Here is a 57,671-nt window from a genome sequence, read left to right on the forward strand (position 1 = left end):
CAGTGCGCTGCGCGCACTGCAAGTGAACCGGCGCGCTTCGCGCGCCGGTTGGCGGCCGGCTTCGCCGGCCCGAGTGATCCGCTTCGCGGATCACGAGCGCCTTCGGCGCGAGCTGGCTTCGCCAGCAACTGGGCACTACGCGCCCAGTGATAGAACGGCAGGTCCGCTTCGCTCCCCTGCCTTGGGCCCTCCGGCTTCGCCTGCGGGCCTGGTGCCCGCTGGCGCGGGCACGGCTGGCTGCGCGGTCGGGGGTTGGCGTACGTTTGTGACTGACCGTTGAGTGGTAGCCCGTCAGCAGCACTAGCACTTACGGGTGCAGTTACTGAATTTCCGAGACGGTGACTTCGTGAGCTGGGACCGTGGGAACTGTGCGCCCGAACGTCAGGGAGGCTGGCCCTCTACTCGTTGATCGGGAGGTCTCTGTGCATCAAAAGGGTCCGGGATAAACTCTACAGTTAGAGCCCACTGCCCCTGATGGGCCCGGGTCCGCAGGAGGCATGGATCTTATGTCCAATCAGTACCGGCTTCACCCCCACCAGATCGAGGCGGTGGATGCGGTGATCCGTGTACTGCAGGAACCCACGGAAGATCCGGTCCCTGAGGGCGGGTTGCGCGCTCAGGTCGTTGCCGCCACCGGAACGGGCAAGAGCTTGATCGCCGTGCACGCCGCGCACGAGCTGCGCGCCGAGCGGGTTCTCGTTCTGGTGCCCACACTCGATCTGCTCGCTCAGATGGCCACCGTGTGGCGGGAAGGCGGGCGCACCGGCCAGTTGTTCGGGGCGTGTTCGCTGACGGAGGGTGAAGCGCTGGGGATGCCGTGCACCACGGACCCTGTCGAGCTGGTGCGGTGGCTCGGAGGTAGCAGGCGGGTCACGCTGTTCGCCACGTACGCGGCAGTGGGGCTCGGTGTCCTGGAGCGTGCGCACGCGGCAGGGCTGGGTTCGTGGGATCTGGTGGTGGTAGACGAGGCGCACCGCACCTCTGGGGCGTTGGGCAAGCCGTGGGCGGGGGTCCATGACAACGAGCGGCTGCCGGCGGCGCGCCGGTTGTATATGACGGCGACTCCCCGGCTGTGGGAGGTCGCTACTGCGGAGGTGGCAGGCTCGTCCGGCGGGGGCTCGGGGGAAGCTGGCGGTGCGGCCGGTGGGCCAGGTCGGCTGGTGGCGTCGATGGATGATGAGGCCGTGTTCGGGCCCGTGGTGTACCGGCTGACACTCTCGGACGCGATCGAGCGGGGCCTAATCGCGCAGTACCAGGTCGTATGCGTGGACATCGCCGACCCGCAGCTGCAGGCGGCCCAGCTGATCGGCCAGGACGCCCGCACCGATACCGTCCGCGGAGCCCGCTTGGCCGCGCTACAGACCGCCGTGCTCAAGACCGGGGCCGAGCAGCAACTGCGGCGACTCCTGACTTTTCACTACCGCACAAGCGAAGCGGAAGCCTTCGCCAGTGGCCTGCTGGCCGTGGCCGAGGCGCTGTGGGAGAGCGACCCCGAGGCGTACCCGGAGCCAGGCGCGGTCTGGGCGCAGTGGCTGTACGGGGAGCACAAGCCCGCCTACCGGCGCCACGTGCTGGGCGAATTCACCGCCGGCGCCACCGCCGAGGGCGCGGTGATGGAGCGGTGCGTGCTGGCCTCGGTGCGGGTGCTCGGTGAGGGCGTGGACACCAAGAACTGCGATGCGGTGGTCTTCGCGGACGTGCTCGGGTCCACGGTCGACATCGTCCAGGCCGTCGGCCGGGCCCTGCGCATGCAGCCCGGAGAAGGCAAGACCGCCTCCCTTGTCGTCCCCGTCTTCCTCAGCCCCGGCGAGGAACCCGACGACATGCTCTCCTCCCGCTCCTACGAAGGCCTAATCAAGGTCCTCACCGCGCTACGGGCACACGACACCGAGGCCGTCGAACAGCTCGCCACCCCACAAGTAGCCTCCCGGCGACCAGCCGCCCCCTCTGCGGCGGCTGGTGGAGGGCAGGGCACAGTGGGAGGGGTCAGTGCGCCAGCGAGCGGGCTGCTGGCGTTCTCCGCGCCACGGGACCCCGCGCAGCTGGCGGCATTCATCAGCCTGCGGGTGCTGAAGCCGGAGACCGAGTTCTGGCGGCGCGGCCTGCAAGCCGCCCTCGCCTACCTCGGCGACCACGGCGACCTGCGCGTCCCCTACGGACACCGCACCCCCGACGGGTTCCCCCTCGGCGTGTGGATCACCCGCCAGCGCCAGGCCCACATCCGCGGTCGCCTCGACGCCGAACGCGTCCAGCAACTCGACGAGCTCGGCATGATCTGGAACCACGCCGACATTGCTTTCACCGAAGGCCTGGCCGCCGCACGCGGCTGGGCCGCCGAACACGGCCACCTCCTCGCCCCCACCGACGCCACCTGGCAGGGCTACCCCATCGGACAGTGGCTGAAGAACCAGCGCGCAGCAGCCCGCCGCGGCAGTGCAACCGGTGCTGGGAAGGCTGCAGGGCTGGACCGGGAGCGGCGGCACGCGCTCGAGGAGATCGACCCCGCCTGGTGCCCCACCTGGCCCGTGGTGTGGCAACGCTGCTTCCACCTCGCCCGCACCTACCGCACCACAGGCGGCGCACTGCCTGACCGGGATGGTCAGCTCGTCATCCAAGGCGAGGACATCGGCCGCTGGATTCAGACCCAGCGAATCCAGTGGGACACCCTCAGCGCTGTCCAGCAATGGCTCCTGAGCGAGATCCTCGGCATCACCGCCGCCCCGGAGGAGGAGCAGGCGCCGGTCTCGGTAGTTGCGAGGCCGAAGCGCACCCGGGCGCAGATCTGGGCCGCCAACCTCGCCGCCGCCTGCCAATACGCCGAACGGGAAGGACACCTCAACGTCCCCCGATCCCACGTCGAGGCAGTCGACGGCACCGAGCACACCCTCGGTATCTTCATCGCCAACCAGCGCGGGCGCCGTGCCAGCCTCGCCCCTGAGCGGGTCGCAGAGCTCACCGCTCTCGGCATGCGCTGGGCCTGACTGCAGCGGTCCGGTTCATTAGCCGCGCTAATGGCGATTCGGTGGCCCCGTTGCACGGCGAGCAGTGGGGTCGACGGACTTCTGCATGGCAGCTCGCACGGCAGAGAGGGCGCTGGAAGATCTTCTTCTCGAGGGAGAATCTTCAGATTCTCCCACTCGCAGCTGCCACGGCCAAAGTCTTTCTGCGCCTCCTCGGCCGCGGCAGTGGTGGCTGACCCCGGCTAGCCGCCGCCAAGCTAACAGGGCACCGGCAGTGCAAAGGGCGAGCATGGTCGCGTCTTCTCGGGTGCGAGTCAGGCACCAGGTGTCGTGTCGCCCTGCATGGCTGACCAGCCGAATGGGTCAGCGTGCTCAATGTCGTCCGTCCAGTAGCCGTACCGCTCACCAAGTACCGACAGCAGTGCCTGAGGGTCGAACGGCTCAGGGCGGACGGCAAGGCCGAAGCCGCGCGCTGTGCTTACTGCAGCTACGGACAGATGTGACCGCAGGACCTGTTCGGTGAACGCCTCCATAGGAATTGGACGGTCGTCGGGATGCTCGGGAGCCTGCATGATGGCGAGGATGTGGGCCCGGTGTTCTTGCGAATCGCCCGGGGAGGGGCGCAGACCCTGGTGTTGGGCGCGATGGTTCCCGACCGCATTGGCGATGGCAGTCAACAGATGCCAGTCGCGCCACCCTTCCTGCCTCAGCTGCGTGGCCGTACGCCGGAAGCCGGAGTCCTCGGCCAGGCGGGGAAGGGTGTAGCGCACGATGGGGAGCATGACGGCGTAGCGGTGGCGGATGGTGTCGAGGGCTGCCTCGTACCTGTAGCCGGGTCCAGGTCCGGTCCGGGCTGGCAGGGCAGCTGGTTTTGCCTGGCCGCGCGGCGTGCCTGCTCCGACAGCTGGGTCGGCGAGCCCTGCCATGGTCTGGTAGTCGTCGGGCCCCAGGAAGTCGGCTAGTTCGTCGTAGGGGCGGCCGACGAGGAGTTTGTGCCACAGTCCGCCGGCGAGCGCCTGTTCGACGAGGTGCATGAATGCCTCGTCGGAGAGCAGCGACTGGGAGAGCACCACGCTGATTAGGGCGGCGAGCAGACGAGGCGGCTCTGTGTCCAGGTCCGCAGGGGCAGCCGTGGGTAGGCGCAGCCTCCAGCGGTTGGTGTCCGGGTCGGCGCTCTGGTCGCAGACGGCGGGCTGGTCGTGGGGCAGGGTGGCGTCTGCGCGGATTTCGACGCTGAGGCGTCCGGGCAGGAACAGCGTTTCCTGTGTGGCGAGTTCGCCGAGAAGCACCTGCAGTGCTGCGGTGTAGCGTTCTGCGGCCAGCACCGACAGTCGCTCGTTCGGGCAGGTGATCTCCCAGTCGACTCCGAGCGCGTTCCAGGCATAGCGGCGTGTGGGGCCGGCGTCGCTGAAGGGCCGCCCCACGCCTTGTGTGTCGGCCTCTTCGGTGTATGCCTGTTCGGTTGCTGTGGGGGCTTCGGCGGTCGGGGTGAGCATGTCGTCGATGATGGTGTCGATGCCCACGGAGGCCGTGATCGCGCGGAGTGGGGGGACGAAGCCGGGCCGCACTGCGCTGGCGACGCGCAGGGTGAGCGCCTGGTCGGCCATCGTTTCCCAGACGTACGGGTAGCGTTCGCTGTTGTAGGGCTCGTCGCAGTAGGCGTTCTGTGCCATGAGGCCGATGGAGAACAGGCGGGTGGCGGAGATCCAGTTTCCGGCCTGACGGTCGTAGCGGGCTGCGAGGGTGATGCCGCGGGGGATGAAGCGGTGGAGTTCCGGGTCGGGTGCGGATTTTGCTGCGGTGGCAGCTGCGAGCGCGTACTGCTTGGCGGCGATGGCCAGGCCGAGTTCGCTGTAGAGGCGAGCGCACAGCAGCAGCATGATCAGGCCGCCTTCGAGGCTGTCGCCGCGCAGCCAGTTGGCTTTGGCTTCGTGGATCTCCTGGAGTGCTTGCGGGATACGGCCGCTCTTGATCAGGGTGTGGCCTCGGGACTGGGCGCGTTCGCCTCGTGCCGTCTGGCCGGTGACCCGGTGGGTTGCCTCGTCGAGTAGGTCACGGACTTCCCGGTACCGCGGATGGTCCACCAGTACGGGGGTGAGGTAGTCGAAGAGATCGGCGGTGCGCTCGATGGGGAACAGCGGCGCATTGTCCAGGTGGCGGCCCAGCCTCAGCAGGGTACGCATGCCGGTGTCGAGGTCGGAGAGCGGCAGTCCTTCCTGGAGAGCAGGTATCTGCTCACCGGCTTCCACCGCTTCACGGACGCGTGCGGTGACCTCCTCGACAGACGGCAGTTCCTCCGGCACTGATTCGAGGTCGACGGTCATGTCGGTGTGCAGGGCCAGGCGGGCTCGCATGGCCAGCAGATGGGCCATGGCGTTGGCGGGCGGATCCGCGTCCAGGAGGCGGTCGATCCTGCCTGCCAGCAGGCGCTGCCAGCGACACAGGTCGTCTACGGTCAGCGCCGTGAGGCCGCGGATCAGCGCCCCGAACCCGTACTGGAGGAGCACGACGGCATCCTCGAGGATTCCGAGGTCGGTCAGGGCTTCGTCAGCGGTCACCGTGGTGAAGAAGTCGTGGGCCAGGTGGTCCGTCGGGTGCATGTCGCCCAGGCCCCGCAGGGTCGCCACGACGATCTCGTAGCGGGCCCGAAGAGCCGTATGCTCCCCCGCCGCGGCGTCCATCAGCGCACGTGCGTGGTCGATCCATTCCGGCAGGTCGGCGCGGGCCTCGTCGTGGAAGGTGGCGTGGCGCAGCGGGCCCCGCAGGTCCACCAGGTCGCCCAGGGTACGGGCCGGCTCGTCGTTTGCCTGCCACCGTTGGCGGGCTTCGACATACCAGTCGGGCAGTTCACCGGCCCCGTCCGGGCGCGGCGGAGTGAGGTCGGAGGGCAGGTGAAGGTACTGGACGGCGAGGTAGAACAGGTCGTAGTCGGCGAGGTGATGGGCGAGAGCGGCAGCGTCCCAGATATCCAGCTCGACCTGGTGCGTCCGGGCGGCTTCGTCTATCAGGTCGTGCCGCTTCCTGGTGGATACGGCGGCCACCGTGAAATAGATGACGCGGTCCACAGGCGTACCCTGCCCGCAGATCGAGGCGAGGTCGCTTCGGATCTTGCCTGGGACATCGGTGGCCTGGATGGTGCAGGCCATCACCACCCGCTGGGTGGAGGCCAGCGCCGCGAACAGGGACGTGCCGGGCAGTTCCCTTGGGATGTTGGTCCAGTGGCTTTCGGCGTCCCGGCCCTGGTCCCCGCCGCCGCTGACGGGGCCGGTCGCCGGAAGCAGGTTGCTGGTGATCCTCCGGCGGGCCAGGCCCAGGCACAGTGCCTCGAACTCGTGATGGCTGTTGCTCTCACCGAGGATGCTCAAGGCGAAGCGGATACGTCGCTCAAGCTGGACGGCATCGTCGCTCACGTCGTTCCCCCCCCGGTCTCAGCGCCGCAGTCACACACGACCAGTGTCCAGCACCCCACTGACAACTCCCGGGCCATGCCACCGCCACGGGGCGCGTCCCTGAGCGCAGTTCCGGGTGGCGCTCATGTACGGAACCCGAGGATCCCCGTGCGGAAGAAGGTGCTGAAGTGCCCATCCGGCTGTCTTGGCCTAGCGATGCTGCCCGACCCATGCGGCTACGGTAGGCCGATGTCCAGTCATCTCCCTGACAGCGAGCAGCCCGATTCGACGCCAGCCATGTGCGTGGTGCGCTCGGAGCTCGCATCGGCCCTGCAGGCTCAAGGTGCTCACGGACAGCGGGCGCTAAGCCTGTTGCTGGACGCGGCCCAGGTCATGAACGCTCCCAACGTCTTCCAGGCTCCTTACGAAGTGGCGCAGTCTTGTTTGCGCGGTGTCTTGGACAGTGTCCTGAAAATTGCGGGCGAGGATTTCCCTGGGCTGCGCAGCACAACCGAGGCTGTCACCAGGGCGGCCGGGGCTGTGGCGGATGCCTGGCGGCAGCACAGCGATGTGACAGCCAGGGATCTGGATGTCCTCGTCAGCGTGGTCGACGAGTTGCGTGCCGAGCAGGCAAACCGTGGGGGGTTCCGTACGCGGCAGATCGGCCATCTGGTTCTTGAACAGACCCGGCAGGAGATGGGTCTCGCTGAGACGGAGGCGGCCCGCAGCTGGAGCGCCTTCTACAGTGCCACTTCCGGCGTGCTCCACGGTTCCGGCAGCGGGGCCGACGAGGCGCGCCATCAATTCAACAACATCATCGCGGCCATGGAGCAGCTCTTTCTCGGCCTGCCTGAGCGGGCGGACCGGTTGCGGGAGCTGGCCAAGCTGAGTGTCCCGGTACAGCAGGACGCGGATGAGGTTGCGCGGATGACCGACCCGCGGGCTGGGGTGTATTTCTTCCAGGCTGCTGTGAGTGGGCGCTGGCTCGATCTGTTGCCGCTGTCGCGGCTGCTGCCCGAGGAGCAGCGCTGGCCGGCTGGGCTGTATCTGCGGCGGCTGCTGGCTGATGAGCCGGAGCGGGTGTGTGCCTGGGTGAGGGAGAACCTGGACGCTATCTGTGCCCAGGGGTCCGGGGCGCTGTCGCAGGCGGTTGGGGTGGTCAGCGAGGCGGGCATGGCGGCGTGTGGCTTGCTGGCCTCGCTGGTGCGGACACGGCCGGAACGGTTTGTCTTGATGCATGCCGCGTATTGGGCCGGGGATGTTCCCGTTGCCGAGCGGACGGGGCAGTGGGTGGCCGTGCTCGAGGGCGTCCTGCGGTCCCGGGAGTTCACTGCACAAGAATCGTGGGAGAGCGGACGGGTGCTACGCGAGCTCATCGACACGGCACACCCCGGGGGCCAACTGCGCACTGGCAAGGACCGGCTTGGTGTAATCATCCGTTCCGCGCTTGCCGATGTCCTCTCCGACCATCTGGCTGACGAGGGCGCGGGCTTCCAGGCCGAACTCGTCAACGAACTCGGCACGATCACATTGGCTGACCCGCCGCGTATCATCGTCGTGACGCTAATGCGGGCCGTTCTCGATCTTGCCCTGGCCGAGGCTCAGCTCGGTGTTCCGGTTGTGCAGCGTTTGCGGGGTCTTCACGGCAAGCTGCCTGCCACCGAGCACCGGGCACGGCTGGTAGCCGTGCATCTGACCGAGTCCTGGCCCCACGACAGCCGGCGTGCCGAGGCTACGGCCGAATGGTGGCAGGCGGCGATCAGCGCCGCGCGGGAGGTGGGCGGCGGAACCTGGCCCAGCGCGGACCTGGCCGACTTCCTCACCCTGCTGGACGCTCACTGTCCGCAAGAGCTGCGGGCGCAGATGGAGGCGGCTTTGGGAGAATGCCTGGGCGCACCGCCTGCTGCGGCGCAGATGCGCGCATGGGCCGATGCGTTTCCCAGGCCGGTGCCTCGACGGTGGCGCATCGTGCGAAGGCTGTCTGCGGTACTGCCCGAACCCGTGCGCGGGCCGTGGGAGCCGGTCTTGGCCCTGATGGAGGAGAAGTACGGGCCTGCCCCGGGCAGGCCTGAGCCCGTTGTGAAGATGACCTCGTGGGTGGAGGCCTATGGGGGGCTATCCGTGGAGGTCTTCAGCGCGCGGGCTCAGGCGGAGGGGGCGGCTGCGGCTGTCGCCGCGCTCGCTGCCGCTCCGGTCAAGGAGGACGATGGCAATGCTGATGAGGATCGTGCCGCACTGCTGGGCGAGCTCGTGGCCCAGGATCTGGAGGTCTGGGCTGCGGATCCTGCCGCGGTCGCGGCGGCCGCCGTGCGCCCGGTTCTGCAGGCCGCCTACTTCAACGCTCTCCACCTCGCCGCGGGTAAAGGCCTGCTGGTTCCCGGGGTGCTGGGCGCGCTCGCCGAGACAGCCTTTGCCTGCCGCCCGCGAGAGACCGATGGGCCGCAGGCGGTGCCGTTGCAGTTGGTCATCTCCAATTTCCTGCACCGCACCTGGGACAGTGGCGCATCCCTGGGAACCGTGGAAGCGGATGCCGTGGCGTGGCTGCGTGATCTGGTCACCGGCTGGAGCACCCCGCGTCTGGGCACCTCTTTCCCCCTGGGCGCGGCCATGGCGGCGCCCGGCGGCAGCGCACTGCTCTCCCTGACCGCCTGGGGCGTCCAGTCGGCGTTGCGCACCGCAGAGGGTCTGCCTGAGGAGCTGACGACGACGCTGGAGGCGCTGCTGGATGCCGAGCCGGACGATCAGGCTCTCGCGGTCATCGGGTTCTGCCTCACCCAGCTCCACCGCTGCGACCCCGCCTGGACGACGGGCCGGGTCGACACGCTCCTGCCCTTGGAGCCGGCATGGCGCCCTGCTCGTGTCTGGCTGGCTCACGGCAAACCAGACGCAGCATTGCTGGCCCGGCTGGACCGCACTGGTCTATGGCGTGTCTTGTGTGTGCCGGACGCCGAAGGCCCCCGCTACCGGGTCTTCCTTGCGTTGTTGGACGATTCCGAACCCCTTGGCTCTGTCGGGGAGTTCCTCGCTGGACTGGCCGGCTGCCCGGGCGGGGACGTGGCCGTCTCTGAGATGCTGTCCCAGCTCGCCACCTACACCGCCCATTCGGAAAGCAGCGAGGTGACCGAGCGGGCCGTCGGCCTGTGGCGTGCTGCCCTGGATGCCGGTCTCCCGGCTGCCGCCTTGCGTGGGGTCGGGCATTTCGTGTTCGCCGATTGTCTCGACCAGGACCTGTGGCTGGAGCTCACCGTCGCCACTCTCAACCAACAGCCCGACCTGGAAGACGCCGACTACCTGGTCAAACGCGCCGCCCGCACTCCCGCTTCTCCCGGCGCCCAGTCCATCGCCGCCGCTGCCCTCGACCACGGACCGAACAACGGCTATCGGGCCAGGACCATCCGTCGCGCTGCCGACCTCTATGCCGCGGCACCCGCCGAGAACACCGCCGAACGTAAGGCATTGCGTGTGGCCCTGATCAACGCCGGAGCCATCGATGACGCCTACGGCAGCTGACGGACGCCTTCGTATCGCAGCTATACCAAGAGGGGGCGCGGAACCGCATCGGGTCCGATGCAGGCTCAAGGCAAGCCATCGGCAGCGGACCCGAAATGGTTCAACAGTCGTCCTGGATGTGTACCGGTCGATACTCCATGTAGGGGACGCCAGCATCTTGAGCGCGGCGCAGCAAGAGTTCGGCTCCGACGAGGTCGCCCCTTTGCTTTCGCAGTCCGGCCAGAGTCACGAGCAGCTCGGGGTGGCCTTGCGCAACAAGCGTCAGGAGCAGCCGTTCGGCGGCTTCATGCTGGCCTCGGGCCGCCCGGCCTCTCGCCAAGGACTCAAGTAGCTCTGCGGAGTCCCCGGCAAGTTCTTCAGCTTGCCGGGCCTTTCCTCGCGTTTCCATGATGCGCACGAGGTCTCTGGCCGCGCTGGACTGACCCTCGTGGAAGGCACGCTGGTAGATTCTCTCAGCTCGCCTAAAATCCCCCTCTTTCTCTCTCAGGGTGGCGAGCTCGAATAAGACGTACGTGAGACCCTGGTTGTATGCCCTCCAGAAGAGGGCAGCGGCGGAGCGGTAGTTGCCCTTGCCGCGGCGGATCATTCCCAGGCCGCGGAGCGCGTTGATCTCGCCAAGGGAAACGGCGATCTCGCAGTAGGACTCTGCTCGTTCGCTGTCACCTTCCTCTTCAAGGATCCAGGCGAGTTCCCGGGGTGCGTTAGCGTCGCCCTCATCCGTAGCATGCTCGAGTACTTGGATGGCCCGAGGGGTGTCCTTGTACCTATAGGTCCAGGCCAGGCCGGTGAACGCTTCGCTGTTGCCGGCTCTGAAAGAGTGCGTCGTCATGAGCAGGGCGAGTTCGTGCTGGCCGCGGTCTGCCAGTGAGCGTGCCTGGTACTCAACTGCTCGTGCGCCAAGGAAGCCGGCGTTCAGAGTCTGGCTGTACAGCTCGGCCGCGTGAGCCTGGTTCCCACGTTGGATCAGGATGGTGGCCAGTCCCACAGCAGCGTCCAAGCGGCTGTTGTCGCGGTCCAGGACTCTTCGGTACCAGCGTTCAGCGTCGTCAAGTCGGTCATCGCCTTCTGCACGGAAGGCTAGATGGAGTTGCGCCGTGACATCGCCAAGGTCGGCTGCCAACTCGTAGTAGATGTAGGGATCCTGGTCCTTGCGGTGTTGGCGGGTCCAGTCGGCCAGGGTGGAGAGGGCGGCGCCCTCCCCGTCTTGTGCTGTTGCCAGTGCCAAAGTCTCCGCGTCGGCAGCCCTGCCTCGGTCCAGGGCTGCCCGCGACAGAGCGGCCTTGTCCCGCGCGCTGGCGGCGTGATCGGCCGCTGCGATCCAGAACTCAGCCCCGGGACAGGCCAGCTGCCTGTGCCGCTGGCCGTGCAGTTCGACGTAGTCCGCCAGTTGGTAGTGGCGCGGGTTCTGCGTCGTGGTTGCGGTGTAGCCGGGGACGGGTGCGAGCGGTCCGCGGACTCCTCGGCACGGGGCGGACAGGTATTGCAAGGCTCGGCGGAACCAGTCGGGTTCTGCCAGGTCCTGCTGCAGAGGTGTGAGGTAGGCCTCTGCTGCGGCCTGGAGAAATGCGCGGGGCAGATCGCGACCGTGTCCAAGCCGTCGGGCATCCATCGCGGCGTGTAGGACCGCTTGGGCGTAAGGAGATGCGTTCGTGTAGCGCTCTAGCTGCGCTGGACCACCCGCCAGGTACTGGATGACGTGGCCACTCTCGGCCTCACGGGCGGCCTGCAGCATGCGGGGGTCGTTGTGCTCGCCTTGATTGAGGAGTACGCCGAGTTCGTCTTCGGTGAAACTCTCGGGCAGCCGCAGAGCACACCTGGCCAGGAGCGCTCGCGTCTTCGCTCGCTCGTCTCTCGGCGCAGTGGTCATCGTCGTCCAGTGGGTGTGCCAGACGGTGCCCAGGATCAGGACGGGCGCACGCTGCTGATCACGCAGCAATTCGGTGAGCCGGGCCGCAATGTGTTCGTCGCGGCTTGGATCGGTAGAGAGCAGATAGCGGTTGATCTCATTGAGCCACACGACCGTGCAGGGCTTCACAGCTCCCAACGACGCGAGCAGGTCGTCCTGGTCAGCTGGGTGCCACAGCCGCCACTGGTCCGGCAGGCGTTGGATGGCCTCCCAGGCCGCACGGGTCTTGCCTGTTGAAGAGTCAGCGAGGAGGACCTTCAGCACGCTGCTCCCGGTGAGAGCTGTGCTGACGGCAGCGTCGAGCTTGTCGTCAATCGGCCTGCGGAAGTACGTCGGCAGCGCAGAGGTGGCCGGGTTCGTACTTTGATCGACTGCGATCGCCTCGTGCACCTCCAAGCTGAACGGGTCAGCGTTACGCACCGGCGAGCCGACCTCAACTCCGCCCCCGGACTCGTAGAACGTCTGCAGGGCGTCGGCATCACAGAAGCGACGTGCGGCCTCGTCTCCGAAGTAGCGGGCCACGATCCGTGGCCATGGTCGCAGCCGGCACACGAGCTCGTCGGCGTCCCACAAGCCCAGCTCCACACCTGGATGCTCGCCCTGGTAGCGATTGACCAGGTCACGGACCTGGGTGCGGGTGTCCTTACAAGAGGTGACGATGACCATCCGCGTCGCCCTGTAGGGCCGCGGGCCGTGGAGGAACAGGTTCAGGGCGCTCCTCGCGTCCGCCTCGCTGAAACGGGCAACCTGCTTGACCTGGAAGGCGTGCCAACGGCCGTCCGCCGACTGACCAGCGATGTCAATGCCACCCTGCGCCTGCCCCGGAGTGCCGTAACGATGACACGGTGACAACCGCTCCGATACTTGCACGAGCTCCCACACCAGTTTCTCGAAGTTGTGCCAGGGCACCTCGTGGAACGGCAGAGCATCGACCTTCGCGTCGATCACCATTGGTCGTCGCCCGAAAGGCTCAGCCACGTTGCCTCGCTAGATCCGCTGTCGACCTTCAAGAGAGAGTCTAGAGGTCGCATCTGACAGGCGATCATCTCCGTAAGACGCTACGCTCACCAGCCTCTACGAGTCGACGCCGCCGATCACCGCCGTGTGCTCTCGACACAGATCCCCTCGACGGGGATCGGTCTGCAACACTCGGAAGTGCCATAAGCAGTCTCACCCCAGTTGCGCAATCTCATGCAGCCGACGGGATCCCAGGTCACCGCCGCAACAGGACCAGCTCTAGAGCACGCTCGTGCCGAAACGAACAAGCGTCTGTCTCATTCAATCACCAGATAACGAGTTCAGAGCCCTAGCTACTGCCGTCGTACCTGCTAAAAAGTTGAGAGCTCACAACGCTGTGGCTCCTCTCCCTCCCCTTCCCGCGTTCAAGGATGCCTTTGAGCAGCGAACCGCCGTCTCCCACGATGACCGCATCCGCCTGGCAATTGTGCGGTCCCGGCAAGATGACCCCTGACCACAAGGCCAGATACCTGCATCACCTCAGGCAGGCCATCCCTGGCTACCACTCACAGTTGGCGCACTCTCCCGTCGTTCCCTGGGGCAACGCCTTCACCTCCTCCGACCCGGATCTCACCGCCACGTTGTGGGTGCGTTCGGGCGGCCACCGCTGGAACGCCGACGCTCCATTGAGCTATGCCCTCGCCGGCGACCCGGCCTGCGTCGCCGTCGAGGGGCCCCGGTGGCAGGAGGCGGTCACCAGCGCCACCCAGACCTTCGCCGCCGACCCGGCAGAGCCACGGTCCTGGACGGCGGTCATCGGCCCTGCGCCCGAGCAGAGCGCCTTCAGCCGCGCGCCCGACAAGTGGCCCCAACGTCTTGCCAAGCCCCTGGCCGTCGGACCCATGACGCTGACCTCCATGGACCAGTGGGCCTCCCGCGGCTATCCCCACCCCGCAGACCGCTCCCGGTTCTATCCCGTCGGGTGCTGGCCCGTGGAGGTGACAGGTCTTGCGTACTCGTACTTCACCTCTGGGGCCGAGGACACCGCGGCAGAGCACCTGGACCGGCTGTGCCAACTGCTGTCGCTGGCTACAGATTTCCGTTGGGCTCACTGGCTGTGGCCTATTGTCGGGCGCCGCGAGTCCGACGAACCTGGGCCGGCTGACGACCGTAAGGATCCCCTCGCGGAATGGCGGGAGCGGGCCGCCCAGTTCACTGTTCGCGGCTTCGACCCGCCCGAACCCGTCACTCTGGACGTGCCCGCGTGGGTGCCCGGCGCCTGGACCCTGCTGGACTCCGCCGCCCGCTCCGGAGCCCTGGAAGCCTACGGGTCTGCGATCGCCGACATCACCGACGGCCGCCCCTCCGCAGCTGGGGCACAGTTCATGGCAGTCCTGGAAAAGCTCACCCGCGAGGGGCAGCAAACCAAAGCCTCCCGGGGCAAGGCCTACGCCATGGTGGCGCAGTACCTCTTCGGACCCACACCCACCGAGGAAGATGCCAGACGCGCCATGGACGTGGTGATGTACGACCAGCGCAATGGCACCGTCCACGGCGGCCGCCGGTACGGCACAGAGCCTCGCCTGAACATGCCCATCCGGATGATCTCGATAGACGGGGACCCGCTCCACACCTATGAGCAGCAGGTCGACCGGCTCCGGCACATCTGCAGAGCCTTGCTGATCAAGGACCTCGGCGGGCCAGCCACCGACCCCACGCGGGTGCTGGACGACCTGAAGGACTTCGAAGAGGGTGTGCTGTTCATCTGACGGGCCTGACTGGCTATGGGCCGCCGATCGCAGCGTTGTCCGCCAGTTGAACAGATGGGGCAGAGGTCTTTGGGTTAGCGCCGCAGCTAGAGCCCCGCGGATTCGGGGGCGCTGGCAACTTGGGTTCCGTGCTGACCATGGCGGAGGTGCCGTGGTCTCTTAGGGTTCATCAGCCATTACGGTCGGCAGGGCATGGGATGCGCGGCAGTAGTCAGGAGGCGACGGGGCTCGGGCGGTGTTCGCCAGGGCCTCGGCGGCACCTTCCGTGCCTCGATCCGGGCCATCACCGCTGAACACCGCATCTCGGCGATCCGCTCCTTCGGCGACCTGGACCTCAGCGGCGTCCGCATCCTGTTCAAGGCCTCACACACCGCTCTCCAATTGGGCCCCGTCCGCCATGCGGCCTGCCGAAGTGCTGTACGAGACTCTCCTGTCACTCGGTCGGCCCAGCGCCGCTAAAGAGGCGCCGGTCGGTACCGCGGAAGCGGCGGAACTGGCTGGCTGGCTTCCCGCCCAGCAGCAAACGAACGCCGTCAGCTTGCTTGTGGAGGGCAGCCGCTAGCTCACGGCCAGGTCCGCGGTCGGCACGTTCCATCCCCACAGCACCACCACGCTGGCGAATGCTGCGAGGGACACCTGTGTCGTTGCTTCGGTCACGGACGGGCGATGATGGTCGTTGCGTGATGCCGGGGAGGCGTGACGTGAACTTGGGGAAGGGGTGTGGCAATGCCACTGGACTGGGATCGGATCGGCACGGGGAACTTGGAGGCGTTGCTGCGGCCGCGGGACATCTATGCGGCGCTGCCGGATCGGCCTTGGCGGTATTTGCGGCACGAGCAGGGCGAGGTGCTGGACTCATGGTTCGGTCGCCGGGACGACCGGGATGTTGTGATCAAGCAGAACACCGGCGGCGGCAAGACCGTCGTCGGCTTGCTGATCGCTCAGAGCACCCTGAATGAGGGTACGGGGAAGGCCGTGTATCTGGCTCCGGACACCCATCTGGTCACTCAGGTAAACGACGAGGCGGCACGCCTGGGTCTAGAGACTGCCGAGAGCCCCGAGGACCCGGCGTTCCGTGCGGGGCAGGCCATCTTGGTCACCACGTTCCACAAGCTGATCAACGGGCGATCTGTGTTCGGTGTGGCGGGCGACGGCCGGCAGGCCATCGACTTGGGCGTGGTGGTGGTCGATGACGCTCACGCCGCCCTGGCCGCTGCCGAGGATCAGTTCCGGCTGACCATTCCGGCCGGCCACAAGGCGTACAAGGCGCTGCTGGAGCTGTTTGCAGCGGATCTGCAGAATCAGTCGGCCAAGGCCTGGGCGGATATCCAGGCCGGGGACTATACGGCGTCAGCGCGGATCCCGTTCTGGTCGTGGGCCGATCAGCAGTCCCGAGTGATGGAAGTACTGCACCCTCATCGAGATGAGGATGATTTCAAGTTCGAGTGGCCGCTGATCGCGGACGTCCTGAAGCTGTGTGCGGCCTCGGTGACCAGCCGGGGCATCGAGATCCGCCCGCCGTGCCTGCCGATTCGCATGATCCCTTCCTTCGCCCGGGCGCGGCGCAGGGTGTATCTGACGGCCACCCTCGCAGATGACAGCGTCCTGGTAACGGATCTGGATGCCGACCCGGCGCTGCTGGCCCGGCCTGTCACTCCCGGCAGCGCTGCCGACATCGGCGACCGCATGATCCTTGCCCCAGTCGCGCTGAACCCGACGCTCGACGACGACGCTGTACGGGTCATGGCCCGACAGTTCGCGGACGGGGACCGCGATGGCGACGGTGTCGTGGATGCGAAGCCCATCAATGTCGTCGTGCTCGTTCCGAGTGTCAAGGCAGCACGGGCGTGGGAACCGTACGCGGACTGCACCTGGCGCGTGCGTGACCTGGGCAAGGGCGTCAAGGAGCTTCAGGACGGCTATGTCGGTCTCGTGGTAATGATCAACAAGTACGACGGAGTCGACCTACCCGGCGATGCCTGCGAGCTGCTGATCCTCGACGGCATCCCGCGGCCGATGGATGCGGTGGAGCGCCGAGAAGCAGTCGCGCTGGCCGACAGCCCGGCCCGCCTCGCGCGTGAGATGCAACGGATCGAACAGGGCATGGGCCGCGGGGTCCGCGACACCAATGATCACTGCGCCGTGCTCCTGCTCGGAGCGGGCCTGGGAGTGGCGACCCACGACCGCCGTCATCTGGACTTGTTCTCCCCCGCTACCCGGGCCCAGATGGATTTCAGCCGCAGCGTCGCCCAGCAGATCAAGGGTGAGGGTTTGGACGCAGTCCGCCAGGCCTTGAGCGGATTTTTGTCTCGTATGCCCCAATGGGTTGAGAACAGCCTCCGTTCACTTGCTGGGATCCGCTACGCACCCACCGGTACCGTCCTGCCCGTGGCCATCGCGGCCCGTGAGGCCTTCGACCTTGCCGTCACCGGCCAAACCCGCGCTGCCGCCGACCGGCTGCAGCGGACCATCAGCCAGCTGGAAGACAAGGCGCTGCGCGGCTGGCTCCTGGAGCAGAAGGCCGCCTATCTGCACCTGACCAATCCCGAGCTGGCGCAGCAAGTGCTGCTTGCCGCCCTGAGCGAGAACGACTTCGTACTCCGCCCAGCCGCTGGCATTGCACCTGCCAAAATCAAGGCAGCCACGGTCCAGGCTCGAGCGTCAGCGCAGTTCCTGGCAGCGCAGTATCAGAACGGCATCTCTTTGGTGCTGGGGGTTCGGGCTCTGCTGCAGGAGATCGTCTGGGATGAGGAACGCACCGATGCTGCAGAAGCTGCTTTCGAGCGGCTCGGACAGCACCTGGGCTTCACCAGCACGCGTCCCGACAAGCGGTATGGCATCGGCCCCGACAACCTGTGGGCTCTGTCCACGGGGCAGCACGCGGTCATCGAGCTGAAGACCGGCTGCACCACGGCGACCATTTCCAAGCACGATCTCGACCAGCTCGGTGGCAGCGTCCGCTGGGACGCCGAGCAGCACCCCGAGGTGGCATCTGTGCCGGTGATGGTGCACCCCAGCCGAGAATGCGACAAGCACGGCACCGCCGTCACGGACATGCGTGTGGTGACGCCGGAGAAGCTGGAGGCGCTCAAGCAGGCAGTCACCGCATGGGCTGTCGCCCTCGCCGACGGTCAGGGCCGCTGGTCCGACGAGCAGGCCGTGGCCACCCAGCTGAACCAGTACAAGCTCACCGCCGGTGCGGTCTTCCATACGTATGCTGAGACCGCCCGTAAAGCCTCGCAGTCCTGAGGGAACGCCGCGCCAGGAGCCAAGGGAGCCTCTGTGAGGCACAGTCCTCAGCCGCCTGGCGCGGCTCCGCAGAATCAAAGACCGCTGGAACCTGTCCGCAGCAGCTATGAGGCGCTTTGCATGCTGGGCGGGCGGCAGTCCAGGACCACGGCGCGGACGTTGGCGGCAGGGGGCGTATCCATCCGGTCCCTGCGTCGAGCGGCGTACCGTCGACTTCCAGCGCTGTCGGATCGTCGGCGTTGTCCAACACCAGCAGCCATGGACGGTCCCGGGATGCCAGGCGCCGCCACAGTACGTCGGCCGCATCGCCGTGGCCCAGTTCGTCTGGGCCAGCCCCGGCCTGACGTGCACTGCATGCAAGCCTGCAGTCACTGACGCCACGGTGCCTGCTTGCACCCACCATGTCTCGATCGCCTTCTGCGTCGCGTGCCAGGCCACCTCCAGGGCGATGCTGGTCTTGCCGGAGCCGCCCAGACCATTGCAGGAGGCGGACCCGAGGGCCACGGGAGGGATCGTCGAACAGGGCGGCCAGTTCCCGCCACCGCTTCGTCCCTGCCTCGCAGCGGCGGTAAGGAGTACCGCCGCCCCAGCGGTACCGCGACCGTGACCTTCATCGTGTTCCGGACCCGGGACTGCTCTTCCAGGTAGAAGCGGTTGATCTGAATTCCGGCGCCGAGCGCCGCTACGGTGGACTGCCCCGCCGTAGTGACGCGTTGGACTACGGACTGCGTGGGCACCCCCGTGGTCGGCGCCAGGCCACCAACCTCAGCAGGAGGCTGACCCGATGCCGGCTGCTCATCTGTCATCGCGCCGGGCGTCGCCGAAGGTGTTGTGCTGCGTGCCAATCCCGAGAACGGCTTGGCGCGCCTCACCCAATGCGACCACGTGCTGCCAGGTACGTGCCTCCGGTCTTGGCGCCCTGCCGCTGGCCTCACGGACTAGCTGCTGCAGGGCATCGGCAGTTTGTGGCTGCTCCTCCAGCAGTTGAGCCAACCGCGCCTGCCACGCGGCGGCCTGTACGACGCTCACTTGTTCCAGTTCGCTGTCGCTGTCAGTCCCGCCGACGACTTCTGTACGAGCCGCCTCGAGTTCGTGTTCCACGGCTTCCTGTTGCTGCGGGTCACCGCGGCCCAGCAGCTGAGCGAACCCATTCCTCAGCCCGATCCAAGCGTCACCCGCCATCGCCGTGACCAGCGCGGTACCGCCCGCTGCTGCCAAAGCCACCAAAGGCTCGTCCAAAGCCACCGTCCCCACCCCCCTGCCAGTCCAATCCACCCCCATCATCCGCGGGCGCGCATCAACCCAGCGCGAACCGGGATCGGGGGTGTCGTCCGAGGTACCAGGCGACCTCTCGGCAACCCGCCCATCCGCTCCGTCAACTGTCGTGCCGCCGCCAAGACGGTCCAACTCATCAGTCAGCTCTTCCACCTGTGCCTGAACACGGGCAGCAAGCTCCTCAACCTGACGCTGCTTCTCTTCTGCCCGCCGCAACTCCTGATGCGCGCACTGTTCCTGTTCACGGGCGCGGACCAAATTCGCCTGCAACGCCTTCACGGTTTGCGAGTTACCGTCGCGGGCGTGAAGCTGATCGCATTCATCAGCGAGTTCGCTGATACGCCGTTGCATCTCGTTGATCACTGCAAGCAGCATCATGACCAGCTTCGCGGAGCTCCTGGCTGCTTCCAGCAGCTGGTTCTGCTGTTCCAGGGAGCGGGTCAGCCGGTCGTCGACGTCGATCTTCGGGGCCGGCACTGCGACCAACCCCGAAGGCTGTCCGGTGATGCTGCGGACTGCGTCTTCGATGGCGGCCTCTTCGTCGTCGTCATCCAGGATGGGCAGTTGGTGACCAGCCCGGCGTTTGAGGTCAGCGAGGCGGCCGAGCAGCTCTTCCTGGTCGATGCCTCGGTCGAAGCCGTCGACCTCGAGGTGTGTGTTCGCGGTCATCGCGTGCCTCCCATACCGAATTGTTCACCAAGGGCTTCACGAAGGGCAGCCCTTGCGGCGCGCAGGCGAGTTTTGACGGTGTTCTGCGGGATGTCGAGGAACTCTGCGATCGCCGTGATGGGATGGTCGAGGACCTCGTGGAGAATGAAGGCTTCTCGCTTATCGCGGGGCAGGTTCTTGATGGCGTCCTGGATGACGATCTTGTTGACCGTCTCAGCCGCCAGACCGCCGCCGCGATGTTCCAGGGTGCTCTCGAGGGCGGTGTCAAGGGGCACCGGCGGCAGAGCCGGTTTCTGGGTGCGGGTGTAGATCCGCTGGAGGACGTTGCGGCCGACGCGCACAACATAGCCGACGGGCCGTTCCATCCCCGACACCGCTGGCCACTTCTGGTAGGCGATCAGGAAGGCCCTGTCGGCAGCGTACTGTGCCAAGTCCCAGTCACCGGCCCGGGCGTTGAGGATGTTGCGGACCGTGCGGTAGTGCTGCAGATAGAAGCTGTCGAAGTCGGTTTCGGTGCTGTCGTTGGCTTTGCGTTCTTCCTCGGTGCGTTCCAGGAAGGCGTCGTCGTGGGCGGTGACCTCGGAAGTGGCCGGCGCGCCGGTGGTGACGGAACTGACTGTGGCGCGGAAGGGCAGCATCACGGTGTTGAGCAGCCGAGTCCCTTCAGGGGTGCCCAGGGAAACGGACCGGTCGGCTTCCAGGCACCGGGGAGGGCAGCGGTCCTCGAACAGCACCAGGGCGTCCTGGCCGAGGCCCGGGTTTCTTCGTGACTGCCACACCAGTCCCTGGGCCCAGGGGTGCTCCCGGCGCAGGTGGCGAGCCCAGTACCGGGTCTGTGCGTACAGGGTGGATTCACCGTGGGTGAGGCCTTCGAGGGCGCCGATCGAGACGAGTGCTTCGGCGCTGCTGAGGTCGATCAGGCGCAGGGGCACAGTGGTGTGCAGCTTGGTGAAGGCGCGGTTGCTGATCTGGGCGTAGGGCAGGACGCGGGCGCCGGTGTCGCCGAAGGGGATGGTGCGCAGTAGCTGCTCGGTGACGGCGGTGGCTGCCGACCGGGAGGCGTACAGAACGCCGTAGGGGTCGTCGGCGGTGCCGTCGAATCGGGATCCGCCGAAGACGGGGTCGGCCAAGGTGGGGTTGAAGTGGTCGGGACTGTATCGGGTGTGGTGGATGCGCCACAGCCGGGTGCCGACCGGGAGGGTGGCGGCTTGGGCCGGCAGCGGTTGCGGTGGTGGCGGTGCGAGGGACATCGGTCACTGCTCCTGGGGCGTGGCTCGGGCTTCCAGAGCGGGGGCCGCGGGCGGGAGGATCGCGGGCAGTGGGTGGGGGACGGTCCCGGTGGTGGGGAACGGGGTCTGCCCGATCGTCAGGTCGATGTGGGTCGGGGCGGGGACTGCGATGTCCAGGACGCTGCCGTCGGCGCGGCGGTCGTGGATGCGTGTGCCGGTGGGCAGGGTTGCTGGGACGGTGAGCAGGGTCGCTCGGCGTTCGCGTTCGAAGGCGACGGCGTTGCGACCGTCGATGCGGGCGCGCAGGGTCTGCCAGAGGCCGGTGGTTGTGGCGCGCCAGGCGGCGCCGGTGGCGGCCAGGGCGGTGCGGAGGGTGCCGAGGACCATGGGATGCTCCCGGGAGGTGGGGTGGTGTTGCTGTACACCCCCACTAAGGCCACCGGGGGCGGGTCGGGTTTTCTCCGGTTCAAGATTCTTTTCTTTCTCGTCTTGGTGCCTGCCGTGGTGCTTGCCAGGGGCGTGATGCCCTGTGGGTTCAGGCGGGCAGGGCTCGTTGGAGTTGCTCGGCGAGGTGCTGGTCGGGCCAGGTGATCGCCCCGAGCTCAGGGTCGTTTTCGCTGTGCAGTCGCTGCACGGCCTGGGTCAGGGAGTGCGAGAGTGCACCGGTGCGCAGGTGGAAGGCCTCCACGGACATCTCTTGCACGCCCTGCGGAGGCTGCAGGGCGTGCAGGGTATGGAGCAGCATGACGTCGTCGGGTACGGCGTTGGGGATCCGGGCTGCTGGGGTGTCGCGGTGGCGGCGTCGGGTGCTGATGCGGTCCTTGCTGCGGTTCTTGCGTTTCCGCCGCGGCTTGGCTTCCTGGCTTTCCAGGGCCAGGGCTTGCCCGGCCCAGTGGCGGGCGTCGCGTACGTCGCCGCGCTTGAGGTGCAGCAGGTACAGGCAGGCGGCCGAGGCGGTCTTGCCGGCGCCGGCGGAGAACTGCCAGAGGAACTCGGCGCCGTCCTCGCGGTCGGCCAGGTGCAGCAGGCAGGCGAAGGTGAGGGCTCCGTCGGGGTTGATCTGCCGTGAGGTGGCGAGCTGGGCGATGTGGTCCACGGCGTGGGCGCCGGTGATCACCAGCGCTGACAGCTCGCGTAGGTCACGGGCGGCCTGTTCGTGGGGGGCCGCGCCCCGGCGGGCGCGGCGGTCCAAGAATGCGGCCAGAGATGCCTGGGCCGGGCGGGGTGGCAGCGCGCCGCCTGCGAGGCCTGCGGTGTGTCGGGAGGCGGCGAACTCTGCCTCGATACGGCGGCGGGAGGCGGCGAGTTCCTCGTCGCCGGCGCGGTCGATGAGGACTTCGGCGTCGGCCAGCAGGTCGTCGAGGCGGCGCGGCTCGCGCATGAGGGTTACTCCTGTTCGTCCGGAGGGGGTTTTCGAGGTCACGGGCAATCCGCTGGCGGGCCCGGTCGCGGTGGGAGCGGACCGTGGCGGCGCTGACCCCCATGGTCTGTGCCGTCTTCTTCAGGTCGTAGCCCAGCACGTAGACCAGGACCATCACGTCGAACTGCCGCTCGGGCAGCCGGGCGATCGCGGCGTACAGGCCGAGGCTGCTCTCCATGACCGCGAACTTGGCGCGGAAGGAGTCCAGCAGGTCCCGGGTCAGGGCAACGCGGTCGAAGGTTGCGGTCTCCGGCATCGCCGAGTCCCGGCCCTGCCAGGCCAGTTCCTCGGCGACGACGGATTTGAAGAAGGCCCACGCCGACGCGGTGGGGCTGGCCTCTTCCATCAGCCGGCCCCAGTCGTACAGCAGGGCCATGAAGACCTCGTGGACGATCTCGCCGGCCAGGCGCTTGTCGCCCAGGTGCAGCTCGGCGTAGCGGCGGTAGACCCGGAAGTACAGGTGGTGGAAGGCCCAGAACGCCGTCGGCAGTGGGGCGGGTTCCCGTACTGCCGGTACGGCCGGCGGCTCGCCGGCGTCGCCGCGGCTCACACGGGCCTCCCGGGGTCACAGGTCAGGGCCGCGGCGTCCTGCTCGGTGCCGCCGGTTCCTGCGGCGGGGCTGCCAGGGACCTGACGCCGCACGACCGGTACCCCCGCCATGCGGACCCGGATGGTGCCCGCCACAGCTATGAGCGCCCGGATGGGCAGTGCCTTCAAAGGGGCCATCCCTTCACCATCGCCAGCACCCCTGTCACACAACGAAGTTGATGGTGCCGTAGGAGCGCGGTGCTCCTGACGGATAGCTAATCGGACGAGGCCCCGCATATGAGGAGCCCACTCCTCAAAAATTTCACGCTAAGCAATCGCTCAGTCGCCACACGTGTCACTTCACGCCACGCCCGGCGCCCTCAAACCCGCATTCGATCACGCGCCGTGACCAGCACCAACTCACTCGACACGGCTGGAAGTTCACACTCCGTCTGGCGCAATCCCGCCATGCGGCACAAACCTCCAACCGGAGGTTTGTGACGCAGATCACATCAGATCGGGAGGCGCGCACCCCTCGACCCACCTCGCGACCGCAGCGAGGTTCGCACGGCCCGACATTGAACCGCACGGGCTGGACACCCCAGCGACAGCATCAAAAGCCATCGATGCAGAACTAGCCATCATCAACCGTTTCTTGTCGATTTAGTTCATAAGGCCAGGATTGCCCGCATCGTTGTCTACCTTGCCGGTGGACATTGCATCCCTGGCAGCCTCGCGGCCTGAGGGGTTGACGTCGCGAGCCTCGACTCAGGCGCATTACCGCTGGTCGGACGTGGGATCCGTGCTGGGGTCCGGCGGTGCAGACCGCTGAACGCATCGCCATGAAGTGGTGTCCCGTGCCGATGCTGCCGGCCGACCTGGGGCGGACGTCGCCGGGCGCAACGACCTCGAGCGACCCCGACCCGAACCTCGTATGGACCTGATTGCCGCTATGGCGCATGGACGGCCTCGACAATCTCAACGCAGTCGACGCGCTTTCCCCGACGGCAGTGCCGTCCTTCCGACATGGAGCACCGACTCCTTCTTCTGGGGATTTCCCGGCCAGTCGCCGCTGTCGGCGCAGGCGGGCATGCCGTTCAAGCCGGCGTGCGGACTCTGCGTAGGGCCGGTGGGACTCGGCATCGCTGAATCCAGCCGGTCCTTGCCCAACGCCTTCGTGCAAGCAGAACGGGCTGCCAGGTCCCTCCTTCGCTCTTGTCGCGGTTCGCCTCCCGCTCGTGCGGGTCGGCACCTGGGAATCGGCAGGCACCCAGCACCCGCAGAGGCGTTCGGGGAGCCAGAAAAGTCGGCGACGCCGTTGCACGCGGAAGCGCCCCTGTCCCCCACCTGGGCATGAACACTGTGGCAAGGGCGGCTCGGTGGTGAGGCGCGCTCCAGGACAGCGCGTCCCCGGACAGTCCGAAGCGCCGGAGGGCTACGCAGACTTCGATGACTTCGTGCGTGCGGAACACATGAGCTTGGTCCGATTCGTAGCAGCCCTCGGAGCGTCCTGGGACGAGGCGGAAGAGGCCGTGGCTGAGACGCTGTTTTACGTCTTCCCCCGGTGGAAGACGATCCGGAACCCCCGGGCGTACTGCCGGAAAGCCGCTGAACGTGCCTGGGTACACAGCGAAGTACGCCTGCGCAAGGCCCCTGAAGCAGCCTTGGCCAGTACGTGGGGTGCCCCTCGGGAAGTCGCTCCCCCGGGCCACGACTACGTCGACCAGGACTACGCCCTGCGACACCTGCGGGCATTGGACCAGCAACAGCGGCGGGTCATGGCACTGGTCTTCGACGGGTACTCACCGGAGGAGATCGCCGAGATCCTCGACAAAAAGGCCAACACGGTCCGGTCCAACATTCGCCATGCCCGGAAGCATCTCAAAGAGGCCATCGCCAAGGAACAAGCCGCAGAGGCAGGTAACCAAGTAGCACCGATGAGCAGCACGCTTCATGGGGGGAAATGAGATGGGCATCTCGCGAAACGAGAACAAGCCGGTGATCCCGCCTCAGCAGGTTGGGGAGAACGGCCTGGCCGAGGAATTGGTCCTGACCGAGGAACCGGAGATCACTGAGTACCTGGCTGAGATCAACGACGCTGCCCGCCAGGTCATCACACCGCGCAAGACCGAAGACCTGCTCCTGCGCATCAAGGTGGACGCGTTCAAGCAGGCGGCGGTCGAGAGCCACCAGTCCGGTGACGACACCCTCACCAACCTGGTGATCCACCGTGAGGAACTCGAGGCACCGGAGCAGGAGGCGGGGCCATGGGGGCGGCGCCGCCGGCTGCGCTCGGCGATCCTGGAGTTCGCTCTCCCGCTGACCGTACAGATCTTCTCGTTCTGGCTGGTGTTCTCCCATCTGGTGGGGAACGGCGTGAACCAGTCCGGCTACCCGGACACCGCGATGGTGCTGTCCATGATCGCCTCATTCGCCACTGCCAGTGTCGTCCTGAGGAGAGGGCGGCGCCGCACGCCGTCGGCTCCACGGGCAGATGGCAGGCCGGTGAAGGGGCTGGCGTGCGAACCGGCCCCGCTGTCCAAGAGCCGGCGGATGGCCGACATCGTCGTCGCCTGCGTCGCGCTCGTAGTGACCTTGCCGTTCACCGCCATGACGGGTCTGATGATCGCTCTCGGGGACAGCAACACCATCGTGGAGAGGAAGCTGCATGTCGGGCAGGGCGGTCACGGCATCTTCCTGCTTCGCTATCAGGTCGCCGGCACGCGGGTACCGCTGCTGCGGCAGTGGCTGCCGTTCACGGAGCACTTCCCGCGACTGTGGAATCTCCTGCGCGGCGACCTGACGCTGGTGGGCCCGAAGCCCGAGCCGCCCGAGGTGGCCGTGCGGTACCCCGAGGACTGCCGGTGGGTCTTCCAGCACCGACCCGGCCTCATCGGAGCGGTCTTCGAGGACACCCGCCATCTGGAGAGGAACCTCGATGAGTACCTGAGCGTGGTGGTCCCTGCTCAGGTCAAGTTCCTCTACCGCAACTACCTCTACAACAGCAGGCTCGGCCCGCGCCTGCTCAGCAATGCCGCCTTCGCCCTCCTGGCGTTCCAACAGGGCAAGGGGCCGCGGCTGGCCACGCTGGAACAGGTCACGGTAGCCCCCGCGGACCAGGCGGGCGCACCCGAGCGTCCTCCCGCGGAGCGGGTCCGGCTGGAACGGTGGTCACTGCACGAGACGGCCCTGGCGTGAGCGGAGGGTGCATCCCACAGCGGGATGCACCCTCCCCCTCGTACTACAGGACGACCAGGAGAAGAATGAGTACCAGCGCCAGCACGCCGGCCCCGCACATCACCAGGATCGAGCCTGTCGAGGCGTACGAACCCACCAAAGTCACGACAGTCGAATTGAACGCCGTGACCATGCCCTGCGTACTTACTCGCGGACGGCCCTTGCCGGCGCCGCCCTTCTTCTGAGATTTCTTGCCCCGCTTCAAGGCGGTCCCTTCTGAACGGTCAGGAGCGGATCTACCGCGGCCCACGCCCTAGCCCGGCGTGGGCCGCACCATGTAGGGCGTTTAGAGCCACCAACCGTGCAACAGTTCCGCAGAGAACAAGAAAGACCAGGCCAGCACCACAGAAAGACATTTCCGACACGCGACCATATACAACATTAAGGATCACTTAGGGAAGCGTGTCAGCGGTACTTCTCATTGAAGCGCCACAGCCATGAACACGTCACTCTCCTGGCAATCGGATGCGTCGACGAGGCGCTCGGCAAATGACATGGCCTCGCCCGTCGGCGATAGGGGAAGTCGCTCATGTGCGGCCCGCCCCCGAAAACGGCCCCGTCCCTGCAAGCCCCGAATCGCCAGAGCCCGTCTTCAAACGGTGGTGTGGTTCACCGGCTGAGGCTTGCCTGCCGCATGACGCGAGGTGTGGACACGTGGCCATCTCGAAGAACCGAGGCCTCTACAAGCACAGCGACATCAGCGGTCAGGGAACGACTGGCGCCGTTGTCAGTCAGCCAGCGGGCTGCGGCCACAGTGCCATAGGTAGACCAGCCGCCGATCAGCACGACGCGCTTTTTCGGGTTGAGGGGGTTCGCAGCTCTGACGATATACCCGTAATCACGGACAACTTCCCCGTCCGTGGTGTCTCCTGTGTAGGCCGTCCCCTCCCAGGTGATAGCTCCTCCGCCCAGACGGAACGGCAACGCCTCCGTCATGGCCTCCAGGATTCGGCGGGCTGCCTCGTTGTTCTTCGGTCCGCCCAAGATGAGCAGGTCGTGCCCCATCTCGCTGCCCGGCAAGTGTGCCGACAGGCGGACCTTCTCCAAGTCGAGGTCCCGGTAGGCGTGGGTGAGAGAGGGAACGAGCACGGACAGCGCCCGGACCTGCCCCAGCCCGGCGACCGGTCGCTGGTAGCGGCCGGTGTCGATATACGAGGTGTCCAGAACGATGGAGAGCTCGCTTGCGTTCAGGTAGCGCCACGTGCGACGTGCGGGCAGCCGCTTGACCACGAACCAGCGCACCAGGGTGCCGATCCCTGTGAGCACGGCGGCCACCACTGCACTGAGAATCTGCGAGCCCACAACCCCCGCAATAACATCCATGGCGATCTCCCCCTCCGCGCGCCCAGACCTCGCGTTCGCGGGTTGCCCGGGTCGCCCCTATTGGATCATGGGTTGTGCATCGTCATGAACTCATCGACCAGGAGTGGGAATTACTCACTCCGCTGACACCCCGGGCTGGAACCGGCCGCCGCCCAGTAGACGATCGGCGGATCCTCAACGGCATGGTGTTCAAGATCCGTACCGGGATTACCTGGCGGGATCTGCCCGAACGCTACGGTCCACGGAAGACGGTCTACACGCGCTTCCGGCGCGGGGGGCGCTGGACAAGCAGTGGTCCGCCCCCGGGAGCGGGAGGTGACCTGCGAGGTCCCAAACGACCAGGGCCGTGATGAAGAGGCTGGCGATGACGAGGTTCTGCACCACAAGCCGTCGGGCGGTGCGCGCGAGGCCCACGACAGCGGGTACGGCGGCGAGCTCGTCACGGACGATGACCGCGTCGGCTGCTTCGAGTGGCAGGTCGGAGTGTGAGGTCGCCGTGTTCGGCGTACCGGTCAAGCATGTTCCGCAAGCCAGATCGAGAAGCCGGACTCCGCCGTTCGGTCGGCCAGCTGCCGGTATGCCGGCATCCAGGCGTACTGCGCGAAATGGTCGAACCGCATCGAGGAGGCGTCGAACTCCGACCGGGGGCGATGGAAGGTCACGCGACCGTCGTTGAAGGCGGCGTCGGTGACGAGCCGATGCTCCCAGTTCTCCTCGGTGCCGCCGAAGCTGAGATAGCGCTCCTTCACCTGTGCCGCGTCCGGTGCGATGGTGACGGCGCGCACCGGGCGGCCCACGGCGCGGGAGATACGGTCTGCCGCGTCCTTGAAGGACAGATCCTCGGGGCCCTGCACCTCGCGGATCCCCTCGACTGCCCTGCTGTGGCCCGTGATCTCTTCGGCAGCAGCGCGAGCGATGTCGGCGGTGGCGACCAACGGCAGGGGCCGGTCCGTTCGCACCATCGAGGCGATGGTGCCGGACCGCGCGACTCCGCCGAGGTAGGACAGGAAGTTCTCCATGAACCAGCCGCCTCGCAGATGCACGACGGTGACGCCCTGCACATCATTCAGCACCGTCTCCAGTTGCTTGAACTGGGACGAGTGGCCAGCGTTGTCCAGGTCCGCGCCAATGCTGCTCAGGTTGGCCACCAGCGGAGGCCTCGACGCCTGCAGGCTGTCTGCCAGGCGCTCCGAAACCGCGCCGTAGTGGTGCACGTTGGACCAGTCGCTGCGGACCATCGTGAACGCGGCGTCCACACCCGCGAAGAAGCCGCCCAGGCTGGTCGAACCGTCATCGAAGCTGCCGAGGACCGGCGCGGCCCCGAGCGCAACCAGCTCATCGAGGCTTCCTCCACCACGGGAGAGCACTCTGACCGAATGACCGCCGGCAAGCAGCTGACGCGACAACCTGCCGCCGATGTCCCGTGGCGCCGACGACCGCGACCCTCATATGACCCCTCGTCCCTTTCCTTGTGTCTTCTGGCCATAGGCCGGTCCGGGGCGCGCGACGAACCCGCACCCCGTTCCGCCGTGCCCGACCGGAGCGCTGGTGTGGTTCAGCCGTGCGTGGTGGGGTCTACCTCGCCCCAGGCGAGCCCTGCGCCGCGGTCAAGGCCACGGATGTACTCCATGTCCGCGTCGTCGATGCGGAACGAGAAGATGTCGAGGTTCTGCCGCATGCGGTCGGGGTTGGTGCTCTTGGGAAGCACCGGGTAGCCGTTCTGGACGCCCCAGCCCAGGAGGAACTGAGCCTCGGTCACGCCGTACTTCTCGGCCAGCTTCTTGAAGGGGGAGTCGCCACGCTCGCCTTCGGCGCGCATCTCCTGCGTCTTGCCGCTCGAGTGGCCCGGGGCGGTGCGCCAGGTGGAGAGCGGGGCAAGGCTGCTGTAGGCGATGGGCGTGATGCCCCTCTGGTTCAAGTACGAGACCAGCTCGGGCTTCTGGGACCAGGGGTGCAGCTCGATCTGGTTGGCGTGCGGGACCGGGAGCCCGGCCTCAGTCAGCTCGTCGATGTGGGAGGCGTTGAAATTCGACACACCGATCGCCCGGGCCTTGCCGCTCTTATACGCCTCGGCCAGCGCTGCCCACTGCTCCAGGCGCTGCTCGCGCCCGAACGTGGCGTGGATGAGGTACAGGTCGACCTGCTCCAGGCCGAGCCGTTCCAGGCTCTCGTCGAGGGAGCGCAGGGTCTCCGCGCTGGTCTTGTCGCGGTCCTTCGCCTGCGGCCACAGCTTGGTGGTGATGAACACGTCGTCGCGCTGGAGTCCGGCCTGCTGCAGGCCGCGGCGCAGTCCTTCGCCGACGCCGCGCTCGTTGGCATAGACCTCGGCAGTGTCGATGTGCCGGTAGCCGGCGGCCAGGGCGTTCTCGACGGCGGCTACGGTCTCATCGTCGGGGATGAGGAAGGTCCCGAATCCGACCAGGGGGATGTTCACGCCGGAGGTCAATTCGCGGGTGGGCGTGGTGGTCATGTGAGGGCTCCTTGCCTGTGTTGCGTCGTGCTGATCGTGCACGCGGTGCTGATGCGGCGATGTATGTCGCTACATGGGGTGGTTGAAACGGGCCGCCCGGGTCTGAGGGCGGCTGAGTGGAGAACGCTGCCGAGCGGTGGAGGTCCCCGCGGGCGATCGTTCGGTGGTGTTAGGGCCGGACGAGGACCTTGAGGCGGCTGCGGTCGTCCATCATGCGGTAGGCGTCGGCGGTCTGCTCCAGGCTGACCTCGGCGTCGAAGACACGGCCGGGGTCAATGCGGCCTTCGAGGACGTCGGCGACGGCGTCGTCGATGTAGGCGCGAACCGGGGCCGGTCCGCCGGTCAGGCCAGCGTTCTTGCGGAAGAGGGAGCCGAAGCCGACGGGTGCATCCTCGTACTGGGGGATGCCGACGCGGGAGATGATCCCGCCGGGGCGGACAACTCCGTACGCCTGCTCGTAGGCGGGCATGTGGCCGACGGCCTCTAGGACGACGTGGGTGCCCTCGCCGCCGGTCAGGTCGAGGACCTTGGCGATGCCTTCCTCGCCGCGTTCGGCGATGACATCGGTGGCGCCCCACTCGCGGCCCAGGCCGGTGCGGGAGGTGTGCCGGCCCATGAGGATGATCTGCTGCGCCCCGAGCCGCTTGGCGGCCAGTACGGCGGACAGGCCCACGGCGCCGTCACCGATGACGGTGACCGACTTGCCCGGCTCGACGCGGCCCATGTGGGCGGCGTGGTAGCCGGTGAGGTAGACGTCGCTGAGGGTCAGCAGCGAGGGAAGGAGGGCCTGGTCGAAGCCTGTTGGGACCTTCACCAGGGTGCCGGCGGCCTGGGGGACGCGGACCGCTTCCGCCTGGCCGCCGCCTACGCCGCCGACGCCGTACCAGCCGCCGTGCGGGCAGGCGGTCTGGAAGCCATCGCGGCAGATCGCGCAGGTGTTGTCGGCGTAGGCGAAGGGGGAGATGACGAAGTCGCCGCGCTTGAGGTTGGTAACGTCCGCGCCTGTGTCCTCCACGACACCGAGGAATTCGTGCCCCATCGGCGCGCCCTGGTCGGTCTTGTCCATGGAGTGGTAAGGGTGCAGGTCGGAGCCGCAGACACAGGCCAGGGTGACGCGAACGATGGCGTCGGTGGGCTCGATGATCTGCGGGTCGGGCACGGTCTCGACGCGAACGTCGCCGGGACCGTACATGAAGGTGGCGCGCATGCTGTGCCGCCTTTCTCAAGGTCGCTTTCGATGTGGCCCGCCGTGCCCGCCGGGGGGCTGACGCCCGAGGGGCGCGGGCGGCAGGGCTCCGCTTGTCGCGTGTGCGCCGTCCGGGCTCTGCACAACGGGTTAGTGACCAGGTAACGGCACAGGACCGGGGGTGTGGGAGTCCCCGCTGTGAGGGGTCCTGCCAGACTCCCCCAGCGGTCCCCGGAAAGCTCCCGGACAGGTGCCGAACCGTCGGGTGAGGGCTGGTCACGACACCGGCCGCCGTGCGTGGGGGTTCCTGCCGGTACCCCTCACAGCGGGGACTCCCACCTTCCCCGCGGCCTCGCGTTCCATGGTCGGCAGGAGCGGACCACACGCTCGCTTCCCAGCAGCCCTCCGCGTCCGGCTCTCCTGGTCGCCGCAGGGGCAGTTGGACCACCGTCTCAGCCGTCGCCTCCCGGCTTCGCCGCGCGCCGCCGGGGCTGAATGCACCGACTTGAAGGAAACGTCATGAAGATCGCAGTACTGGGCACCGGCATGGTCGGCCGGGCGCTGGCAGACCGGCTGAGCACGCTCGGCCACGACGTGGTGATCGGCACGCGCGACGTCGAGGAGACTCTCGCGCGCACCGAACCCGACTGGCTGGACAATGTGCCCTTCACGCAGTGGCAGCAGACCCACCCGGCGGTGCGGCTGGTGTCGTTCGCCGACGCGGGTGCGCACGGCGAGGTCGTCGTCAATGCCACCCAGGGCATCGCGTCCCTGGCCGCCCTGGAAGCGACCGGGGCCGCGAACCTCGCGGGCAAGGTGCTGCTGGACGTCGCGCTCGCCCTGGACATGTCGCAGGGCATGCCGCCGCTGCTGGCGGTGGCGAACACCGACAGCCTGGGCGAGCAGATCCAGCGGGCCTTCCCCCAGGCCCGCGTGGTGAAGTCCCTGAACACCATGCTCGCCGACGTCATGGTCGACCCGGGCCGTATCCCCGGTCGGCACAACGTGTTCGTCGCAGGCGACGACGCCGACGCCAAGGCGACCGTCACCGCCCTGCTGCGCGAGATCGGCTGGCCCGCCGACGCAATCCTGGACCTGGGCGGCATCCGCGGCGCCCGGGCGAGCGAGATGTACTCGACGATGCTCTTCACGGTCTCGGCCGCTCTGGAGACGTTCGATTTCAACGTTGCCATCGTCCGCAAGTAGCGGCCCGGGGCCCCGCGCTCTGCCTCCGAGGCGCGGGGCTCCGGTCTGAGCGCTGTCTCGTCACGCAGCGGCCCGGCCCCCTCGCCCTTCCCTGGACACCGGTGTGGGCTGCCGCCCGGTGAAAGGACCCCTCGTGCCCTCCGCGCCCGAGGGCCGGATGACTCCGGCCCGCACCCTCATCTTCGCCATCGCTGGCGGCCTCGCCGTCGGCAACCTCTACTGGGCCCAGCCCCTGATCGAGATCATCGCCGCCGCACTGGACGTCTCCTCGTCGAGCGCTGCGACGCTGGTCACCGTCACCCAGGTCGGCTACGCCCTGGGCATCTTTCTCCTCGTGCCCCTGGGAGACGTCCTCGACCGGCGACGGCTGATCCCCCTCGTCCTGGCCATGTCCGCCGCGGCACTCCTGGGCGCCGCGCTAGCCCCGACCTTCCCCATGCTCCTGGCCCTGCTCGCTGGTGTTGGGCTGACCACGGTGGGTGCGCAGATGCTCACTCCGCTGGCCAGCGAACTCGCCGACCCCGAGCACCGCGGCCGCATCGTGGGCACCGTTGCCTCCGGCATCCTCATCGGCGTCCTGCTCTCGCGAACCATCAGCGGACTCGTCGCTGACCTGCTCGGCTGGCGGGCGATCTTCGTGATCGCTGCCGCGGCAACGTTCGTCTTCGCCGCCATCCTGCGCAAGGCCATCCCGCCGTTGCAGGCCCGCGAACGCGTCCCCTACCTGCGGCTTCTCGGCTCGGTTTTCACCACCGTGGCCCGCTACCGGGCCGTGCCCGCGACACTGGCCGTCAACGCCACCAGCTTCGCGGTGTTCTCCCTGTTCTGGACGTCCCTGACCTACCTGCTGACCGCCGAGCCGTTCTCCTACTCATCCACCCAGATCGGGCTGGTGGCCCTGGCCGGATTGGCCGGAGCCCTCGGCGCGCGCCGCGCCGGCGCCCTGCACGACCGCGGCTGGTCCGTGCCCGCCACCGGCATCGCCCTGGCCGTGCTCGCCCTCGCTCTAGCGGCCGGCTGGGCCGCCGGCACATCGATCATTGCCCTGATCGCCGTGGTGATCGTCTTCGACCTCGCCGCACAGTCCATCAGCGTGCTCGGCCAGACCCGGCTGTTCGCCCTGCCCGGCTCAGCCCGCAGCCGCCTCAACACCGCCTTGGTCGTCTGCAACTTCCTGGGCGGCGCGATCGGGTCGGCCGCCGCCGGCCCCCTATGGGCATCCGGCGGCTGGGCGGCCGTCATGACCGCCGCCCTTGCCGCAGTCCTGCTCGGCCTCCTCGTGTGGGCACTCACCCGCAACCGCCTCAGGGAAACCGGCAGCGCCGCCGTACCCGCCCCTCACCCCGGGACTGCGGACGCCACCCGCTGACCCCGGCCGAGCCGGGCCCCGTCGCGACAACGCGCCAGCTGCCCGCCCGGCCCCGGCACCTTGACAGCGCTTCCCCACCGCCTCCGGGAAGCAGCCCACCGGCGTGCACGCCGCACCCTCTGGCAGAAGGAAACCAGCATGAACCTTGCCTCACCGGCCCTCGTCCTCAACGTTCCCGACATGGCCGCCTCACGCGACTTCGCCCACCAGTACCTCGACTTCCAGGTCACTGCCGCCACCGACGACTTCACCGTCCTGGAACACGAGGACCACGGGCTGCGGCTCATCTTCAGCCCGCTTGCCGAAGGCGCGCAGCCCGCGGAGTTCCGCCAGATACAGGTGGGCTTCCTCGTCACCGGCGTCGACGAGCACTGGGCACGGCTGAAGGACCAGGTCGCCATCGGCGACCCCATCCAGACGCTGGCGATCCTGCCCGAGCGCTACTTCCAGATCATCGACCCCAACGGCGTCATATACCGGTTCATCGAGTTCGTGGACTGACAACGACCCCAGCGCGCCGCTTCCCACCTGCGACAACGCGACGAGGCCGCCAGGTGCGGGGCACTGACCGCGCTCTCTCACCCAGAGGGGTACTGGCAGGGACTCTCACCACAATCACCACCGCCCTAGGCTGGAATCATGGACAAACAAGCCGAAGTCAGCGCATTCCTCAAAGCGCGCCGCGACCGGATCACGCCCGAAGAGGCGGGCTTGACGTCCTACGGCAAACGCCGCGTGCCGGGCCTGCGCCGCGGCGAGGTCGCCACGCTCGCCGGAGTGAGCGTGGAGTACTACACCCGCCTGGAACGCGGCAACCTCAGCGGCGTCTCCGACAGCGTCCTGGACGCCCTGTGCAATGCCCTGCGCCTCGACGACACCGAACGCGACCATCTGTACACCCTGGCCCGTGCGGCCGACACCGGGCCGGCACGCACCCGCCGCGAGCCCGCGAGGAAGCAGACCGTACGCCCGAGCGTGCTGCGCATCATCGAAGGCCTGCATGACCAGCCCGCCTACATACGCAACAACAGAATGGACATCCTGGCCGCCAACCCCCTCGGCCGCGCCCTGCTGCAGGAACTGTTCGAGCACGACGAGCCTAACCTCTGCCGGTTCGTTTTCCTCGACCCCCGCGCGCCCCGGCTGTACCTCGATTGGGAACGCGTGGCCCGCAACGGCGTGGGCGTCCTTCGAGTGGAGACCGCGAAGAACCCCTACGACCGCGAGCTGTGCACCCTGATCGGCGAGCTGTCCACCCGTAGCGACGCCTTCCGCACCATGTGGGCGGAACAGGACGTACACACCTACACCAGGGGCGTCAAACGCTTCCTGCACCCCGCGGTCGGCGAGATCGCTCTCGTCCACGAGTCCCTGGACCTGCCCGGCGACGGCGGGCTGTCCATCACCGTCTACAACGCCGATCCCGACACCCCGGCCGCCGACGCCCTCAAACTCCTCGCCAGCTGGGCAGCCACGCAGGACCAGGATGCGGCCACCCCGACAGCCGAGAACGAACGCTGATCCGCCCGTTGCCTCCAGCAGTGCACTCGCACATGCAGTAGCGCGACTGGTCTGTGTACAGCCCGGCGAACGTCGGCAGTGCCTGAGGATGCCGCCCCGGCCGCACCCTCCGCCGCGTCGCCGACCCGCGTATCGGGCGCGGCGAGCGCGGCACTACCCAGGCGGGTGCCGCCGCTCCGCGTTGCCGCCAGGGTCAGGACCAGCGCCGGGGGGAGAGGGCGGGGACGCAGGCCTGGGCGGCCACCTGCTGCTGGAGCGCCGCGTTGGTGTCCTTGAACTTGCTGTTCTCAATCTCCAGGACGTGAACCATCCGGGCCAGTAGCTGCGTTTGGCCGCGCAGATCGTCGCGTTCGGCGCGGACGCGGGTCAGGTCCTGCTGCTGCCTGGCCACGCGGGCCCAAGAGAGGCGCGGGCCTTGACCAGGGCGTAGAACAAGACCTTGAGGCCGTGATCAATGTGGGTTGGCGGAACCGAGCCAGGACTCCTACGGTTAGCGACTTCCTCAACCTCAGCTCCGTCGGGGGCTTCCCGGGGCGCAGATCTGCAGCGGCACCGGCAGGCGCGTGGGCTTCGGACCTCCGGGAGGCTACGCGGATACCTCGCGGTGCAGTACGCCCACTCCATCCCGGTCTCGGAGGAAGCTGCCAGGCATCCCGAGGCCCGGGACCAGGGCCGCGGACGGGAGGAGCAGCGGCCGTCACGGCACGCAGGCCGTGTCTGGTGAGAATGGTCTTGCGCATGCCAAGACGGGAAGTGATCTTGGCGTGGAACGAACCAAGCCCCCTTTCGAACAACGAATAGTGCAGGGTACGAATACTGCCTCTTCACCAGTCGTTCGCGGCCGTATGCGGGCCCTGCCCTCCCCCGTGCGGTTCTGGGCCCCCGCCTCGGACTGCTCCCCCATCGCCGGCCAGGACTACGCCGCCGTGCCGACCGAGCGGGTAGGTAAAAGCCCGGCCTGGACCCTCGAGCGCCGCTTCGACAGGGCCGAGGTTGCCGCCCAGTACCTGGTGCACAGCGGCGGCTGCCGGGCGGGCCACGGGGACCACCGGCCCGCTGACGACGAGCAGGCCAGGACCGCCCTCGGCCAGCGAGACGCAGTGCCGTGCCCCGTGTGCCGACCCGATCGTGCACTGCGAGAACGGCACTAGCTAGATGTCATGCAGAAGGTGCGCTGGCACGGTCCCGAGTAGCAGGTAGCGGGCCTGCGGCGCCGCCGTGCTGCGTAGCCTGACCCGGTTGGCTGTGGTGGGGCTGCACGGTAGCCGGGGCGGTTGTTCGATGGGCGACAGCGGTCCGGCGTGGCCCCCGACACGCCGGACCCGGAACGGACAAGCAGCTGCGGGCCGACGGCCGGGCAGTGGCGTACTGCGGCAGGACCGGCAGCCCTGATGACGATGCCATCTCACGGAGTCCAGAGGCCCTGGCAGCACCCGCCGCGGCATACAGAGCGGCTCAACTTCCGTCCCCGTCCCGGTCAGGCTCTTGCAGTGCGGCGGCGTCCGATACTGATGCCGAGCATGGGCCGAGCACATCCAGCGCGCATTCACAATGCGGGCCTATCGGGCGCGGTGACGACGACGCTGCGGTCCTCAGGGTAGGGGTAGTAGACGATGGTCTCGGCGGCTTCAGGGTGCTCGTGGGACAGCAGGATCTCCAGGGCGCTGCGCGCCTCGTCCAGCGCCCGCAGTGCGGCACCCACCTTTTTGTGGGGTACACCATCGGGTCCACGGCTTGGGTACGCCTTGTCGAGTTGGACAGCCCGGTGAGCGAGTTCATCGCGGATGCCGGCAAGAACACGGCCCATCTCGAGGTGTTCATCCAGGGTGAGTCGGGGCTTCCTGGGCATGCAGGTCTCCGCTCGGCTGATAGCTGGGGCGGAATGCTCAACGACGGATGCGTGGGAGAGTCCCCGCGGACCGCCTCTCCAGGGTCGTGGGCTGGACCAGACAAATGGGGAACGAAGAGCGAAGCCGGGATTTCTTGCTACAGGAGCGCACCGGCCGTGATCGCATTCCGGTGCCACCCGATCGCTGAGCGGGCTCAGATCGCTCGATGACAAAGTTCGAGGGAGTCTGACGGCATTTAAGGAGTGGGAGCAGCATGAGCTGGTTCGGCCCGTCTTAACGCCCCGGGAACGTAGTGGTCCGAGCCTGAGCTGCCGCGATCCTTCGGCAGTTGAGCGGCAGCAAGCCATAGGGGGTGGAAGTACGTGGGAGATCCGCCCAGTACATCCAGCAAGCGAAGGAGCGTAGGCCAGTCGCACGTCTCGGCGCCGTCCAGGATGGCAGTGACCTGGGAAGGTTGTAGCGCCCACTGGGAGGCACGACTGATTTGCCGCGCGGAGGGCTGTCCGGCTCGCACGTGCAGGGTGCGCAGGGCTGCCATCAGCCGCTGAAGCGCTTGAGTGCGGGTGCTGATGCCAGCTAGTGAGTCGATTTCGTCGGCGGGGTCGCGTGACGGCCGCCGCCGCAACTGCTCGGATTCCCACACTTCCCTTAGTACGGCGGGATCGGCGCCGCAGGCTCTTGCGAAACGCTCGGTGATCACCCAGGAGGGAACCCTCTGTCCGCTCAGAACGCGACTGAGGTACGAGGGCGAGCAGCGAGCTTGCCGTGCCAGGTTCTGTAGCGGGAGTTGGGAGGCCCGGGCCAGTCTGGAGAGGACCGGGGCAAGCTGGTTATAGGCTGCGCTGTTGCCTTCGACCACTGCCGGAATCTCGTCATCTCGGCCTGGTTCCTCGACGCCGTGCCGCGGCGGCTCCTGATAGAGGGCGCGTAGCGAGGTGGGCGCTGACGGCAGGTGGGCAACCTGGTTCAGGCGGCGCAGGATGTAGTCGTCGGTGTAGCGGTGCCGGGCGGTGTCTTCGCTGATGGCCAGAGCCTGCCCGACGCGGCTCCACGTGGTCTGACGCAGCCGTGCATTGCCGACGAGACCGGCTGTGAGGCACTCCAGCCGCGTCCGCATCTGCCGCACCTGGTCGAGAAGGTACTCAGGGTCTGCGGACCCCAGCTGGCGAAGCAGTACGCGCGCGTCGTCCTGGAAGTCTTGAATGACGACGTGGAGGAGTCCTTCCAAGCGGCCTGGAGGCGTTCGCTGCGGCAGTACAGCGTTAGTCGACGCTTTGGACGGGCTCGCAGCTGGGGGGGATGCAGTCGGGACGGCCTCGGCCTGTGGTGCCAAGCCGCTTTGGCGACGTGCGCGGTGGGCGGCTTGGCGGCATGTGGTGGAGCAGTACTTTTGGGGGCGTCCCACTCTGGGCACTGCCGGCAAGGGTGAAAGGCAGAAGGCGCAGCAGTTCACGGCTTTTCCTCCTGTCGGTCAGAGGGCGTTTTCGCTAATTACGTCGCGTAGACCGGCCCCGAATGACCGGTGTGCTTCGTTGTTCGGACGGGGCACGCTGGCGTTTCGTCGCCGGTGCGGGCGGGCCCCGGGGTGGTCCGGTCCGGGCCTGAACCCGAACCGGACCAGAGCGCGTTCAGCAGCGCTGCCTATGCTTTCCGCAGCAGATCAGGGCGCCTGTGAGCACTCCCGCGAGTACACCGCCCAGCACCTGCAAGGCCAGTTCGGCGAGAGTCTGGGCACCCAGAGCCTTGCCGAAGATCAGCAGGATCAGCAGGACAGGTACCGCAAGGAACCGAACGAGGGTTGCCTTGCCCGCTTTGGCAACGCGAGCAGCAATTTCGTCGCCCCTGTTAATCTGCTTTCCAGGCGCCTTCCGGGTAACTGGTGTCGCGCCGTGGCGACGAGGGGGTCGAGCCATCGAGTCTCCTTAGAGCCGTAGTTGAGGAGCGCGCGCAGGCCCTCGTGCGTGGTCTGTAGCCCTGCGAGGACCTGCGCGCGTCTCTGTGCGTGACCATAGCGACACGGTGTGCGAAATACGAATCAGCATATTCTCGACAAATCGCACTTTTCCCAGGTCGCATGATCGGTGATGGGATGTTCTGTCGCCGGACGCCAAGAAGGTTTCCGGGGGCGCCGGAAAGTGCCAAGCGACGGCCGCCAATCAGCTCTGCGCGCACCGTAGTTGATCGCACAACTGCACAACACAACGGCGCTACATGCGGCTTGCTCCATCGACGGCGGCGCGACAGCGTGGCGCCCCGCTTCTCAGGCGGGGTTACGGGCAGCCCAGGAAGACCTATACACGTTGCCACCGCAGCCCTGGGGAGCGGCCCGGGCAGTACCTACGACGTCGCAGAATCCTGCACAGCATCCCAGAGAAGACCGCGAGCGCTACAGCCCCCGCGGCAACGCCCGCCAGGCTTCGCCGAAGAGCGGCACAAAAGGCGCAACATTACCGAACGAGAGATCAGCCGGCTCAGACAACCCCGGGTCGTGGCCAACGGATACGGCAAGCGCGGCTACGTCCTTCTCGGTACAGCCATCGCAGCAGCATTCGCCATCTGGCTCCGAACATGGTCGGCCGGACGAGTCCTAGAGGTTTCCGTCGGGGTGTTCGTTGATCCATTCCAAGCCGCCGAGGTCGAGGCGGGCGCGGGTGACGGCGACGTAGGCGAGGCGTGCGTCGGCGTCGTCGATCGGGCCGGGCAGTGGGTTTCCGTGCTCGTCCTTGTCGTCGCTGTCTTTGGGTGGGTAGAAGTCGTCGGCGATCTCGACCTGGGGCCATTCGCGGCCCTTGGATTTGTGTGCGGTGGAGATCGTCACCTGTGCGTCGCTCTCGGGTACGAGGCGGTTGACGGCGGCCAGGACGGCGTCGGTGCCGTGGTGGTCGACGAGGTCGACCAGGGGCTGTAGGTCACTGCCGGCGGGGTCGTGTTCGGCGTAGTCCTGCAGCTGGCCCCAGGAGGTGAACAGCACCAGTTCGGGATGGGAAGTGCGGCGTCCGTCCTGCAGGTCCCGGGCGGCCAGCGCCAGAGCGCGCAGGGCCTGGCCTCCCCCGACCAGCGCGACCCTGCGGCCCTTGGCGAGGAAGCGAAAGATCTGGGCCATGACTCCGATGTTGCTACGGCACAGCACCGCATCCGGCTTCGTCACCGCACCGACCTCGGTAGGGATCGTGTCGGTGCCTTCCAGGCGGATCGGGGCGCCTGCGATCGCCAGCCACCGGTTGGCTTCCAGTGCGAGGATGGGGCCGAAACGGAAGGACTGCGTCAGCGACAGGGCGGTGCCGTCGAAGCCGGTCATGACGTCCTTGGCGCCACGCCAGCCGTAGATGGCCTGCGCGGAATCGCCGACCATGACCAGCTGGGCGTGGCCGCGCTGGTTGAGCAGGACCTGCTCGAGGACGGGGTTGGTGTCTTGAGCTTCGTCCAGGAGAACGAAGTCGGTGTGGAGTTTCGGGTCGGACAGGGCCCAGATCTTCAGGTAGTGGTCGTGTTCGAAGCGGACCGCACCGGTGTTGGGGTGCTGCAGGTCGGCCCAGGCCGTGCGCGCGTAGGGCAGGATGCGGCGGGCGAGTTCCGCGTGCAGGCTTGCGGCCAGGCCACGGAGTGGGGGCACGTGGTGGTGGCCGATGACGGGGTCGGCGGACTGGCAGAACCGGGTGACGGTGCGCTGCGCCGTGGAGGTCAGCGTCGCGGGCCACACGACGTAGTTGCCGATGCGCATGGGCTTGGTGATCCCCAGTGCGTCGGCGGTGTGCCTCCCGGGCAGCCGGGGGCCGTTGAGGCGGGCACGGTAGCGGTGCCCGATAGCGGCGTAGGCGAGGGAGTGGGCGGTCTTGCACAGCACCGTGCCGGGGAAGCGGGTGGCGGCGTCCTGGGCGATGGACCGGTTGAACGCCACATACACGCCCCGGCGGGAGGTGCTGGTCGCAAGCTGGGTGAGGGTGGTGGTCTTGCCGGTGCCAGCACCGGCCTGGATCACCAGGTGATCCCCGGTGGCAAAGGCGTCAGCGGCCGCAATCTGTTCGTCAGTGGGCTTCAGCACGTTGAGCTTCATCGATCCGTGAGAGCGCGGTTGAGCCGCGCGAGGTTGGTCAGGTGTCGTCGTCGGTGAGGAAGCCGCGCATCGGCATCGACGACAAACCCTCAGAGTGAGCGGCCGTGTGGCGGCGCAGCGCGGCCAGGTCCCGAACGATCGCCGCGTAGTGCACCACCACCGGCTCCGCCGGGGCTGCGGCACGAGCAAGGTCATGGATCAGGCTCTTCCTCGCCTCGCCTGCGGAGTCGTCGGCGCCGGTTTGCTGCTGACGCTCGAGCTCGGCGGTGACGACTGCCGGGGTGCAGGGCTCCTTGTGGCGGTGGACCGCGGCTGCGGCACGGAAGACGTCCCGGCAGGCCGGGCTGCTGAAATGCGTCGGCCGCAGGACCGCCATGAGGTACGGGACCAGCTGCGAGTGCTGGAGCAAGACCACCAGGACCATGCGCTCGGCATGCTCATCGCACAATGCAGGCCCGGGTGAGGGCTGATCGGGGTCGGGAGTACCGACCAAGGTCTTGGACATGGGCGCCTCGCAAATAGGCAGAGAACGGACTCGACCTCTAGGAGGCTGCCGGAGCGGCACCGCGGACCGCAGCGCGATGACGACGGCCGTACCTTCAGGCGGATATGGCGGCTCCTGCCCGAGCGCGGGTTAGGGATCGGGAAGCCGGTCGCGGACGTATGGGCGGTGGCGCACCCGGTCGAAGGGCTCCCACTCGGTCCGCGCATGATCCGCGGCCTCGCCGATGTCGGCGTGCGTGGAGCAGCGCTGCTTGTGCCAGCGCAGTTGCTCGGCATACGGCATTCCGGTCAGGTCGTAGACCGCCATCAGCTCCTGCGCGATCGGCAGGCGGCCACCGCCGGGGCCAAGGAGCGGATCTGCTGGCTCCAGGCGCCACGTCCCTGGCAGGGCACCTGGTTCTTGGACCGGCAGAGGGCAGCGGCGGCGGGTGCGGGTGTGGGCCACGCACTGAAGCTGCTCGAGAGGCCCGGGGGCGAGGTAGCGGGTGTAGAGCAGGCACACCACCGGCCGCGCAGGCAGGCAGGTCGGCGCAGGGGCCGGTTCCTTCTCGGGACGGGGCGTGAACAAGCCGGCGTCCTGCAGCCGGCGCGAGGTCAGACCCAGTGCCCGGTGCGTCTCCGCCAGCAGCGGGCTGCGGTTGCCCGCCGGGCTGGCCGGGCACACGGCGTGATGCCGAACCCGGCACCAGGCACTCCCGTCCTGGCCGGCGTGGGCGGCGCCGGAGGAGACGTGCCAGCGCTCCCCCGCGGGGACGGTGCTGGCGGGCAGCTCGTCGGGATGGAGCGGGATCGGGGTACTGCCGGGGCGCTGGTACCACTCGACGTTGTTCCCGCAGGCGTCGCACCGGCCGACCTGTGCGGACCGCAGCAGCCGGCTGGGGCTATCCGCGTCGATACGCAGCGCCCGGCGGGGCCGGTAGTTCTTGCGGCTGCCGTCCCAGGCGCTGCCGTCTTCAGCGAAGGAGTTGTTCGTCGAGCGCATGACGGCAGACGATGACGACCGACACGCTACAACTGGGCTGACGAGGCCGCTCAGGTCACCGTCATGGCCGCATCAGTCGCGCTGGAGTTCGCTTCTTCGTGCGTGCGTTCGCCGCTGATCGCCGTTTCGGGTGGCGTCACGCTTCCCGGCAACTGGACCCCTGAGGCTTTCGCCAAGTGGTCAGGGAGCAGGCCGCGCGGGAGGTTCGTGGCTGGCACAGAGGGTGCCGAAGAGCTGGTCGAGCGGGGCACCGAGAGCGTGGGCGAGGGCGTGCCAGGTGGCCAGGGTGCCGATCGTGCGGCCCTGCTCGATCTCGATCAATGTGCGGCGTGACAGGCCGGTTCGGGCGGCGAGTTCGTCGTAGGTCCAGCCGCGTTCGGCCCGCAGTCGTGACAGCTCCAGGCGGAGCGCGTCGAGATTCGGGTCGGGCGGCGGAGTGATCGTCACCGCTCTATCGCACGGTGCAGAACCCTGCCCTGTCAGTGCAGACCTCTGCCCTATTTGCCCTCGTCAGGCTGCAAGCAAAGGGCAGAGGTCTGCACTACCGTGTGCCGCCACCGGCACTCCCCGCCTCGGGACGCCGGCCGAACCACTCGTCATACAGCAGGGAGGACAGCTCTCCATGGGGCACGGCGCACTCCCCCACCCGGTGAAGCGCACCTGGACACTCGAGGTCCGTCCCAGCCCTGCTGGGACGGCTCTGATCTGCCCGCACTGCGGCCAGCTCCCAGCCTCTGCCGGAATGGTCGCCACCCAGGCAGTGGTCGTCCGGCATCTGGCGCAGCATGCACGCTCCGAACCGCTCCCTGGTCACCTTCGGACGTGCCGGTGCGGGGAGCACGGCTGCCAGTGGCATCAACGGCACCGGGGTTGCGACGGGCCGATCGCGCTGCTGCTGACGCGCAGCGCGTGCGGCCGCATCTGGCGTCTCACTGACGCGTGCCGGGCCTGCGCGTCCGCCACACGGCACGCCGCCGCCGTTCGTGAACCCCAGAGAGGAACGAGCGACGTCCTGCTCGGCGGAAGCGGCCTCGGCAGGAGTGACGGGACGCTGCGGGTGGTCGATCCGGAAAGTGCGGCTGATGAAGCACCCTGGTGGGCCGATGGCGCCCTGTACGGCTGATCCGGGCCCCCGGCCCAGCGTGGACACCGCACCACCGCGGATGCGGCTGCAAGCTAGGGGTGTCGCGGGTCCTGAGCGGCCTGCCGCCGATGAGGCGAGGCAGGGCCTGGTGGGCACCTCGGGCAGACTGGCTCACGCCGTTGTCGATGTGCAGGGATGGTGGTTGTGCTGTTACGGCATCAGGAGGTCGAGGTCGATGTGGACTTCTACGGGTTCTGCCTGCAGGAGGCCGAGGACCAGTTCGTTCCCGAGATGTATCCGGACGGCCGCGAGAGCATCGGTGAACCCTTCTTGACCGCGCGCCCCGGGCGGTTGGACATCGAAAGCGGTGGCCACACCCACACCGCACACCTAAGGGCTGAGATCTTCGATGCCGAGCCACCGGCCGACACCCGTGAGCCGTGGGAGGCCAGCGGCCAGGCCCCGCTGTACTCCCAGTCGGGTGAGCTGCGGATCTGGGGCGTGGCGGGCGGCCCGATGGAGGAGTCCCTGGAGCTTGGTGCCACGGACACCCAGTGGCAGGTGCGGGTGCACTGCTCCGGGCGCGCGGAGGTGGGCCGCCTGGCGCAGTTGGAGGTCCCCAAGGGCGTGGAGCGCTATCTGGTGCAGTTCTGGCCCGCGGCTTGACCAGGGGTGGGCGGGGAGGCACCCGGGTGCGCGCCTCCCGCCCACCAGGCGGTGTCAGGTGATCTGGACGATGAAGGCGTCGTCTTGGCCGTCGACGAGGCGGTTCTTCAGCAGGAACCCGGACAGCAGGGTGCCGGCTGCTCCGTTATCAGCCTTGGGCAGCGGCAGGACCGAGTAGTTGTTCTTCGGCTTGGACGGTTCATAGGCGGGCAGTGCCTGGGCGCAGCCTTCGTAGGTGACGGCGAAGGGGAATTCGTCGCATTCGTTGCCGCCGGCGGCGTAGTTCGTGCCCCAGTACTGGCGGCAGTTACGGATGGCCTCGCTGCGGTTCTTCTCGCGCCGTGTCTTGTCGTGGAAGAGGCGGTGCAGCGGCTTGTCGGCGCTCTGGCCGGGGAGCTTCTTGGCGGCGTTGGTGGGCTTGGTGGTGGCGGGCTTGGTGTAGGCGGTCTTGATGTGGTCGGCGACCGCTTTCTCGGGGGCGCTGGCCTTGGAGCTGTACTGCAGGGTGGCCAGGTAGCTGAAGACAGCCGCGCCTGCCCGGGTGACGTAGGTGGCGGTGTCCCAGCGTGGCGCGAGGAAGAACAGGTCGCCCTTCAAGGCTCCCTGCATCTCCCAGCCCGGTGGGGGTGTGAGTTCGATGGTGGGCTGGTAGACGGCGAAGACGAGGTCGTCGGCTCCCGTTCCCTGTCCGGCGCTGACACTGACGGAGTGCAGGAAGGTCGCCGGGTTCTGCGCGGCGAGCACCTGCCAGCTCTGGGGTCCGGGGATACTTCCGCCCTGCGTGACCTGGGCGCTGGCCGGCCACTTCTGCGGCACGATGATCTTGGGTGTGATCATCAGTGCGCCAGTGCCGGTGGTGCCGGTCTGCTGCATGTTGGTGAAGTAGTACTGCACCTTCATGTCGCGGCTGCTCTTGGCGATGGTGCCGACGGCCAGGACCACGAACTGGCTCTCCCCGACGATCTGCCGGTTGCGGCTCCACCGTTGAGTGAACGCTGCGCCGGAGCAGACGGCAAAGCGGGATTTGACGTAGAACTTGCTGTCGGTCCCCAGGCCCGCACGGCACTCCTCGGCCGTCATGGTGTGCACCGGCTCCGGATAGGAGATCGCGGCTGCTGACAGCGCCGGGCGCTGCGGCGGAGCCACAGCGGAGGGCTGTGCGGCCCGAGGCGCATACGAGGCCGCGGGACCCACGAGCTCCAGTGGGCTGCGGATGCCTTCGGCTGCCGACTGGTCGGCCTGGCGGGCCAGCTCCGCCGCTTCCTGCGGGGACCGCAGGTGCTGCAGAGAAGGGCTGACGGCGCCTGGCGGAAGAACATAGGAGTCGACGGTTAAAGCCGCAGGCTGTGCTACTGCGGTAGTCGGGGCTATCAGCGGGACGAGCAGCGCCGTGGTCAGCAGCGCGGTCACTCGTCCACGGGCCCAACGCAGTCGCCGGGTCGGTGTCATGTGTGGTTCCCCCACGAAACGGGTGTGCCGCCCGGGTGGTCTGATCCCGGACAGCCGGACCGCACACATGTAGCAATACCGAGCAGTAGCATCCGATCAACTCGACGCTCAATGGCGGAAAACCGCAGCAGGGTTGGCTCAGTTGATCGCCGGCCCGGCAGGCTCAGCCTTCTGGGTCCAGCTTCCGGTTCGTCCCGGACCGGCGGATGTCCAGATCAAGGAACGACGCCAACGGACTGCCGCTGTTCCAGAAGCCGAGTAGATCGATGTCGATGAGCGTCAGCTGCTGCTTGGCGGCGAACCTGCGTGCAGGTTCGGTGTACTTGCATGAAGCCACGAAGACCGGCACATCGGCTCCGTGCTCCGCACGGGCCGTGCCGTTGAATGTCTGGATGTCCCGGCTGCCTACCGAGCGGTGCCGGGCGTAGCGCTTGCACTGGATCACGAGTTTCCGGCCGTCCGGCAGGCGGCCGATCACGTCGGCGCCCAGGTCGCCGGCACCGCCCACGCGACGGACTTCAGTGCAGCCGTCCCGGCGGCACAGTGTCGCCACGTACTCCTCGAATTCCCGATCGCTCATCCGCCACACCGAATCCAGCGACTGAACGGCTTGCACCCGGGCCTGCTCTGCCAGCCGGATCCGCTCGGCCGCAGCCTCACGGCGACCCGCCCGCACCAGCCCCGTCACCACAATTGCTGCGATCACAGTGGCTAATGCCATCACCACGCATAACGCGACCACCGCTCGTCCCCCTCCCCCAAGCCGGCTGACCCCGCGCCCCGCGTTCCTCCCCCATTCGGTCCCGGATTACCCCAGAAGGACGGCGCCGACCGCGGATTCGAGACAGCGCCGGCTCCGCCCACGGGAGATGTCTTGCGCGGCCATCACCTGCACTCCGAGAGTCGCCGGCCTCCCCCGCATGTGCCTGGCCAGCACTCCTGGACGCGCACGCGCTTCAGTCCTCCGTTCGTCCGGTGCAGTGCTCTGTCCAGATCCGGGCATCGAAAGGTCAGCCGGAACCGTTGGTGCGGAGCTGGCTCTCTGCCAGCGGCACCCCCGCCTCAACCACCGCTCGATTTAGCTGACTTCACGGCGTCAATCTCGTTGAAACAAACCTAGGAAAAGGCTGTGGAAAGCTCACGACCAGGGGCACGGCTCGCATCGGATAGATGACTTCCCGATGCTCTACGGGGACGCGACCAAGCTGTCACGACCAGCCCGATATGGGTTGTTGGCGCGTGATCACAACGCACATTGACTCTCGGGTAGGTACTATCCGGCAGCAACACCCGATACCCGAGGAGCGGCTGTCGTGTCCAACAACAACACCATTCAGGACCGGTATGCGACGCGTCTCGCAGAGGACCTGGACAACAACGCCAACGAGCAGGAGAAGGTCCGCGTGCAGTTGGCGGACCTCCAAAGCCGGCTGGCGCAGCTCGAACAGGAGCAGGCATGGTTGACCCAACTGCAGGGAACCGTGGCCGGCGCGCAAAGCGCGGCTGCGCCGGAGCAACCGGCAAGTGAAGCGCCTTCCGGCGACAGGGCCGACGAGCCGAAGGTGACGTCTTCGGCCCAGCCGGTGCCCCGTCCGCGCGGGCGGAAGAAGCCGGCCGGTGAGCCGGCAACCCGCAAGGCCAGGAAGAAGACGGCAGCCCCCAAGGCGGGCACGAAGCCCAAGCCCGCCGCTTCACGGTCGAGCACGGAGCCGACACTGCGCAGCCTGGTCGTGGACATACTGGCCGCGAGCAGTGAACCGCGCATGGTCAGCGAGTTCGTCGATGCCCTGGCCAAGCAGCACTCCGATCGCGCCACGCCGAGTGCCCCCGTGGTGCGCAATACCTTGGAGTCGCTGGTAGCCAAGGGACTCGCCGAACGTGCCCGCCGGCAGGGCAGTGTCTTCTACACTCCCCTCTCCCCCTCGGCCACCGACGCCGGCAATGTGACCGAGGCAGCAGCGTCCCAGGCTGCAGAACCGGTCCCGGCAACGGCCTGACCTCAAGCACCTGTGGCAGGAGGCGGCGTGCCTCCTGCCACAAGCGTGGGGGCTGCCTGCACTCACCTATTTCGCTTCTTCTCAGCTCCCCCTGTCTGCCCGATAGTTGTGCCCCTGGATTCGCCGTTCGCGGGGTGTGTTGGCGGGACGAGCCGCCCCCAGATCACAAGGACGATCCCGGGCTCTCGTCCGGCCACACGATGCTCAGCACGACGGTATGGCGCACGCCGGCGTCGAGCATCGCCTGGCCGCGGTGCTGGCCGTTGGTGTACCCGCGGCTATCGGCATCGATTGCGTGGGCGGTGTTGAACAGCGTGGCAAGCGCCTGGGTCTGCCATGGGTCCGCTCCGGCCGTGGCGGCGTGCTCCAGGGCGAAGTCCTCCATGCTGTCAGCACTCACGCCGGCAGCGCGTGCGCGTGCGAGGACCTCCAGTGCCATGGCGTTGACCTGGTGCCAGTCCCCGCCGTGGTACCAGCAGCAGGTACGGGAGCCTCGCCGGGGCCGTGCCTGGCGTGCCCACCGGCGCCACCAGCGGATGCCCGAAGGCATGCAGTCGGGCTCGCGGAACGGTCGCGGCCTAGCCAGCCGACGTACCGCCATCACCTCGAAACTCACCTGCGGCTCGGGCTCGGCAAGAGGTGGGGCGAATCCGGAGCCGCGGTCAGCAGCGACAGGCATACCTACGAGGTCTTCGAGCTGCCCGGGAGTGATCGTCGCCCAGCCCGGCTGCCTCAGCTGGTAAGGGTGAACGTCGGCGAAGATGACAAGCTGGAAGACCTCAGGAAAGTGCGTGATGGTGTCGCGCAACTGACGCTGAATCCAGACCGGGGGCTGCGCGTCGGCAGGAAAGTACCGTTCCCACACAGCGGCAGCGAACCGCTCCGCCCCGTTCGTCAGGAACGTGCCCTCGCCAGCGGCCTGCGTGGCCACCGCCACCGGGCGGGTGCCGGGCGCGGTGAACAACTGCAGCCGGAAGGTCGATTCATGTCCCGTGGCGGTCCGTGCGCGGAACATGTGGTCGTCCACCATGCGCTGTCTCGGCGCAGCCAAGCGCAGCACGGCCTCGACCGCGGCCGTCGCATCACTCGTACTGTCCTTCATCAGGCCGATCATGCCCTGGCCCGTGGGCACAGGCCAGTCCTCTGTCATGGGGGCACCTCACTCGCTGACTGCACGCTCCGGTCACCGGTGCATGACTTTGAACGGCCAAGACCCGCGACGCCGACGATGTCGTCTGCGATCCGTTCGCATGTTGCTTAGGTACGTGCATGGGGGTGTTCACTCAAGCCATCTCCTGTCAGCATTTTTTGGGGTTTGCTGATCAGTGGGGGGTTGCATGACATCCGTGCAGAACAACGACCAGCGGCTGCTCGACCGCATCCTGGATGACCAGCACCGCCGCCTGGCGCCGCAGAAGGGCCGGGAGGATTTCTTCACCTTCTTCTCCGCCGACAAGGCGCTGCAGGACTGGGATCTCGACAACGACGAGATCATGGACGGCATCGTCGACGGGGCGCACGACTGCGGCATCGACGGCATCTGGACCTTCGTGGACGGCCGGTACGTCACCGCGGACGCTCACCGGTACCTGCCCTCGCGCGCTGGCACCATCGAGCTGGTCATCCTGCAGTCCAAGAGCTCGACGGGCTACCAGGAGACGGTCATCGAGAAGCTGCACTTCCATCTGCCGGAGCTGCTCGACATGAGCCGCGATGAGGAGCTGCTGGCGCCTCGTACCAATGCCAAGCTCCTGGACCGCACCCGGCGCTTCCTACGCATCCTCGAGGACCTGGCCTCTTCATTCCCCCAGGTCCGCATCAAGGTGATCTACGCCAGCAAGGCCGCCGACAGCCCGCACCCAAACGTGAAGTCCAAAGGCGATCGGCTACGGCGGGAGCTGGCGAAGATCACCTCCGATGCAACTGCGAGCATCGAATACCTCAATGCCGCGGACCTACGGGAACGCACCGCCCGCGGCGCCAAGGCCGTGGCGCAGCTGGTGTTCTCAGAGACCCCAATGAGCACCTCGCTGGGCGAGGGGTACGTCTGCCTCGCACGGCTGGACGAGTACTACCGGTTCATCACGTCCGACAACGAGGCGCTACGGCTGGAGCTGTTCGAGTCGAACGTTCGTGACTACGCAGGCTCGACAGCGGTGAACAACGCCATCGGCGAGACCCTCAAGTCAGGAACCGGCGAGGACTTCTGGTGGTTCAACAACGGCGTCACGGTGGTGGCCGACGCAGCTCAGATCGCCGGCAAGAAGATCATCGTGAAGGACCCGCAGATCGTCAACGGCCTCCAGACCAGCCACGAGGTCTACGCCTACTTCCAAAACGGCGGCCAGCACCGCGACCGGTCCCTCCTGGTCAAGATCGTCGTGGCACCGGAGTCAGGGACCGCCCGCGACCGGATCATCCGGGCGACCAACAGCCAGACCCAGCTGCCGGCAGGCGCCCTTCGCGCGACGGAGTCCATCCAGAAGGACATCGAGGAGAGCCTGACCCACTCCGGGGGCTACTACTACGAGCGCCGGGCCAGCTACTACCGCAACCTCGGCTTCCCCCTCGACCGCGTCGTCAGCATGACCCGTCTGGCACGCGAGTTCACCGCCTTCGTCCTACGTGAGCCGCACACCGCGCTCCGGCACTCGGAAGCCCTGCTCCTCGATGACCAGTACTACAGCCAGATCTTCACCTCCAAGCAGGACCTGGACATCTACCGGCTCTGCTTGGACGTTCACACCCACCTGCGGACTTTCCTCACCCAGTACGCCGAAGACCACCCCCTGCTCGGGGAGACTCTGGAGAACTGGCTCTACCCCCTGGCCTCCATGTCCGCCTATGCCCTCACCCGGCTACGCCAACCCGCCCCGCGGGACCTGCTCCACATCGACCTCGAACACCTCAACGACGACCTGATGACCCGCATGACCGGAACCTTGGAACTGAACTTCAAAACCGCCCTCCGCCAAAGCAAAGCCGGCGGAGTAGACCGCATCGCCCGCACCCCCGAGTTCACCACCAAGCTCCGCCAGGCCGTCATCTCACAAGGCCGCTACCACATCGAACGCTAGTACGCCCGGCACCGGAAGGCTCTGTCCGCCCCGCGCAGGCGACGAGAGACGAATCGCCCCCCAGAGCTACTGACTTGTAATGCGTGATGTCGTGGGGTGCTGACAGGTCGTGATCGTCGCGGTACACCACGGTAATGAGGTATGCGCAGGGTGGCGGGCTGACTGCCGAGCGGAGGGCATTTCGCGAGCAGATCCGTCTGGACGCGGGCGAGATGTTCGCGGCCGGTTGCGACAACGCCGAGGTGGCGAGGGTGCTGCGGGTGCATGTGCGTTCGGTGCAGCGCTGGCGGCGTGAGTGGGCTGAGTGGGGTGAGGCGGGCCTGGTCTCGAAGGGGCCGGCGTCCTTGCCCAAGCTCAGCGACGAGTTGTTCGTGAAGCTGGAGGCGGCTTTGGCGTTGGGGGCGGTGGCGCACGGCTGGTCTGACGAGCGCTGGACGCTCGCGCGGATTAGGACGCTGATCGGGCGGATGTTCCACAAGAGCTACACCGTGCCCGGGGTGTGTCTGTTGCTGCACCGGCACGGCTGGTCGCCCCAGGTCCCGGCTCGCAGGGCGGTGCAGCGCGACGATGAGGCGGTTGCGACGTGGGTGAAGGAGACCTGGCCGGCCGTGGAACTACCGCGGCGGCGCTCGGGGCCTGGACCGTCTTCGCCGACGAGGCCGGGTTCTCGATGACGCCGCACATCGCCCGCACATGGTCCCCCACAGGTGTTACCCCGGTGATCCGGGTCAACGGCGGCAGCAGGCGGCACCTGTCGGTGGCCGCTCTGTGCTGCTACAAGCCGGGCGAGCGGCCGCGGTTGGTCTTCCGGCACACCGGTGACCGGCGGGTCGACGGCCGCAAAGGCTTCTCCTGGAAGGACTTACGAGACCTGCTCACCGCCGCCCACACCAAGCTCGGCGGACCGATCGTGCTGGTCTGGGACAACGTCGGCCTGCACCTCAGTCGCGCGATGCGCGCCTGGATCACGGCCCGGGACTGGCTCACCGTGTTCCAGTTGCCGGCCTATGCACCCGACCTCAACCCCGTGGAAGGGATCTGGTCCAGCCTGCGGCGCACCAGCCTGGCCAACATCGCCTTCACCGACTACACGCAACTGGTCACCGCAGTCCGCCGGGGCCTACGCCAGATCCAGTACCGGCCCACCATCATCACCGGCTGCCTCATCGGCACCGGCCTCGCCATAAGCCCCGGCGACATCACGCATTAATCCTCAGTAGGACAGGCGAAGGTGAATGAGCTTGCTCTCCGAGGCGCTGTACCGCGATGTGCGAGAGCAACACCGATTAGCGGGAACAGTCATCGCGCGTGCCATCATGGCGCCATGGAAGTCGACTGCTTGGGCATGCGAGCCCAAACGGCCCGCTAGCACGCGGCCTGTTCTGCGGGAGGACACCGCCCGCAGGTAAAAGAGCACCACCGGTGGACGCAGCATGGCAAGCCGGCCATGTGTTGCGGCTTCAGGGATCACTGATGCATTTACAGTCGACTCTCTGGAGCACTCCGTCATGGACACCCACTGGACCCTTGTCCTTGCGGCACCGGTGCTCCTCGTTCTCACGGCGTGGATCACCTGGTTGCTGTTCAACCTCGTCATCGCCAAGTGGTACGGCGTTGAAGGGCTCAAAGCCACACCCGCCATCGCTCGCGCATTTAGCCCGCGGGAATGGGCGGTCCTCATCCCTCGTTTGCGGCAGCTTCCACCTGCCGTCTCGGAGACCGGCACGCCAGCCAGCCCTCCCGAAGCAGTCGTGGAACGGACCGAGGACGGCTGCGTATGAGCAGCCGTTCACCTCACGAACGACGAAACCTCATTTCCGCACGCACGATCGAAGCCCTGGCTGTCAAACGTGCTTCTGGAGTGCGGCTTGAAAGGCCACGGGCGTGCCCTGACCATGTGCTGACCCTGGCAGTGGCACTCCGGCATAGCGGTTTGAAGTTGATCGACATTGCCGCTGAACTGAACAGACTCGGTGAGCCCACTCCAGGAGGTGGCAGCTACTGGTACCCGTCACACGTCTCAAGGCTTCTGCGCACCCAGGACGCCCTGCGGATGCTCAATAGTGGAGGCCAACAAAGGTCAAGCTGAAGCAGCGGGGCGGGCTGTCGTAGTGCCGGCGGCCCACCCAGCTTGTCGTTTACAGCCAAGGCGTCGATCTTGCGGTCTCGCGCCATAAGGGTCGCTGGCATTGTGCCGCTCCACGGACCTCGGCGTTGGCCGGTCTTAGGCTGTGTCGTCCTCAGGGATTGGTTCGAACAGCTGCCCAAGGTGGTTTCGAACGATCCTCATGCGCGGAGGTGGGGGTGGCTTGGGCCAGCCGTTCTCGCGGGCTTTTGTCACTGACTCGGCCACCCAGCCACGCCACAGATACACCGGATCGTTCTTCGTGAGCTTCCAGTACCGGTCAAAGAACCAATCGCTGCGTGCCTTGTCGTCAAGCTCCGACTTGACGCCTTCGATGCGGGCGACAGCCTCATCGAAGGCATAATCGAGCTTTGCACGCATCCACCAAAGCCCTTTGACGCCGTGCGGCCAGGTGCTGGCCTCCATGCCGTACCGCTGGTATGTCAGCTGCGTAACCCACTCGAACAGTCCCTTGCCGCTCTTGCCCAGGTTGCACGCCTCGCAGGCCGGGACCAGGTTGTACCAGTGCTCCGACCCACCGTCCTTCACTGGGACAACGTGATCAATCACCTGCGACTCGGCACAGTCGCAGTAGACACAGCGCCCCATATTGGCAAACAACACCATCAACCGGACCCACATGTCCTGCTTCTTGCGCCCCAACTGCCCTCCATGGCTCCGCAAGAAGGTAGCGGGTACCACTGACAACTGCTCACCGGCTACTGGACAGCCACCGGAATCTTGATAGCCAGTCCAATGAGCGGTGCCGCACCAAGAGCAGCAGGCCGCCTCTGGAAGAAGTGGCAGGATGCTGTCTCGGAGTGATCTAGGCTCGCTCGGCTGACACCCGGCCGGCGGTCGGAGAGAGGTTCAAGAACTTGACTTCGATGCGTTGCATTCGCCTACTTCGCCTCCGCAGTCGCGCTACAGACTGCGAAACAAGTGCAGGATCGCTGTCAGAATCGTTCGTCTGCAAAGCGGTCTGAACACACGTAGTCAGCCGGCAAATCTCTTGCGTACTTGGGTGCTTTCGAGGCGAGGTCAGCCGGTAGCGTCGTGATCGAGAGCGCTGAGCCTGGAGAGCGGGGTACCCATGGCAGATACCGAAGTGGACCTTCTCACCCTCCGCGCTGCTTACGTCTCCAAGGTCGATGCGGACCTGGAGCTCATCGCGAAGGAATACCATCGGATCAATTCAGACATTGCTGCGTTGCAAGATCAGCTCCGGGTACTGGAGGGCAATCAGGCTCTCTTGGTCGGCGTGCGGAAGGTCCTTGCTGAACAGGCGGCTATGCGAGAGCCCGGTGACGAGCCTGGTAAGGCAGCCGCCCCAGTGCCACCGGACGCTATGAGCCACGGCCCCGAGACGACGGCATCCGCCCGGACAGCGCCTCAAGTCCGGACGAAGGTTGCGGCAAGGCAGCCGGGCACCCCCACGGGGAAACAGCCCACACTGCGGGAATTGCTCGTCGATGAGTTGCTGCGGCGTGGGGAGCCGTGCTCCTCTCAAGACGTGACCTCTGCCTTGAGCCGCGTGCATCCGCACAGGCGGATCAAGGAGCCTGCTATGCGGAACGCCCTTGAGGCGCTGGTCGCACAGCACCGTGCCAAGCGCATCAAGCGTGGGACTCGGGTCTTCTACTGCGCGGACAGCACCGACTCACACGGCAGCGCTGGGGCTGCTGCGTCCTGACGTGCCTGCATCAGGATGCGCGTGAGGCGGCCTGCCAGCCGGCAGTCTGGCGGCGGGGCGGTGCAGGAGGCAGGAAGACGGGCACCTGCTTGAAGCCCAGGGCTTCGAGTGCGGTGCGCTGGTCCGGGGTCATTTGTGCGCCGTCACGGTGGCGCCGGGCGAGCCAGAGACCGAGGTGGACGCCGTCGTCTTGGACGTACTCGACGTGATCTTTGAAGACGTCCAGGTGACCGGCGCGTTGGTGGTATTGCCGGGCGGCGCGTAGGCCGCGGTTGAAGACCCGCGCGCGCAGGTTGGGGGGTCGGGTCAGCAGCATGCTGTGTGGGTGGGCGTCCGGGCAGGCATGGGCGAGCGCGGCCAGGAGGTGCTGTTGCTGGGGCATAAGCAGGTGATGATAGGTGATCTGCCGATCCAGCCAGCTGTCCCAGGCTGAGTCTTCGCTGTCGTGGCGGTGGTAGGTGCATCGCCACGAGCTGGTGGTCAGGCGGCGGCGGATCTGGGCGTAGGTGTGCTGCCAGCGCAGGCTCCACGAAGGGTTCCAGAAAGGGTCGACGGCGTTCAAGGCGGCGATGCGGGCGGGTGCGAGGAGGCCGGTGTCGGCTCGGCGGCGCATGGTTTCCAGCCAGGCGGCGACTCGGCGGTCGCCGCTGTGGGCGTGCTTACCCAGGGCGAGGGTGCCGTGTCGGGTGGCGGTGGCGGTGACCTGTGCCAGGTGGTATTCGAAGCTTTCGGGGGGATGCGGCCAGGACAGGCCAAGACTGGTGAGAGCGGCGATGCGTTCGGGGGTCAGGGCGTCGGCGGCGTACAGGGAGCGCTGCTGGCCGATCCACTGTCCGAGGGCCACGGCGTCGTCGGTGACGTATTCGCTGGGCACGTTGAGGTGGCCGTGCCGTACGTAGAAAACTTGAGCGGCTTCCCAGCCGTCGTTCCAGAAAGCCTTGTTGGCGTGCTTGTGGGTGCGGAGTCGTAGGACGCGGGCGACCTCGCTGGCGCGGTATGGGCGGGCTGGTAGGGGTTGTAGGCGGCGGCGGTCGCCGTAGTGGAAGCGCCGCCACAGGCGGGTGTCGTGGACCATGAGGCCGTTGAAGAAGGCCCAGAAGTCGGAGAAGGCCGAGCTGGCCATGGCTTCCTGGGTGGACTGGCCGGGTGCGATGTAGACGGGGACGAAGATGGAGGCGCACTTGGCCTGGCCGGGTGGATTGCGCAAAGCCCGGCCGATGCTTTGGGCGATGTTCGTGGGGCTGCGGCGGGGATCGGCGATCAGGACGCCGTCGGTTTCGGGTGCGTCGACGCCTTCGCTGAGGATGCGGACGCTGGACAGCACGGCGCTGTCGTGGCTGCCGGCGGTACTGCCTGGGGTGAGGGCGGAGAAGTGCTCGAATTCGTTGAAGATTCTCTGGCGTTGCCAGTCCGGCTGGCCGGCGAAGACGGCTTCTGCCCAGGGATTGCGGATGCCGGTGCGGTCGGCGAGTGCCTGGGCGGTCTCGGGTAGAGATGCGGCAAATCCGCGGGCGGCGGCGATCCGGCCGTGGAAGGACAGCACGCGGTGGACATCGTGTTCGGCCATGGCCATCAGCAGGGCACCCTGCAGTGCTGCCAGCCGAAGTCCATCCAGGTGTGGCGTGGGCAGGCGGTCGCGGAGGATGTCGCGGAACATACTGTCGTGGACTTCCGGAATGATGACCTGGTAGTCGGCCAGGATGCCGCGTTCGATTGCTGCGGCCAGGTCCAGCCGGTAGACGACCGGGCCGTAGATGGTGGGGTCGTCCATCGACGCCAGCCGCTGCGGCTGGCCGGGTTTCCGCCCGAAGTGCCAGCTACGGGGGGTCGCGGTCATGTAGAGCCGGTGGCGAGCCGGGATGGCGCGGTCGTCGTGGATGCGGGCCCACCGCTTGTCCCAGTCGCCGCTGGTGTGATGGGCCTCGTCGGCGATGGCCAGCTGCCAGGTGCGCAGGCGCCGGTCGCGGTGAGCTTCCACGAGAGCGGGCAGGGAATCGTAGGTGGCGAAGACCGCGGTACGCCCCGGCACGGCCAGCTTCTGGGCCAGTACGTCTGCGTCCGTGCTGAGCAGCAGGTTTCCGCGCAGCTGCCGGTTGTGGACGGTGGTCAGTGAGCACACGCCGATGAGCTGGTCGAAGCCGCCGTCGGCCAGCCACCGGACAGCGGTCTGGATGAGCAGATCGAGGGTGGGCACCAGGATGAGAACGGGGCCGCGTCCCGCGAAGTGTTCGGCGATGCGCTTGGCGATGAGTGTCTTGCCAGTGCCGCAGGCGGCGATGATGGTCGCGGCGGCCAGCCGGGTCCGACCGAGAGCGTCGATGCCTGCGGTGATGGCTTCCTTTTGATGCGGCCGTAGTTGGGCGCGGGCTGACACGCCTGTCTCCCTCGTTGCGGAACCTCCTGCCGGCAGGCGCCGTCCGGCTCATTGTCTGAGGCTGGCTGTCGTACCGGCCGGGTACGGCCAATGCCGACCGGGAATGCCCTTTGTCGTTCCGTGCGCATGCGGGTGCAGCCGTCTCTCCGACCACTCCGGAGCCGGTCCTGACCACTTCGGTGACCTGTGGCGCCCTGGGCGTCCTGGGGAGGTTCGATGGGGGGGTACCCCCGGTCGTCCAGACGGGAGGAGGGTGCCGTGGCGGAGCGTGACAGGTGGTTGGGGCGTCACCGGTGGCATCTGCGGTTGCGGTTCCTGCATGGCGAGTCGACCGGCTCATATGTGACGCGTCTGGCGGCCCGCAACCTCCGGCCCGTCGAAGAGCTGCTGATGAGCATGGGCGTAGGCCCGATGATGCCGGTGGACCCGCAGTACACCGAGATGTACGTCAGCCGTTACGCCCGAGAGCGGCTTGCTGTCGTGTCCGGGAGCACGGTGCCGGAGATGCAGCAGCGGCTGGCGAGTCTGCGGGATGAGTTCCTCATGTCCGCTGGCAGCAAGGAGGATTGGGAGTGGCCGTGGGATGCGAGGGGCGGGTTACCTGGTGCAGGCGTGCTCTTTGTGCGCGGCACGTCGCAGTACT

The 57,671-nt window shown here is 67.4% G+C and carries 43 protein-coding genes and 2 pseudogenes (1 of these 45 running past the window's edge); 19 read left to right on the forward strand and 26 right to left on the reverse strand.

Annotated elements, in window-relative coordinates; translation table 11 throughout:
* Positions 1-506 precede the first annotated feature (506 nt).
* Positions 507-2,981: a helicase associated domain-containing protein gene (locus AC1VWI_RS44550; RefSeq protein ID WP_499517079.1), complete on the forward strand. Its 2,475-nt coding sequence runs from the start codon at positions 507-509 to the stop codon at positions 2,979-2,981.
* A gap of 293 nt (positions 2,982-3,274) precedes the next feature.
* Here AC1VWI_RS44550 and AC1VWI_RS44555 read toward each other — a convergent pair whose 3' ends face one another.
* The gene (locus AC1VWI_RS44555; RefSeq protein WP_499517080.1) at positions 3,275-6,370 is read right to left on the reverse strand and encodes a hypothetical protein; all 3,096 of its coding nucleotides are present in this window, start codon (positions 6,368-6,370) and stop codon (positions 3,275-3,277) included.
* A gap of 228 nt (positions 6,371-6,598) precedes the next feature.
* Here AC1VWI_RS44555 and AC1VWI_RS44560 point away from each other — a divergent pair, with 228 nt between their 5' ends.
* A complete protein-coding gene (locus AC1VWI_RS44560; protein WP_499517081.1) occupies positions 6,599-9,859 on the forward strand; it encodes a hypothetical protein in 3,261 nt (1,086 codons plus the stop codon).
* 100 nt (positions 9,860-9,959) lie between these two features.
* Here AC1VWI_RS44560 and AC1VWI_RS44565 read toward each other — a convergent pair whose 3' ends face one another.
* A complete protein-coding gene (locus AC1VWI_RS44565) occupies positions 9,960-12,716 on the reverse strand; it encodes a tetratricopeptide repeat protein (protein WP_499517082.1) in 2,757 nt (918 codons plus the stop codon).
* 470 nt (positions 12,717-13,186) lie between these two features.
* Here AC1VWI_RS44565 and AC1VWI_RS44570 point away from each other — a divergent pair, with 470 nt between their 5' ends.
* Positions 13,187-14,491, forward strand: coding sequence for a hypothetical protein (locus tag AC1VWI_RS44570; RefSeq protein WP_499517083.1), 1,305 nt, complete (start codon positions 13,187-13,189; stop codon positions 14,489-14,491).
* Positions 14,492-15,217: 726 nt separating this feature from the next.
* Positions 15,218-17,740 carry a DEAD/DEAH box helicase gene (locus AC1VWI_RS44575; RefSeq protein WP_499517084.1) on the forward strand — a complete coding sequence of 841 codons (2,523 nt, stop codon included), beginning with the start codon at positions 15,218-15,220 and terminating at the stop codon, positions 17,738-17,740.
* A gap of 795 nt (positions 17,741-18,535) precedes the next feature.
* Here AC1VWI_RS44575 and AC1VWI_RS44580 read toward each other — a convergent pair.
* The 5 genes and pseudogenes from AC1VWI_RS44580 to AC1VWI_RS44600 form a co-directional block, all read right to left on the reverse strand.
* Complete coding sequence (locus AC1VWI_RS44580) at positions 18,536-19,684, reverse strand: hypothetical protein (RefSeq protein ID WP_499517085.1); 1,149 nt, start codon at positions 19,682-19,684, stop codon at positions 18,536-18,538.
* Positions 19,681-20,934, reverse strand: a complete 1,254-nt coding sequence (locus AC1VWI_RS44585) for an RES domain-containing protein (RefSeq protein ID WP_499517086.1) — start codon at positions 20,932-20,934, stop codon at positions 19,681-19,683. The genes AC1VWI_RS44580 and AC1VWI_RS44585 overlap by 4 nt, the downstream gene beginning before the upstream one ends.
* A 3-nt stretch (positions 20,935-20,937) precedes the next feature.
* Positions 20,938-21,300 (reverse strand): hypothetical protein, encoded by a 363-nt coding sequence (locus AC1VWI_RS44590; protein ID WP_499517087.1) that lies wholly within the window; start codon positions 21,298-21,300, stop codon positions 20,938-20,940.
* 148 nt (positions 21,301-21,448) lie between these two features.
* Complete coding sequence (locus tag AC1VWI_RS44595; RefSeq protein ID WP_499517088.1) at positions 21,449-22,294, reverse strand: hypothetical protein; 846 nt, start codon at positions 22,292-22,294, stop codon at positions 21,449-21,451.
* A 58-nt stretch (positions 22,295-22,352) separates the two neighbouring features.
* A pseudogene (locus tag AC1VWI_RS44600) lies at positions 22,353-22,589 on the reverse strand (sigma factor-like helix-turn-helix DNA-binding protein); the annotation flags it as partial.
* Here AC1VWI_RS44600 and AC1VWI_RS44605 point away from each other — a divergent pair.
* From AC1VWI_RS44605 to AC1VWI_RS44615, 3 genes are all read left to right on the forward strand, one after another.
* Positions 22,510-22,770, forward strand: coding sequence for a hypothetical protein (locus AC1VWI_RS44605; RefSeq protein ID WP_499517156.1), 261 nt, complete (start codon positions 22,510-22,512; stop codon positions 22,768-22,770). The pseudogene AC1VWI_RS44600 and the gene AC1VWI_RS44605 overlap by 80 nt on opposite strands.
* A 1,623-nt stretch (positions 22,771-24,393) precedes the next feature.
* Positions 24,394-24,828 (forward strand): RNA polymerase sigma factor, encoded by a 435-nt coding sequence (locus tag AC1VWI_RS44610; RefSeq protein ID WP_499517089.1) that lies wholly within the window; start codon positions 24,394-24,396, stop codon positions 24,826-24,828.
* Between the two features lies 1 nt (position 24,829).
* Complete coding sequence (locus AC1VWI_RS44615; RefSeq protein WP_499517090.1) at positions 24,830-26,059, forward strand: sugar transferase; 1,230 nt, start codon at positions 24,830-24,832, stop codon at positions 26,057-26,059.
* 43 nt (positions 26,060-26,102) lie between these two features.
* On the opposite strand, the gene AC1VWI_RS44620 is transcribed toward AC1VWI_RS44615, so the two are convergent.
* Both AC1VWI_RS44620 and AC1VWI_RS44625 read right to left on the reverse strand, forming a co-directional pair.
* Positions 26,103-26,303, reverse strand: coding sequence for a hypothetical protein (locus tag AC1VWI_RS44620; protein WP_499517091.1), 201 nt, complete (start codon positions 26,301-26,303; stop codon positions 26,103-26,105).
* Positions 26,304-26,707: 404 nt separating this feature from the next.
* Positions 26,708-27,421: a hypothetical protein gene (locus AC1VWI_RS44625; RefSeq protein ID WP_499517092.1), complete on the reverse strand. Its 714-nt coding sequence runs from the start codon at positions 27,419-27,421 to the stop codon at positions 26,708-26,710.
* A gap of 74 nt (positions 27,422-27,495) precedes the next feature.
* Between AC1VWI_RS44625 and AC1VWI_RS44630 the strand changes: the two genes are divergently transcribed.
* Entirely contained in the window at positions 27,496-27,771 is a 276-nt protein-coding gene (locus AC1VWI_RS44630) for a transposase (protein ID WP_499517093.1), read from the forward strand.
* Here AC1VWI_RS44630 and AC1VWI_RS44635 read toward each other — a convergent pair.
* The 4 genes and pseudogenes from AC1VWI_RS44635 to AC1VWI_RS44650 form a co-directional block, all read right to left on the reverse strand.
* Positions 27,725-27,904 (reverse strand): annotated as a pseudogene (locus AC1VWI_RS44635) (hypothetical protein); the annotation flags it as partial. The gene AC1VWI_RS44630 and the pseudogene AC1VWI_RS44635 sit on opposite strands and share 47 nt — an antisense overlap.
* A gap of 29 nt (positions 27,905-27,933) precedes the next feature.
* The gene (locus AC1VWI_RS44640) at positions 27,934-28,827 is read right to left on the reverse strand and encodes a Rossmann-fold NAD(P)-binding domain-containing protein (protein ID WP_499517094.1); all 894 of its coding nucleotides are present in this window, start codon (positions 28,825-28,827) and stop codon (positions 27,934-27,936) included.
* 149 nt (positions 28,828-28,976) lie between these two features.
* The gene (locus AC1VWI_RS44645) at positions 28,977-29,891 is read right to left on the reverse strand and encodes an aldo/keto reductase (RefSeq protein ID WP_499517095.1); all 915 of its coding nucleotides are present in this window, start codon (positions 29,889-29,891) and stop codon (positions 28,977-28,979) included.
* Between the two features lie 169 nt (positions 29,892-30,060).
* Positions 30,061-31,098, reverse strand: a complete 1,038-nt coding sequence (locus AC1VWI_RS44650) for an alcohol dehydrogenase catalytic domain-containing protein (protein WP_499517096.1) — start codon at positions 31,096-31,098, stop codon at positions 30,061-30,063.
* A 498-nt stretch (positions 31,099-31,596) separates the two neighbouring features.
* On the opposite strand from AC1VWI_RS44650, the gene AC1VWI_RS44655 reads away from it, so the two are divergent.
* The 4 genes from AC1VWI_RS44655 (at position 31,597) to AC1VWI_RS44670 (ending at position 35,173) form a co-directional block, all read left to right on the forward strand.
* Complete coding sequence (locus AC1VWI_RS44655; protein WP_499517097.1) at positions 31,597-32,283, forward strand: NADPH-dependent F420 reductase; 687 nt, start codon at positions 31,597-31,599, stop codon at positions 32,281-32,283.
* 133 nt (positions 32,284-32,416) lie between these two features.
* On the forward strand, positions 32,417-33,652 hold the full coding sequence (locus AC1VWI_RS44660; protein ID WP_499517098.1) for an MFS transporter: 1,236 nt from the start codon (positions 32,417-32,419) through the stop codon (positions 33,650-33,652).
* A gap of 138 nt (positions 33,653-33,790) precedes the next feature.
* Entirely contained in the window at positions 33,791-34,153 is a 363-nt protein-coding gene (locus AC1VWI_RS44665; RefSeq protein ID WP_499517099.1) for a VOC family protein, read from the forward strand.
* A gap of 138 nt (positions 34,154-34,291) precedes the next feature.
* The gene (locus AC1VWI_RS44670; RefSeq protein ID WP_499517100.1) at positions 34,292-35,173 is read left to right on the forward strand and encodes a helix-turn-helix transcriptional regulator; all 882 of its coding nucleotides are present in this window, start codon (positions 34,292-34,294) and stop codon (positions 35,171-35,173) included.
* A gap of 193 nt (positions 35,174-35,366) precedes the next feature.
* On the opposite strand, the gene AC1VWI_RS44675 is transcribed toward AC1VWI_RS44670, so the two are convergent.
* Positions 35,367-35,564, reverse strand: coding sequence for a hypothetical protein (locus tag AC1VWI_RS44675; RefSeq protein WP_499517101.1), 198 nt, complete (start codon positions 35,562-35,564; stop codon positions 35,367-35,369).
* A 454-nt stretch (positions 35,565-36,018) separates the two neighbouring features.
* Between AC1VWI_RS44675 and AC1VWI_RS44680 the strand changes: the two genes are divergently transcribed.
* Positions 36,019-36,324, forward strand: a complete 306-nt coding sequence (locus AC1VWI_RS44680) for a DUF6233 domain-containing protein (protein WP_499517152.1) — start codon at positions 36,019-36,021, stop codon at positions 36,322-36,324.
* A gap of 395 nt (positions 36,325-36,719) precedes the next feature.
* Here AC1VWI_RS44680 and AC1VWI_RS44685 read toward each other — a convergent pair whose 3' ends face one another.
* From AC1VWI_RS44685 to AC1VWI_RS44715, 7 genes are all read right to left on the reverse strand, one after another.
* Positions 36,720-36,875 (reverse strand): hypothetical protein, encoded by a 156-nt coding sequence (locus AC1VWI_RS44685; RefSeq protein ID WP_499517102.1) that lies wholly within the window; start codon positions 36,873-36,875, stop codon positions 36,720-36,722.
* Between the two features lie 383 nt (positions 36,876-37,258).
* On the reverse strand, positions 37,259-38,251 hold the full coding sequence (locus AC1VWI_RS44690; protein ID WP_499517103.1) for a helix-turn-helix domain-containing protein: 993 nt from the start codon (positions 38,249-38,251) through the stop codon (positions 37,259-37,261).
* Between the two features lie 400 nt (positions 38,252-38,651).
* On the reverse strand, positions 38,652-38,936 hold the full coding sequence (locus tag AC1VWI_RS44695; RefSeq protein ID WP_499517104.1) for a hypothetical protein: 285 nt from the start codon (positions 38,934-38,936) through the stop codon (positions 38,652-38,654).
* Positions 38,937-39,610: 674 nt separating this feature from the next.
* A complete protein-coding gene (locus AC1VWI_RS44700; protein ID WP_499517153.1) occupies positions 39,611-41,062 on the reverse strand; it encodes a UvrD-helicase domain-containing protein in 1,452 nt (483 codons plus the stop codon).
* Between the two features lie 52 nt (positions 41,063-41,114).
* Positions 41,115-41,582, reverse strand: coding sequence for a DnaB-like helicase N-terminal domain-containing protein (locus tag AC1VWI_RS44705; protein ID WP_499517105.1), 468 nt, complete (start codon positions 41,580-41,582; stop codon positions 41,115-41,117).
* Between the two features lie 129 nt (positions 41,583-41,711).
* Positions 41,712-42,563 (reverse strand): DUF6083 domain-containing protein, encoded by an 852-nt coding sequence (locus AC1VWI_RS44710; RefSeq protein ID WP_499517106.1) that lies wholly within the window; start codon positions 42,561-42,563, stop codon positions 41,712-41,714.
* Positions 42,564-42,743: 180 nt separating this feature from the next.
* Positions 42,744-43,010 carry a helix-turn-helix transcriptional regulator gene (locus AC1VWI_RS44715; protein WP_499517107.1) on the reverse strand — a complete coding sequence of 89 codons (267 nt, stop codon included), beginning with the start codon at positions 43,008-43,010 and terminating at the stop codon, positions 42,744-42,746.
* 841 nt (positions 43,011-43,851) lie between these two features.
* On the opposite strand from AC1VWI_RS44715, the gene AC1VWI_RS44720 reads away from it, so the two are divergent.
* The gene (locus AC1VWI_RS44720) at positions 43,852-44,313 is read left to right on the forward strand and encodes a hypothetical protein (RefSeq protein ID WP_499517108.1); all 462 of its coding nucleotides are present in this window, start codon (positions 43,852-43,854) and stop codon (positions 44,311-44,313) included.
* 54 nt (positions 44,314-44,367) lie between these two features.
* Here AC1VWI_RS44720 and AC1VWI_RS44725 read toward each other — a convergent pair whose 3' ends face one another.
* Together AC1VWI_RS44725 and AC1VWI_RS44730 are read right to left on the reverse strand one after the other, a co-directional pair.
* Positions 44,368-45,723 carry a NucA/NucB deoxyribonuclease domain-containing protein gene (locus AC1VWI_RS44725; protein ID WP_499517109.1) on the reverse strand — a complete coding sequence of 452 codons (1,356 nt, stop codon included), beginning with the start codon at positions 45,721-45,723 and terminating at the stop codon, positions 44,368-44,370.
* Between the two features lie 202 nt (positions 45,724-45,925).
* The gene (locus AC1VWI_RS44730) at positions 45,926-46,504 is read right to left on the reverse strand and encodes a restriction endonuclease (RefSeq protein WP_499517110.1); all 579 of its coding nucleotides are present in this window, start codon (positions 46,502-46,504) and stop codon (positions 45,926-45,928) included.
* 571 nt (positions 46,505-47,075) lie between these two features.
* Between AC1VWI_RS44730 and AC1VWI_RS44735 the strand changes: the two genes are divergently transcribed.
* Positions 47,076-47,759 carry a hypothetical protein gene (locus tag AC1VWI_RS44735; RefSeq protein WP_499517111.1) on the forward strand — a complete coding sequence of 228 codons (684 nt, stop codon included), beginning with the start codon at positions 47,076-47,078 and terminating at the stop codon, positions 47,757-47,759.
* A 163-nt stretch (positions 47,760-47,922) separates the two neighbouring features.
* Here AC1VWI_RS44735 and AC1VWI_RS44740 read toward each other — a convergent pair whose 3' ends face one another.
* Positions 47,923-48,909 carry a hypothetical protein gene (locus tag AC1VWI_RS44740; RefSeq protein ID WP_499517112.1) on the reverse strand — a complete coding sequence of 329 codons (987 nt, stop codon included), beginning with the start codon at positions 48,907-48,909 and terminating at the stop codon, positions 47,923-47,925.
* A gap of 187 nt (positions 48,910-49,096) precedes the next feature.
* Here AC1VWI_RS44740 and AC1VWI_RS44745 point away from each other — a divergent pair, with 187 nt between their 5' ends.
* The 3 genes from AC1VWI_RS44745 (at position 49,097) to AC1VWI_RS44755 (ending at position 52,617) form a co-directional block, all read left to right on the forward strand.
* Positions 49,097-50,836, forward strand: coding sequence for an AIPR family protein (locus tag AC1VWI_RS44745; RefSeq protein ID WP_499517113.1), 1,740 nt, complete (start codon positions 49,097-49,099; stop codon positions 50,834-50,836).
* A 134-nt stretch (positions 50,837-50,970) separates the two neighbouring features.
* Positions 50,971-52,046, forward strand: a protein-coding gene (locus tag AC1VWI_RS44750; RefSeq protein ID WP_499516651.1) for an IS630 family transposase whose coding sequence is annotated in 2 segments (ribosomal slippage) — positions 50,971-51,417 and positions 51,420-52,046 — 1,074 coding nt in all. Because the reading frame shifts where the segments join, the coding sequence is not laid out codon by codon here.
* Between the two features lie 298 nt (positions 52,047-52,344).
* On the forward strand, positions 52,345-52,617 hold the full coding sequence (locus tag AC1VWI_RS44755) for a hypothetical protein (protein WP_499517114.1): 273 nt from the start codon (positions 52,345-52,347) through the stop codon (positions 52,615-52,617).
* 443 nt (positions 52,618-53,060) lie between these two features.
* Here the strand turns inward: AC1VWI_RS44755 and AC1VWI_RS44760 are convergent, their stop codons facing one another.
* Positions 53,061-53,624: an HNH endonuclease gene (locus tag AC1VWI_RS44760; RefSeq protein WP_499517115.1), complete on the reverse strand. Its 564-nt coding sequence runs from the start codon at positions 53,622-53,624 to the stop codon at positions 53,061-53,063.
* A 1,040-nt stretch (positions 53,625-54,664) separates the two neighbouring features.
* Positions 54,665-57,028: a helicase associated domain-containing protein gene (locus AC1VWI_RS44765; RefSeq protein ID WP_499517116.1), complete on the reverse strand. Its 2,364-nt coding sequence runs from the start codon at positions 57,026-57,028 to the stop codon at positions 54,665-54,667.
* Between the two features lie 258 nt (positions 57,029-57,286).
* Here AC1VWI_RS44765 and AC1VWI_RS44770 point away from each other — a divergent pair, with 258 nt between their 5' ends.
* Positions 57,287-57,671: the 5' portion of a hypothetical protein gene (locus AC1VWI_RS44770; RefSeq protein WP_499517117.1), read on the forward strand. 71 nt of this gene lie beyond the right edge of the window; the window shows 385 of its 456 coding nt (coding positions 1-385); it begins with the start codon at positions 57,287-57,289; its stop codon lies off the right edge, out of view.

It is taken from the genome of Streptomyces sp. TOM-9, from assembly GCF_056858595.1.

What these genes read in the sequence shown, in the direction of transcription:
- AC1VWI_RS44550 (WP_499517079.1), top strand. Translation starts at nt 507, where the DNA reads ATGTCCAATCAGTACCGGCTTCACCCCCACCAGATCGAGGCGGTGGAT.
- AC1VWI_RS44560 (WP_499517081.1), top strand. Translation starts at nt 6,599, where the DNA reads ATGTCCAGTCATCTCCCTGACAGCGAGCAGCCCGATTCGACGCCAGCC.
- AC1VWI_RS44565 (WP_499517082.1), bottom strand. Translation starts at nt 12,716, where the DNA reads ATGGTGATCGACGCGAAGGTCGATGCTCTGCCGTTCCACGAGGTGCCC.
- AC1VWI_RS44570 (WP_499517083.1), top strand. Translation starts at nt 13,187, where the DNA reads ATGACCGCATCCGCCTGGCAATTGTGCGGTCCCGGCAAGATGACCCCT.
- AC1VWI_RS44575 (WP_499517084.1), top strand. Translation starts at nt 15,218, where the DNA reads ATGCCACTGGACTGGGATCGGATCGGCACGGGGAACTTGGAGGCGTTG.
- AC1VWI_RS44580 (WP_499517085.1), bottom strand. Translation starts at nt 19,684, where the DNA reads ATGACCGCGAACACACACCTCGAGGTCGACGGCTTCGACCGAGGCATC.
- AC1VWI_RS44585 (WP_499517086.1), bottom strand. Translation starts at nt 20,934, where the DNA reads ATGTCCCTCGCACCGCCACCACCGCAACCGCTGCCGGCCCAAGCCGCC.
- AC1VWI_RS44590 (WP_499517087.1), bottom strand. Translation starts at nt 21,300, where the DNA reads ATGGTCCTCGGCACCCTCCGCACCGCCCTGGCCGCCACCGGCGCCGCC.
- AC1VWI_RS44595 (WP_499517088.1), bottom strand. Translation starts at nt 22,294, where the DNA reads ATGCGCGAGCCGCGCCGCCTCGACGACCTGCTGGCCGACGCCGAAGTC.
- AC1VWI_RS44605 (WP_499517156.1), top strand. Translation starts at nt 22,510, where the DNA reads ATGACCGCGAACTTGGCGCGGAAGGAGTCCAGCAGGTCCCGGGTCAGG.
- AC1VWI_RS44615 (WP_499517090.1), top strand. Translation starts at nt 24,830, where the DNA reads ATGGGCATCTCGCGAAACGAGAACAAGCCGGTGATCCCGCCTCAGCAG.
- AC1VWI_RS44625 (WP_499517092.1), bottom strand. Translation starts at nt 27,421, where the DNA reads ATGGATGTTATTGCGGGGGTTGTGGGCTCGCAGATTCTCAGTGCAGTG.
- AC1VWI_RS44645 (WP_499517095.1), bottom strand. Translation starts at nt 29,891, where the DNA reads ATGACCACCACGCCCACCCGCGAATTGACCTCCGGCGTGAACATCCCC.
- AC1VWI_RS44650 (WP_499517096.1), bottom strand. Translation starts at nt 31,098, where the DNA reads ATGCGCGCCACCTTCATGTACGGTCCCGGCGACGTTCGCGTCGAGACC.
- AC1VWI_RS44655 (WP_499517097.1), top strand. Translation starts at nt 31,597, where the DNA reads ATGAAGATCGCAGTACTGGGCACCGGCATGGTCGGCCGGGCGCTGGCA.
- AC1VWI_RS44665 (WP_499517099.1), top strand. Translation starts at nt 33,791, where the DNA reads ATGAACCTTGCCTCACCGGCCCTCGTCCTCAACGTTCCCGACATGGCC.
- AC1VWI_RS44670 (WP_499517100.1), top strand. Translation starts at nt 34,292, where the DNA reads ATGGACAAACAAGCCGAAGTCAGCGCATTCCTCAAAGCGCGCCGCGAC.
- AC1VWI_RS44680 (WP_499517152.1), top strand. Translation starts at nt 36,019, where the DNA reads ATGCGGGCCCTGCCCTCCCCCGTGCGGTTCTGGGCCCCCGCCTCGGAC.
- AC1VWI_RS44695 (WP_499517104.1), bottom strand. Translation starts at nt 38,936, where the DNA reads ATGGCTCGACCCCCTCGTCGCCACGGCGCGACACCAGTTACCCGGAAG.
- AC1VWI_RS44705 (WP_499517105.1), bottom strand. Translation starts at nt 41,582, where the DNA reads ATGTCCAAGACCTTGGTCGGTACTCCCGACCCCGATCAGCCCTCACCC.
- AC1VWI_RS44710 (WP_499517106.1), bottom strand. Translation starts at nt 42,563, where the DNA reads ATGCGCTCGACGAACAACTCCTTCGCTGAAGACGGCAGCGCCTGGGAC.
- AC1VWI_RS44740 (WP_499517112.1), bottom strand. Translation starts at nt 48,909, where the DNA reads ATGACAGAGGACTGGCCTGTGCCCACGGGCCAGGGCATGATCGGCCTG.
- AC1VWI_RS44745 (WP_499517113.1), top strand. Translation starts at nt 49,097, where the DNA reads ATGACATCCGTGCAGAACAACGACCAGCGGCTGCTCGACCGCATCCTG.
- AC1VWI_RS44755 (WP_499517114.1), top strand. Translation starts at nt 52,345, where the DNA reads ATGGACACCCACTGGACCCTTGTCCTTGCGGCACCGGTGCTCCTCGTT.